Here is a 56,968-nt window from a genome sequence, read left to right as displayed (position 1 = left end):
CACGGAGAATTATCCATTCAGCGGCGCGCATCTGTTCGTCTTCGTCGGCCAGGGCGTCGCGGGCGCCTGGATGGATGATCCGATCGAGGACGATGCCCTCCAGCCGGTCGAACTCGGTCACATGGTGTTCGGAGCTGACGGACCGCGTTGCCGCTGTGGTCATCATGGCTGCGTCGAGGCCTATACGTCGCTTCCCGCTTTGGCCGAGCTTCTTGGCGTCGCCGAAGCCGAGTTGCTTCAACTCGGCAGCGAATGGGTGACCGCGATGCCGCTCTCGTCGCGCGTGCGGCAGGAATTGCGCCGGCGGCTGTTCCGGCTTGGCCTTGCGATCGGCAACACGCTGAACGTGAAGCCATGCAACGGCGTCGCGATCAGCGGCTGGCCGTCGCTTCTCACCGAGGACGATCGCAACGCTCTCGTCGAGGGGATCGACGCATGCCTGTTGGGCGGTCGCAAGCACGCGCAAGTGTCGCTCGCTTTCGTGCCGCCGTCGAATGGCAACGATCCGCGGGCGGCGCTTGCATTCGCGGCTTTCTGCCTCGCTTGTCGCGGCGGCATGCCGGCCGCATCGGCCGAGGCCGCCTGAGATACCTGATGCCGCGCGGCTCTCGCGCGAAAGAGTTCACACCGGGAGGAACTTGCCATGCCGATCACAACAACAAGGCGCCGTCTGCTCGCCGGATCTGCTGCCGCGCTCGCGCTGCCGGCATTTGCCCGCGCGCAAGGCGCGATCAAGCCGCGTCTGACTGCGATCTCGCAATGGTCCGCAGGTAGCGACGGGGCGGCCATCACGGCGCTCGGCAAGAAATTCGACGAGAAGGGCGGGATTTGGCAGCACTCGCCCGTCCCCGGGTTCACCACCGAGATGATGAACAAGCTGCGTGCCCAGATCATGGCCGGCGATCCACCGGCCTGCTCGCAGCTCAAAGGTCCCGAGATTGCAGCCTGGTCGAAGATTGCCCCAACCGTCGATCTCGACGCCGTCGTGGCTGCCGCCGGCTACGAAAAGGTTGTCGCTCCAGACCTTGCAAAATTGCACAAGCCGGGGGGCAAGTGGATTGCACTGCCGTTGCAGATCTACAGCACCAACATGCTGTTTCTCTCCAAACGCGCGATGGACAAGGCCAAGGCCGACAAGATCCCCGTCACATGGGCTGAGTTCAACGATCTCGCCGAGAAGATGAAAGCAGGCGGAGTCCCTTATCCCATCGCCAACGGTGGCACCCGCCCGGACGACGGCCAAAAATTCGAGGCCGCTTTGGCAGGCATCAGTCCCACTGCATACCGCGCAGCCATCATGAATCTCGACAAGAAGGCCTTGGAGGGCCCCGAGATAAAGGCTGCCTTCGTACAGGTACGCAAGATCGCCGACTGGATGGACCCCAACGTCGGCGCCCAGCACTTTTCGACCAACCTGAAGCGCTTCGTCGACGGCGACATGGGCATGATGATCATGGGCGGGTGGGCGCAGGGCGTATTGCGCAACGCCGGTTTCAAGTTCGACGACTTCATCATCGCCCCGGGCCCGAGCGACAATAGCAAGCCGGTCTTCCTGTTGAATGCCGATGCCTTCATATTCTGGCAGCGTAAGGAGCCCGATTTGCAGGCCGGCCAGACGCTAATGGCCCAGCTCGTCATGGATCCAGCGATCCAGACGATGTATTCGCAGATCACGGGATCCATACCCGTGCGCACCGATGTCGATCTGTCCGGCGAAGGCTGGTCGGACGGTCAACGGCGGACCGCAACAGCCCTGAAAGATGCTATCGCCAGCAATCAGGCCGTCCTTAGTCTTGCGCATAATATGGCGCAGGAAAACGGTATGACCGCAGCGATGATCGACGTGATCACGGAGTACGTGAAGAACAAGACGATAAAGCCTGAGCAAGCGGTCACACGCCTTGCCGAGGCCGTCGAGGGCGCACGTTGAACATCGCTATCTCGACAAGACCGGGCCGGTCGGCGACTTTTGACTTGGTACGCCGGCTGCCTGAATATCTGACGATCTGGGTGCCGCTGCTGTTGTCCGCCGCGCACCTCATTGCGTTCTCGCTGTGGACGATCTGGATATCGTTCACACCATCCACTCTGGTCCCGGTCTCGGGCTGGGTGGGTTTGCGCAATTATTCTGCCGTTGCAGCATCGCGGAACTGGCAGATTGCCTTGGACAACCTGCTGCTGTTCGGCAGCGCCTTCGTGTTGCTGAGTCTGGCGACCGGCCTCATCCTTGCGATCCTGCTCGATCAGCGCATTCGCGGAGAGAACCTGCTGCGATCCATCTTCCTCTATCCCCTGGCTGTGTCATTCGTGGTCACCGGCACGGTCTGGAGTTGGCTGCTCAATCCTGGCCTCGGGATCCAGAAGCTGGTCCACGACCTCGGCTGGACCTCCTTCCGGTTCGACTGGCTGATCGACCGCGACATGGCCATCTGGACCATTGTCATCGCTGCGATCTGGCAATCCTCCGGTTTCGCCATGGCGCTTTTCCTCGCCGGCCTTCGCTCAGTCGACGCAGACCTGATCAAGGCCGCACAGATCGACGGCGCCGGACCGATCCGAATGTACCGGCGCGTCATCCTGCCGACCCTTTGGCCGATCACCATCACCGTTATCGTCATCCAGCTGCAGTTCGCGATTTCGACCTTCGACCTCGTCCGCGCGCTCACCAATGGCGGGCCCGGGATCGCCACCCAGCTGCCGGCCCTTGTCGTCTATGACCTGATGTTCCAGCGCAGCCTGCTCGGACGGGGAGCGGCGGCGGCAGTGCTCATGTTGCTCATTCTCCTCGCGGTTTTGCTGCCCTACGCAGCGTGGCGATATGTCCAGCGGCGGCAGGCGATCCATGCGTGACCGAACCTTCGCACCAAGCCGGCTTCTGATCTATCTCATCGTCTCGCTGATCGCTGCAGCATGGCTCGCGCCATTGGCTGTTGTCGTGCTGAACTCGCTCCGTACCAACGAGGAGATCGCACAGGCCTCGATGATCGGCTGGCCGAAACAATGGGCATGGAGTAACTACGCCGCTGCCTGGAGCGGTTTCTGCGTCGCTGAGACCTGCGCCGGCATACGGCCGTACATGCTGAACTCCGCGCTCGTCACGATTCCCGCGACGATCTTCTCTACCCTGCTCGGTGCGATTGCCGGTTACGCCGTGTCGCTCTGGCGTTTTCGTGGCGATAGCTGGATCTACGGCATCGTGACTCTGGGCCTCTTCCTTCCCCAGCAGATGCGCTTGCTTCCCTGGACCATCGTGTTGCGCGATACGGGCCTGATGAACACGCTAACGGGCCTGGTCGTGATCCACACGATCCAGGGGCTCTCCTTTACCACTTTGTTCTGCCGAAACTACTACACTGCCATCCCGCAGGAGTTGATAAGAGCTGCGCGCATCGATGGCGCAGGGTTCTTTCGTATTTTCTGGCGCATTATCCTGCCGCTCTCGCCGCCTATTCTGGTCGTCACCGTGATCTGGCAGTTCACGCATATCTGGAACGAGTTTCTCTACGGCGTGACATTCACGACCGGTCAGCAGCAGCCGGTCACCGCCGCGCTGATCGCGCTATCCGCCGCGGTCGCCGACATCCCGCAGCACGGCGTGCAAAGCGCGGCGGTGATGATCGCCGCCCTGCCCACCCTGCTGATCTATCTGATCGGCGGCAAGTATTTCGTGCGCGGCCTTACCGCCGGGGCCGTGAAATGATGGGATTGTCATGGCAGCACTAAGCATTCGCTCCCTGTCCAAGCGCTACGCCAGTCTGGAGGTGCTGAAGGGCATCGACCTCGACATCGAGAGCGGTGAATTCACCGTGCTGGTCGGCCCATCGGGCTGCGGCAAGTCCACGCTGCTCAACATCATCGCCGGGCTCGACCGCCCGAGTGCAGGCACCGTGGAAATCGGCGGACGTGTCGTCAACGACATTCCGCCGAAGGACCGCGACATCGCCATGGTGTTCCAATCCTACGCGCTCTATCCGTCGATGACGGTGCACCAGAACATCACCTTCGGCATGGAATGCCGCCACGTGCCGAAAGCGGAGCAGGAGAAGGCGCTGGCGAATGTGGCCAAGCTGCTCCAGATCGAGCCGCTGCTCGGGCGCAAGCCGGCGCAGCTCTCCGGCGGCCAGCGCCAGCGTGTGGCGATGGGCCGGGCGCTGGTGCGCGATCCCCTGCTCTTTCTGTTCGACGAGCCGCTCTCAAATCTCGACGCCAAGCTGCGCGTCGAGATGCGGATGGAGATCAAGCGGCTGCACCAGCGCATCGGCGCCATCATCGTCTATGTCACCCACGACCAGATCGAGGCGATGACGATGGCGACGCGCATCGCCGTGATGCATCGGGGCGTGGTGCAGCAGTTTGCCGACCCTGATACCGTGTATCGCTATCCCGCCAATCTGTTCGTGGCCCGTTTCATGGGCTCGCCGCCGATGAACACGATGCCGGCACGGCTCGAGGCCGCTGCCGGCGGGCCTGTGGCCGTGATCGGCGCAGGAAGGCCGGACGAGGTTCGCCTCCGCCTTGGGCAATACGACGCAGCGGCACCCTTCGTCGGCCGTGACGTGGTGGTCGGAATCAGGCCGGAATGCATCGCCGAGGGCAGCCGCGTATTTTCCGGCGATGCGCCCGTCGTCGTCAACGCGCCGGTGGAGATGGTCGAGCCGACGGGGGCCGAAACGATCGTGCTGCTGCGGCTTGGCGGCGAGCCTGCGCTGGCGCGCATCACGCCGGATATCCGCCCCACACCAGGCGCCCACGCCCCCTTCGCGCTCGACACGCGCCGCATCTGCCTGTTCGACCCCGAGACGGAGCGACTGATCGCATGACAAAGACGAGCTATGCCGGTCTCAAGGACCGCGTGGTATTGATCACCGGTGGCGCCAGCGGCATCGGTGCCGCCATTGTGCGGGCGTTCGCGGCCCAAGGTGCTCGCGTCGCGCTCCTGGATCTCGATGAAGCAGCCGGCCGGGCGCTGGTCGCGGAAGTGAAGGCCTTGGCCGGAACCGTACCACTGTTCGTGCCGTGCGATCTTCTCGACATCGACGCCTTGCGCGGCGCCATGGCGCAGGTCCACGGATCGCTTGGCGATGCTGCGGTCCTCGTCAACAACGCCGCCAATGATCAGCGCCAGGAACTGGCCGAGGTGACCCCGGCCGAGTTCGACTGGATGATCGGCGTCAACCTCAAGCACGTCTTCTTTGCCGCGCAAGCGGTGGTGCCGCAGATGCAGGCACGCGGCGGCGGTTCGATCATCAACATGTCGTCGATTGCCTGGATGCGCGGCGCGCCGGCGCTGCCGGTCTACGCCGCGGCAAAGGCCGCGATCGTCGGCTTCACCAACTCCCTGGCCCGGCTGGTCGGTCCCGACCGCATCCGCGTCAACGCGATAGCGCCGGGGATGGTGATCACCGAGCGTCAGCGCCGGCTGTGGTATCCGGACGAGCAGGCGATCGCCAAGCTGCGCACGCGTCAGGCCATTCCCGACGCGGTGGCGCCCGACGACATCGCAAACATGGCGCTGTTCCTCGCCTCCGACGAGAGCCAGCGCATCACCCGGCAGTGTTTTCAGATCGACGCGGGTCTCGGCTAGAGCATGATTCGAGCTGCTGTTCGTAGAGGTCCGCTCCGTCTCCGATAGCAGCCGCGTTGGCGCACCTCACCCAAGTCCGAGTTGGGCCAGAAGCCGACATCCCCTTTCCCATTCGATCATCTTGAAATTCCTGTCATCAAAGCTTTCTGCAAGACCGCAAAAATGACAGCGGTCGACCAACCAAACAACAGCACGCCGTTCATCGCCGTCAATGGCCCAAGCAGGTGCCAGCGCTGTAACGGAGTCACGTCGCCGTAACCAAGTGTCGTGTAGTTTACAAAGGCAAAATAGATGAGATCAGTGCCGGCAGGTGCTACGCCGACAATGGCGTACGCAATTGACCAAGCGACAACTTCAGCAATATGCGCGGCCATCAAGACCGATACGGTCGCAGTCATGACGACGATCAGTCGAAACGATTGATGCGATGTTTCACGTTCATTCGCGACGCGCGCCACCCGCAATACGGCTGCCATCACGAGGGCTTGGGTCGCAATGTTGCAAAGACTGACTGCAATGCTCACGAGCAACTGGCGCAGCATACGGATCGCTCCGGTGATGCGGACTGTCACTCCGGTCCGCTCCGGCCCAAAGTAAGGACTAAGGCAACTCGGCACTCGCTGCAATGACGGCCTAAGCCAAAGTAAATTCGGCTTTGTGTTTTGACCGTTTTATTTCCGGCGCGGCGTCAAGAGTCTCGAGCTTGCTCACCTGGTATTCGCCGGCAGTAGAGTGGTCAGTTGTTTTAGAGGCCTATTCCCTTCACCTTGTAGCCGGGGCGGCAACAAGTAAAGCGTCATGGCGAAAATCAGGTAGACCGTCAGGACAAGCACTCCGACAAACCATGCCGAGCGTCCGCCGTTGGTCATCAGAGACGCGGTCATGGTGGCGATGAGCATCATTACCACTGCGCCCGGCCAGAACTGCAGGTTCATCGGTGCTGGGCCGATGACGTAACTGAGCAGTACAAGCACCGGAGCGACGAAGAGCGCGATTTGGGATGCGCTTCCCAGCGCGATGCCCACACTCAGGTCCAGGCGGTTCTTGCGCGCGCCTGAAAACGCCGAGACCATTTCCGCCGCGCCGCCTACCAACGCCACCACGATGAAACCCACGAACGCAGGAGTCATCCCGAATGCCACCGCGGCTTGCTGCACTGACTCGACGAACACTTCGCTCACCAGCGCGACCAGTACAGTGACGCCAGCCAGCGTGGCCAGGGCGAGGCCCAACGGCCACGGCGCTTCGCCCGCCTCCGCATGCTCCGCACCGCCGAAAAACTTGCGATGTGTCTTGAGTGAGAACAGCAGGCCCAGTCCGTACACGACGATGAGCAGCACAGACAAGCTGACGCTCAACGTCTCGGTGACCGCCGACCCCGCCACGGAATCGGATTCGGTGACCGCCGACGGAATCAGGATCGCGACCGTGGCCAGAAAGAGCAGACCCGCTTGCAGGCGGGCGCTGGCCCTGTTGTATTCCTGCACGTGATGCTTGAGGCCGCCGAGGAGAAACGACGCTCCCAACATGAACAACGTGTTGGTGACAATCGCCCCGGCGATGGATGCCTTCACCAGGGTATGTTGCCCCGCGTGCAACGCGGTCAGCGCGATGACAAGTTCGGTCAGGTTTCCGAGCGTGGCGTTGAGCAAGCCACCGACCGTATCGCCCGTTTTGGCCGCGACAGATTCGGTGGCGTGACTCAGCAGCGCAGCCAGTGGAACGACTGCCAGGACAGACAGCACAAAAAGCAGTGTGTGCGTTTCTGGTTTGAGCTTCTGAGCGGCAAACAGCGCGGGCACAAAAACCAGCAACCAGAGCAGAGGACTGTGACGAATCTCTTTAAGCAATGGATTCATGGAGCCTCGCGAAACTTATTGGGGCGACAAGTGCGTTGTGGCTTCGGCGCTACCAATAGCGTGGACCAATTCGCGTCGCTTCATTGCCCCCCGGCGCCAGATCAAGCGTAGCACAATCCGGTCAACGCTTACGGCCGAATTTGATATGTTGAGCTGAACTGGTCCCAGGCGCCGTCGTGGCCGACGAAACCCTCCAACGCCGATCAGCGACCGTTCTGGCAGCGGACGTCGTCGGATATAGCCGTTTGATGGGTGCGACGAAGAAGGCACGCTGGTCCAGCTCACGACGCTCAGGAAGACACTTGTTGATCCGATAATCGCCGCTCATCGAGGGCGGATAGTTAAGGCCCTGGCGACGGCCTGTTGGCCGAGTTCGCGAGCGTCGTCGACGCTGCGAGAGGTGCCGCTGAAATTCAGCACGCCATGGCAAAGCAAAACAGCAGTGTGCCACAAAATAAGTGGATCGAATTTCGCATCGGCATTCACGTTGGCGACATCAGCATCGATGAACGATATTTTCGGCGACGGCGTCAATATCGCGGCCCGCCTCGAAGGGCTCGCCGAGCCGGGCGGCATCGACGCTTCGGATGACGCGCAACGTCAAATACGCGGTAAAACGGAGCTGCCATCATGTCCGCTCCGGGTCACAAGCCGCCGATCACGCCCAAGGTGGGAGACTTCCGCTTTGCGCTGGTAAGCCGACGTTTATGAGTACACGTCCTAGCTCGCCCGCGTGCCCTTGCGCATCGTCGCGAGCACGATGTCGGCGGCGAGCACGCTCGGCGACTTGTTGCCGGTCGACATGATGGTGTCGAGCCGTGCGAAGGCCTCGACCTGCCGGCGGCGCAGCGGTGAATCCGTCAGAAGCTCCGACAGCGCAGGCGCCAGATTCTCCGGCGCGCAATCCTCCTGCAAGAACTCCGGAATGACGTCCTCGCCGATCACGAGATTGGCGAGGATCACCGAAGAAACGCGGATCGCGCGGCGCAGGATGAAGGCTTCGATCGCGCCGACGCGATAGGCCGTCACCATCGGAATCCCCGACAGCGCGAGCTCCAGCGTCACGGTGCCGGATTTGGCCAGCGCCGCGCGCGCGATCCGGAAGGCGGCGCGCTTCTCGTTCTCGCCGATCACGATTTGCGGCTTGACGGGCCAGCTCGCGATCCCTTCGCGGATTGTGGCTTCGAGATGCGGCATGGTCGGCAGCTTCAGTTCGAAGGCGCGGCCTTCGGCCTGGAGCCGTCCGACCGTTGCGCCGAACATTTCGAGATGGTGCCTGATCTCGCTGCGGCGGCTGCCGGGCAGCACCAGCAACACCGGCGGCTCGCCGTCGCGGCGCCTCTGCTCCTCCGCATTCGGCCGCAGCGACGACAACTGCTCGATCAGGGGATGGCCGACATAGCTGCATGGCGGCCCGCCGAGCTTGCGGTATTCCTCCGGCTCGAACGGCAACAAGCCGAGCACATGATCGACATAGCCGAGCATGGTCCGCGCCCGTCCCGGCCGCCAGGCCCAGAGCTGCGGCGAGACATAGTCGACGACCGGGATCGCGGGATTGCGCGCGCGTACGCGACGGGCGACGCGATGAGTAAAATCGGGACTGTCGATAATGACGAGCGCGTCGGGCGAGGCCTCGGTCACGGCATCTGCGGTCTCGCGGATCAGCCGCAGGATCTTTGGCAGCTGCTGCACCACTGCCGCGAACCCGACGATCGACAGCTCCTCGATCGGAAACAGCGTCTCGAGCCCCTCGCGCGCCATGGTCCGGCCGCCGATGCCGACGAACTGCACTGCGTCGCCGAGCCGCTGGCGCAACACCTTCATCAAGGCGCTGCCGAGCCGGTCGCCGGATTCCTCCGTCGCGATCAGGAATATCTTCCGCTTGGGATCGCGGCCCTGCATCACGCCGGCAGGCCGATGACAAAGAGATATTTGGCGTCGGCGAGCGAGATCATCGCCTGCGGCTCGGCGGCGATGGTGTTGCCGGCGACGACGGCGATGCCGGCAAGGCCGGCCTTGGCGATGCCCTCGAGGGTGCGCGGGCCGATCGTCGGCAGGTCGAAGCGCAAATCCTGCCCGCTCTTCGGCACCTTCACCAGCACCCCGCGTCCTGTCGCAGCGCGGATGCGACCTTCTTCGCGCAGGCGCGCCACGCGCGCGAGCAGCGCGTCGGTGCCCTCGATATCCTCGACCGCCACCACATGGCCGTCGATCACGACCGCGGCCTGGCCGATATCGAACGGACCAAGTGCAGCCAGCACCGCGCGTCCGCGCTCGATGTCGGTCTTGCCGTTGTCGCTCGGCCAGGCGCGACTGATGCAGCCCTCGGGCATCAGGAGATCGGGCGCGATATCCCTGATGCCGACCATGCGAAACCCGCCCTGCTCGAGAATGCGCCCGACGCCGGACAACAAATGATCGTCGCCGCCACGAAAAGCGCGGATGACATTGCCGAGCAGCCGCAGCGTCGTGACGTCGAACCGGATCTCGGAGAGCGAGGGCCGCACCAAGGTGCCGATGAAGATCAGGTCGCGGCAGCCTTCTTCGCGGAACAGCCGCATCGCGCGGCCGAGCTGGCCGACCGAGATCCAGCGATGGCGGAATTTCTCAACCCGGGTCGGATCGCAGGCGCCACGCAGCGGGAACAGCACCGGCGTGATGCCGCGCGCGGCAAGCGAGTCGGCGACCGCGAACGGCATGGCGCCGCCGCCGGCGACCACACCGACCGGCGACGAAATCTCCGGAGCCGCCGATGTCATGCCCGCGGCCATCCCGACATCACTTCGCGATGGCGGGAAGACAGATCGGGCGATGCTTGCGCTTGCCGATGAAGTCGAGGATCTCGGCTATCGCGGAATCTTCGCTCGCGAGCGGCTGGGCCGCCGCGAGGCGCTCGGCGAAGGTGCCGGGGCCGTGGAAGAGCTTCTGATAGAACGATTGCACGGTTGCGCGCCGCTCCCTGCTGAACTGCCGCCGCTTCATGCCGATCAGATTGAGACCTTCCAGCGCCGCATACTGGCCATTGGCGAGGCCGAACGGAATGATGTCGTCGCGCACGCCGCAGACGCCTCCGACCATCACCTGCTGGCCGATTCGCGTGAGCTGATGCACCGCCGACAGGCCGCCGATATAGACGAAGTCGCCGATCTCGCAGTGGCCGCCGAGCGTCGCCGACGTCGCGAAGATCACGTTGTTGCCGACCATGCAGTCATGGCCGACATGGCTGTTGTTCATGAAGTAGCCGCCATCGCCTACGCGCGTCAGCCCGCCGCCCTTGATGGTGCCGACATTCATCGTCGCGCCTTCGCGGATGGTGCAGCTGGAACCGATCTCAAGCCTGGTCGGCTCGCCCTTGTAGCTGAGATCCTGGGGCGCACCGCCCAGCACCGCGAACGGCGAGATCACGCAGCCGTCGCCGATCGAGGTGTGGCCGATGACCGTGACTTGTCCGATCAGCTTGCAATTCGCGCCGATCACCGCATTCGGGCCGATGATGCAAAAGGGCCCGATCTCGGTGCCCTCGCCGATCACGGCGCCGTCCTCGACCCGTGCGGTGGGATCAATCTTACTCATCAAGCAATCTGACTCATCAAGAAGGTCTGATTATGTGTTGAAGTCGCTAAGTTTTCCGGTGGTTAGCGCGACTGCGCCCGATCTGTCCAGTGACGTATGATCTCGGCCTGTTTCAAGCGGCGGTTGAGCCGGTCGTCTTGATGCATCAACGACTTCATCCGAAGCTTCAGGGCGCGCGTGATGCGGAACAGGGCCGATCCTGGCCGCGCGCGCATCAGGCCGATCAACGGCCGATCAAAAACGGTGTGGGCGCCGCGCCTTGAGAGCGTAGTCCTTGCCGCTCAGTCCGTCAGCATGGCGCCGACGTCGGCTTCCGCAACGACCTGGCCGTTGACCTTGGCGTCGCCGTGAAACCACCACATCGCCTTGCGGCGTCCGATCGAACGCATGTGATATTCGATCGTGTCCCCGGGCAGCACGGGTTTGCGGAACTTGCACTTGTCGATGGTGAGGAAATAAACCGCCCGCGGCTTTTCGGTGCCCTCGACGGACTTGATGCCGATCACGCCCGCAGTCTGCGCCATCGCCTCGATCATCATCACGCCGGGATAGACCGGGCGATCCGGGAAATGGCCTTGGAACGGCGGCTCGTTGAAGGTGACGTTCTTGATGCCGATGCCGCTGTAATCGGTGCGGATGTTGATCACCCGATCGATCAGCAGCATCGGAAAGCGATGCGGGAGCGTTTGCAGGATCATGTTGATGTCCACAAGCTCGAACCTGACCGGTGCTTCCTCCGTCACTCCCGTTCCTCCTGCTTTGGATCGGCCTTGCTCTCACGCGCGAGGCGCTCCACCGCCAAAATCTCCTTGAACCACTGCCTGGTCGGCTTGGCGAAAAAACCGCCCCAGCGTCCGCCCGGCGGAATGTCGTCCTTGACGCCGCTCATCGCAGTCACCTGGGCTCCATCGCCGATCTTGAGGTGATTGTTGATGCCAACCTTTGCTCCCAGCGCCACGTTATCGCCGATGGTCAGGCTGCCGGCGAGCCCGATCTGGGCTGCCAGCAGGCAGTGCCGGCCAATGGTCACATTGTGGCCGATCTGGACCTGATTGTCGATTTTGGTGCCCTCCCCAATCGCGGTGTCGCGCAGGGATCCGCGATCGATGGTGGTACCGGCGCCGACTTCCACATTGTTCTGGATCAGCACGCGGCCGGTCTGGGGCACCTTCAGATGGCCCTCGGGCCCGAAGAAGATGAAGCCGTAGCCGTCCTGGCCAATCGAGCAGCCGGGATGGATCAGCACGTTGTTGCCGATCAGCGCGCACTGGATGGCCGTGCGGGCGCCGACATTGCAGTCCCGGCCGATCTTGACGCCGGGGCCGATGACTGCGCCCGCGCCGATCACGGTGCCGCTGCCGATCTCGACCTCCGGGCCGATGACGGCCAGGGGATCGACGATGACGTCGTCCTCCAGCCGCGCCGAGGGATCGATGATGGCCGACGGCGCAATGCCATCATTGGCGACCCAGGACTGCGGGCGCAACGCGTCACCGTGCCATTCCCGGGCGAGCTCGACGAAGGCGCGAAACGGCTGCGCCGTCCGCAGCACGGCCACATGCGCGGGCACCTGGGCTTCGAAGCGCGGACTGACCAGGCAGGCGCCGGCCCTGGTCGCCTTGAGCTCATCGGCATATTTGACGTTGTCGAAGAACGCCAGATGCATCGGGCCGGCTTCGTCGAGCGAAGCCAGACCCGTGATGATTTGGCCGCCCCTGGCGGGATCGACCAGCTGCGCCTTGCTCAGCAGAGCAATGTCAGCCAGCGCTGAGGTCGGCGGCTTTTTGAAGAAGGTCGGCTGCGCCATTCCACCCCGTCGCGGTCCGGCTTCGGCATGAAGCGATGAGGCCGCATCATGCCTTATCTCATGGACTGAGCACGATCTTTTTGGAGACCGGCCCCCAAGGAAAACCCAAGGGGACGGATCATGCCCTGCTGATCGAATTAGAACGAGGTGCCGCCGCCGAACCGGAACTCCTGCGTGCGGTCATACTTGCCCTTGGTGAGCGGTACGGCGTAGTCGAACCGCAGCGGTCCGAATGGCGACTGCCAGATCAGGCCGACACCGACCGACGAACGGACGACATTGCCGTTGTCATACACCAGGCCGGTACAGGTTCCAGCCGTAGGCGGATTGACGGTCGACGCCGTACAGTTCGAATTCCTGGTCGTGGTCATTTCATTGGTTACCGACCACGTCGTCGGACCCTGATAGTCGAAAAGGCCGCCGGCGTCAGCGTAGACCGCACCCTTCAGACCGACTTCCTTCGGCAGGAACCAGAACGGCATCTGCAATTCGAGCGAAGCGCCCCAGTACTTGGTGCCGCCAAGCGCGTCCTGCGTGCCAAAGGGATTCAAATCACGCGGGCCGATGCCGTTCGGGGCAAAGCCGCGGACCAGGTTCGGACCCATCTGGAAGTGGTCGAGCATGCGCAGATCCTCGCCGATCTTGTTCAGCATGCCGCCCTGGACGCGGACGAGGCCGACGATGTCCGACACCAGCGGAGCATAGTATTTCGCGTCGACAACGGACTTCAGGTAGGAGACGTCGCCGCCGACGCCGGCGAAGTCCTGCCGGAAGTCGACGAGCAGACCGTCGGTGGGGTTCTTGTTGTTGTCCAGCGTGTTGTAGGTCAGCGTGTAGCCGAGCGCCGAGGTCAGCGTCTTGCCGTTGGCAAGCTCCTTGCGCACCGGCAGCGAGGCTTCGCCGTCGCTGTAGCAACCGAGGCCACCGGTCGAGGTCAGATCAATCGGCGGCGTTTGCGTATTGGCGAAGGCCGGGCTCGGATTAAACGCCGACGATCCCAAGACGTTATTACAGTTCGACAGGTAATACGGCAGCGTAATTTCCTGCTGGTAGACCGAGTAACGCAGCTGAAGCGCCAGATCTTCACGCAAGGAGAAGCCGAGGCGCGGGCTGAAGCCCAGCGTCTTGGTGCCATAGGAAATGTAGCTGTTGGACAGCTGCTCGCGCTGATAGAGGTCGAGGCCGAGCGCGACGCGGTAGTCGAGCAGGTACGGCTCGACGAATGACAGCGAGTAGCCGCGCGCGTACTGGCCGTAAGTCACCGACGCCTTGGCGAACAGGCCGCGGCCGAGCAAATTTCGCTCGGAGATCGAGACTTCGGCGAGCGCGCCGTCAGTCGTGGAGTAACCGCCCGAGATCGAGAAGTCGCCGGTCGATTTCTCTTCGAGATCGACGATCAGGACCACGCGGTCGCTGGAGGAGCCCGGCTCCGTCGTGATCTTCACGGTCTTGAAGTAGTCGAGGTTCTTCAGGCGGCGCTCGGCACGATCGACCAGCGCACGGTTGTAGGCATCGCCCTCGGAGATGTCGAACTCGCGCCGGATCACATAGTCGCGCGTACGGGTGTTGCCGCGGACGTTGATGCGCTCGATATAAGTGCGCGGGCCCTCGTCGATGTTGAACACGACGGAGACGGTGTGCGCCTCGAAATTGCGGTCACCGCCGGGGCGGACCACGGCGAAGGCATAGCCGCGGCGCGACGCCTCGATCTGCATTTCCTCGACCGACTTCTCGACCGATTCGACGTTGTAGAGCGCGCCGACATTGACGCGCGAATAGGCACGCATCGAGGTCGGATCGAAGTTCGCAATGCTGGAGCGGAAGTCGATCGCACCGACGCGGTACTGAGCGCCCTCCTCGATCTTGAAGGTGACGAGGAAGCCCTTCTTCTCCGGATCGTATTCGGTGAGCGCGGCCACGACCTGGACGTCGGCGAAACCGTTCTTGAGATAGAAGCGGCGGATCAGGTCGCGGTCGGCTTCGACGCGATCGGGATCATAGATGTCGTTGCTGGCGAGGAAGCTCAGCAGATTCGATTCGTGCGTCTTGATGATGTCGCGCAGGCGGTAGGACGAGAACGCGTTGTTGCCGACGAACTCGATCGACTTGACGCCGGTCTTGGCACCCTCATCGACCGTGAAGATCAGGTCGACGCGGTTGTTCGGCTGCTCGATGACCTCGGGCGTGACACGCACGTCGTAGCGGCCGGAACGGCGATAGATTTCGGCGATTCGCAGCGTGTCGGACTGCACCATGGCACGGGAGAAGGTGCCGCGCGCCTTGGACTGGACTTCGGCGGTGAGCTGCTCGTCCTTGATCTTCTTGTTGCCCTCGAACGCGATGCGGCCGATCACCGGGTTTTCCACCACGGAGACGACGATCTGGCCACCGGGGCCGCGGTTGATTCGCACGTCCTGGAACAGGCCGGTCTCGATCAGCGCCTTCAGGCCGTCATCGATGGCGCCCTGATCCAGGCGCCCACCCGGACCCGGCTTGAAATAGGAGCGGATCGTCTCCACCTCGACGCGGCGATTTCCTTCAACCGAAATCGACTGGACGGTCTGAGCAAGCGCAGACGAAGACACAAAAGCAGCCCCAACCGGGGCAAGCACCGGCGCGCCGAACATGATCAGGGTTGCAAGCAAGCCCCCCCGGAGTCGCAGTCCAAACTTCATGCGCAGCGCGCCCTTATCATTCCGTACCAGACCCAACCCCAAAGCCGGTCTGGCAGATTCCCCAACTTCTGGGCCGCTTGTAGCCAATTTCACCGACGCCGCAAACGGCCGAGCGCGCCGCAATTTCAATTTCATTCCAAGACGTTGCCCAACAGCAACGCCACAAAAAAGCCCCTATCAGGAAGCCGCCATTCGCAGGATGTCGTTGTAGGTGGCGAACACCATCAGCATCAGCACCAAACCGAGCCCGATTCGGAACCCCATCTCCTGAGTCCGCTCCGACAAGGGCCGGCCGCGGACCACCTCCGCCACATAGAACATAAGGTGACCGCCATCGAGCAGCGGGATCGGGAATAGGTTCAGCAGCCCGATCGACACCGACAGCACCGCGCACAGATTGATCACGAACTGGAACCCGGCGCTGGCCGCCTGCCCCGACATCTTCGCGATGCCAAGAACGCCGCTGACCTCGTTGGGATTGCCTTGTCCGATGAACAGCGAGCCAAGAAACTTGAAGGTGCTGGTGATGATGAACCAGACCTGCTCGACCCCGATCTTGAGCGCTTCGCCGATGCCGACCGGCGTGGTCGAGGCCTCACCGGCCTGGGACTTGTGCTCGACGCCGAGCACGCCGAGGCGGTGACTGTTGCCGAAGGGATCCTTCCGCTCGAGCAGCGCCGGGGTCGCGGTCAGGGCGACGACGGTCCCCTCCCGCTTGACCTGGAAGGTAAGCGCCGAACCGGCGTTCATCGCAACGATTCGCTGCATGTCGGCAAAGCTCTCGATCGGCTTGCCATCGATCTGCACCACGACGTCGCCGATCTTGAAGCCGGCAGCGGCCGCAACGCCGTCAGCGACGACGCCATCGACGCGCGCGATCGTGCTCGGCTTGCCGTAATAGAGCGCCATGCCGGCGAAGATCAGCGCGCCCAGGATGAAATTGGCGATCGGTCCGGCGGCCACGATGGCAGCGCGCGGGCCCACCTTCTTGTGGTGGAAGCTGCCGGCGCGCTCCTCGGCCGTCATGGCCGCGAGCGTCTCGGTCGACGGCGTCGAGGCCTCGCTGTCGTCGCCGAAGAACTTGACGTAGCCGCCGAGCGGGATCGCCGAGATCTTCCAGCGGGTGCCATGGCGGTCGTTGAAACCGACCAGCTCAGGTCCGAAACCGAGCGAGAAGGTTAACACCCGCACGCCCGCCCAGCGCGCGACCAGGAAATGGCCGAGCTCATGGAAGAACACGACGATCGTCAGGACGAACAGGAAGGGAACCGCGTAGCCGAGGAGCCCATGGCTCAACGTATTGAAACTATGGACGAAAAAGTCGATCATCGAATTCCCTCATCCAGCGCCGCAAGGCCCTGGCCGCGAACCATCTAGGATGCCTTTAAGGCAATTTGAGGCAATAGGGCGGCAGCTCTATTTCGCGCAACATGGTCAACAGAGATTGCATCGTCGGCGGACATCAGGGGGGCCTGATTCCCGCCACGGATCCAGTCGTCCAGCGTCGCCTCGACCAGCCGCGCGATCGCCCCGAACCGGATCTTGCCGGCGATGAAGGCGGCGACTGCGACCTCGTTGGCGGCATTGTAGACGGTGGTCGCCCCCTTCCCGGTCCGCAGCGAATCGAAGGCCAGCCGAAGTCCGGGGAAGCGCTCGAAATCCGGCGCCTCGAAGGTCAGCTGGCCGATCTTGGCCAGATCCAGCTTGGCCGCCGGCCCCTTGATGCGGTCGGGCCAGCCGAGGCAATGCGCGATCGGCGTGCGCATGTCGGGGGCGCCGAGCTGGGCCACCACCGAGCAATCGGAGAACTCGACCATGCCATGGATGATCGACTGCGGATGAACGAGGACTTCGATCTCGTCCGGGCTCAGCGCGAACAGATAGGACGCCTCGATCACCTCGAGCCCCTTGTTCATCATCGAGGCGGAATCGATCGTGATCTTCTGGCCCATGCTCCAGTTCGGATGCTTCAGGGCCTGCTCGAGTGTCGCCTGCTCGATGTCGACGCTCTTCCAGGTCCGGAACGGCCCGCCCGAGGCGGTGATGATGACGCGGACGAGCTCGTCGCGATTGCCTGAGCCCAGCGCCTGGAACAGCGCATTGTGCTCGGAATCGGCCGGCAGGATGCAGGCGCCCGCCTTGGCCGCGCGTTGCATGAAGAAATCGCCGGCACAGACCAGACATTCCTTGTTGGCGAGCGCGACATGCGCGCCGCGATCGACGGCGGCCAGGGCCGGCTTCAGCCCGGCGGCGCCACTCACGGCGGCCATCACCCAATCGGCCGGACGCGCGCCGGCTTCGATCACAGCGCTTTCGCCCGCGCCGCATTCGGTGCTCGTTCCCGCAAGTGCGGCTTTGAGTTCGGCGAACTTGGAGGTGTCGGCAATCGCCACGAAACGCGCGGAAAATTCCTTGGCGAGCTTTGCCAATGCTTCGACATTGCCGTTCGCCGTCAACGCCTCGACGCGGTAGCGCTCGGGCGAAGCGCGCAGCAGGTCCATCGTGCTGTCGCCGATCGAGCCGGTGGCGCCGAGAACCGTGACGCTGCGGACGGCAGTCGCCGCAGCTTTGTTGTTACGCAATGGAACCGCGCTCATACCTTCACCAAACCATAAGACCGCTTCCGGCGCTATGCACACCATGGCGGAGAAAGCCGATAATCCATGCCATCAGGATGGCGGCGACAAAACCGTCCAGACGGTCCAGTAGCCCGCCATGGCCGGGAATTAAGTGACTGGAATCCTTGACATCGAAGCGCCGCTTTACCGCGGATTCGAACAGATCGCCGCATGCCGACACCACCGACAGCGCGGCGCTGACGAGCAGCAGTGGAATCGTCTTTCCGAACCCGCACGCCGCAAAGCCGACTGCAACCAAAAGGCTCGCCACAAAGCCGCCGAGCGCCCCGGACCAGGTCTTCTTCGGGCTCACGCGCGGCCACAGCTTCGGTCCGCCAATGCTGCGGCCGGCGAAGTAGCCGCCGATATCGGTCGCCCACACCACGAGCAGCACGAACATCAGCGCAGCGAAGCCGTTCACGAGATCCTGCCGCACCAGGATTGAGGCCAGCAGCGCCGCCGATGCGTAGGCGAAGCCGGAAGCCGCCCAGACGAACTTGCTCCTTGCGATCAGCGTCACGATCGCGCCGCCAATGAGGCCGGTGACGACGGCGGTCTTGAGCGCGCCGAAGGCGACGCAGAATCCCATCATGGCGAGGACGATGGTCCCTGCCCCGGTCAGCGCGACCGAGCCCGCGCCCACCACCATCAGCCATTCCGCAAACAGCCCGATCGACACCAGGGTGACGAGAAGCGCCCACAGCCAGCCGCCGGCGTAAGCCAGCGCGATGGCGAGCGGCGCCAGCACCAGCGCTGCGAGGACTCGCATCACGAGATTGCTCGGGGCAGGCTTGGGGCCCGCCGATGCGGCGTCGGGTTCGCTCACGAGGCGGTTTTCGCGACCAGACCGCCGAAACGGCGCTCGCGCCTGGCAAATTCGGCGATCGCACTTTCCAGCGCAGCCTTGTCGAAATCGGGCCAGTGGATCGGCACGAAGACGAGCTCGCTGTAGGCGGCCTGCCACATCAGGAAGTTGGACAGCCGCTGCTCGCCGCTGGTGCGGATGATGAGATCGGGATCGGGAATGTCGGGCGCATCGAGATGAACCCCGATCGTCTCGGCATCGATCGTGTCGGGATCGCGCTTGCCGTCCGCGACTTCCCGCGCGAGTTTCTGCGCGGCTTTCGCGATTTCCTGCCGCGAACCGTAATTGAAGGCGACGACCAGCGTCAGGCGCGTGTTGTCACGCGTCAGTTCCTCGGCCTCGTTGAGGAGCGCGCAGATGTCGCTCTCGAGTCCGTCGCGCTCGCCGATGATGCGGACCTTGACGCCGTCACGATGCAGGCTCGCGAGATCGTTGCGGATGAAGCGGCGGAGCAGACCGAAGAGATCGCCGATCTCGCTCGCCGGGCGCGACCAGTTCTCCGAGCTGAAGGAGAAGATGGTGAGATAGCGGATGCCGAGCTCGTGCGAGGCACGCACCACGCGGCGCAGCGCCTCGACACCGCGGCGATGCCCTTCGGCCCGCGGCAGCCCGCGCGCGGCCGCCCAACGCCCGTTGCCATCCATGATGATGGCGACATGCGCAGGCGCGTCGGACCGGTCGGGTCCTTCCCTTGCTGGCGCGGCGGCGTTGGACATGGAGGCAGCCTTAGACGGTGAGGATTTCTTTTTCCTTGGCACCCAGCAACTGGTCGATCTCGGAGATCGTGCCATCGGTCGCCTTCTGCACCTCGTCGGCGTGGCGCTTCTGATCGTCCTCGGACATCTCGTGACTCTTCTCGAGCTTCTTGAGAACGTCGAGACCGTCGCGGCGGACATGGCGTGCGGCGACCTTGGCGGCTTCCGCGTATTTGTGCGCGACCTTGACGAGTTCCTTGCGACGCTCCTCGTTGAGCTCGGGGATGCGCAGGCGCAGCACCTGGCCTTCGGTCGCCGGCGACAGGCCGAGATTGGAATCGACGATCGCCTTCTCAACCGCCTTGACCATCGACTTGTCCCAGACCTGCACCGAGATCAGCCGCGGCTCCGGCACGCTGACGGTGGCGAGCTGATTGAGCGGCATGTGGCTGCCATAAGCGTCGACCTGCACCGGATCGAGCATCGATGCGGAGGCGCGACCGGTGCGCAGGCCACCGAGTTCGTGCTTGAGCGACTGGATGGCGCCCTGCATGCGGCGCTTGACTTCGTTGAGATCGAAATTGTCCGTGGCCATCACGTTTCTCCTTCAAAATCCCGGCGACCTCTCCGCACCCTTCCCTCAGGGTGCAACGACGAGCCGTCAGCCGGCGACGATGGTTCCGTGGCCGCCGCCACGCAGTACAGCGCCGATCGAGCCCGGCTCCGCGATCGAGAACACGATGATAGGCAACGACGTCTCGCGGGCAAGCGCGAAGGCGGTCGCATCCATCACCTTATAGCCGCCCTCGATCGCCTGCGAATGCGTCAACCGGTCGAACCGCGTGGCGGCCGGGTCCGTTTTCGGGTCGGCCGAGTAGACGCCATCGACATTGGTTGCCTTCAGCACCGCCTGGGCTCCGATCTCCGCGGCGCGCAGCACAGCGGTCGTATCGGTGGTGAAGAACGGATTGCCGGTTCCGCCGCCGAGCAGCACGATTCGGCCCTCGGCGAGGTATTTGTGCGCCGCGGTGCGGGTGAACAGTTCGGAAATTTCGGGCATGACGAAGGCCGACAGCGTGCGCGCCGGGGTCCCCATGCGCTCGATCGTCGCCTCCAGCGCCAGGCAGTTCATCATGGTGGCGAGCATGCCCATGGTGTCGCCGGTGGTGCGCGACACCCCGCGCGAGGACACCTCGACGCCGCGCACGATGTTGCCGCCGCCGATCACCACCGCAACCTCGGTGCCGAGCTGGCGGGCAGCGATCAGATCGTCGGCAACCCGGTCGAGGGTCGGCTGATCGATGCCAAAACCCTGCTGTCCCGCGAGATATTCGCCGGACAGCTTGATCACGACGCGACGATAGACCGGATCAGTCATGGGCACTTTCCTTGTCCGGGCGCCGCTTCCGGCGGCACGCCGGAAGGAACGTTCCGGCGCTTACTTCTTGCCGCTGGCCGCCGCGACCTCGGCCGCGAAGTCGCTTTCCTGCTTCTCGATTCCCTCACCGAGAGCATAGCGCACAAAGCCCGCGATCTTCACCGCGCCGCCGACCTTGCCTTCGGCCTCCTTGACCGCCTGCGCCACCGATTTGCCGGTGTCGTGGATAAAGGCCTGCTCGAGCAGGCAGACTTCCTTGTAGTAGGTCTTGAGGCCGGACTCGACGATCTTCTCGATCACGTTCTCGGGCTTGCCCTGCTGGCGATATTTGTCGGCGAGCACGTCCTTCTCGCGCTTGACGACCGCCGGATCGAGGCCGGACGGGTCGAGCGCGAGCGGGTTGGTGGCCGCGACATGCATCGCGATCTGGCGGCCGAGGGCTGCGAGCTCGTCGGCCTTGCCGGGCGATTCCAGCGCGACGATCACGCCCATTTTGCCGGCGCCCTCGACGACGGCGCCGTGGACGTAGCTCGACACGACGCCCTGCTTCACTTCGAGGGAAGCTGCGCGGCGCAGCGTCATGTTCTCGCCGATGGTGGCGATTGCGTCATTGATCGCAGCTTCGACCGTGACCTCGCCGACCTTGGCGGCCTTGATCTTCTCGACATCGGCGCCGACGTCGAATGCAACCTGGGCGATCATCTTGACGAGGCCTTGGAACTGACCGTTGCGCGCGACGAAGTCGGTCTCGGAATTGACCTCGACCACGACGCCCCGGGTGCCCCTGGTGAGCGCGCCGATCAGGCCTTCCGCGGCGACGCGGCCGGACTTCTTGGCGGCCTTCGACAGGCCCTTCTTGCGCAGCCAATCCTGCGCCGCTTCCATGTTGCCGTCGTTTTCGGTGAGCGCGGCCTTGCAGTCCATCATGCCTGCGCCGGTGGACTCGCGCAGGTCCTTGACCATCGCAGCTGTGATCGTTGCCATTGTTGAAATCCTTGTTGCCTGCCGGTTTACCGCGGCGTGGCATCAAAACGCCCTGCCGCGGTCCATCTCAGGAATTCGCGTCAACTGAAATGGTGGCCGGACGCCGTCCGGCCAACCCGTCTCGCTCTTTTTGACTATTCCGCTTCCGCGGTCAGCGCCTTGGCCTTGGCCACCCAGGCATCCGCACGGCTCGGCAGGCCGACTTCTTCGCCGATCTTGTGCGCGGTGTCGTGGTCGAGCTCGGCAAGCTGCCAGAAGTGGAAGATGCCGAGGTCGTTGAACTTCTTCTCGATCGCACCCGACACGCCCGGGAGCTTCTTGAGGTCGTCGGCGGTGCCGCGCGGACCGGCAAGGCCCTGGAAGCCGCTCGCCGACGAAGCCGGCAGCTCTTCGGCGACCGGACGAACCGACGCGCCGATGTCGATGCCCGAATCGCCCTGGGCGCGCGAGATTCCGTCGATCGCCGCACGGGCGATCAGGTCGCAATACAGAGCGATCGCGCGGCCGGCGTCGTCATTGCCAGGGACCACAAAGGTGATGCCCTTGGGATCCGAATTGGTGTCGACGATCGCGGCGACCGGGATGTTGAGCCGCTGGGCTTCCTGGATCGCGATGTCTTCCTTGTTGGTGTCGATCACGAAGATCAGGTCGGGCAGACCGCCCATGTCCTTGATGCCGCCGAGCGAACGGTCGAGCTTGTCGCGCTCGCGCTGAAGCGTCAGGCGCTCCTTCTTGGTGTAGGAGGAGGCATCGCCGCCGGCGAGCACGTCATCGAGATGACGCAGCCGCTTGATCGAGGCCGAGATCGTCTTCCAGTTGGTCAACGTGCCGCCGAGCCAGCGCGAGTTGACGAAATACTGCGCGCAGCGCTTGGCTGCATCCGCGACGCCGTCCTGCGCCTGGCGCTTGGTGCCGACGAACAGGATGCGGCCGCCCTTGGCGACGGTGTCGCTGACCGCCTGCAAGGCCGTGTGCAGCAGTGGCACGGTCTGGGCGAGGTCGACGATGTGGATATTGTTGCGGGCGCCGAAAATGAACGGGGCCATTTTCGGATTCCAGCGGTGAGACTGGTGACCAAAGTGCACGCCAGCTTCGAGGAGCTGACGCATAGTGAAATCGGGCAGTGCCATTGTTCTAGTTCTCCGGTTGGTTCCTCCGGAAGCGTGTGAGCAAAACGGAGCGTTGTCGCCCCGGCTGCCACCGGACGGCCTTGTGAGCCATGCTTCCGTGTGAGATGGCGCGCTGTATAGCGCGATTACAGCCAGAAGCAAGGAAATAAGGGCCTTTCGGGGGCGGATTTCGCCCGCCGAAGGCCCCATTTCGGAAAGGCCACTTCGTCAAGGCCACGCTGCTCCCTAGCACTTCGGCTGGTTCGGCAGGCACTTCTTTGCCGCCGGCGGCGGGGCCGCCGGACGCGGCGGAGGTGCTGCGGGGTGCGGCGGAGGCGCCACCACCATCCGGGGCGGCGGCGGAGGCGCCGGCCGGGCTACCGGCGGCGGCGGCGCGGGCCGAGCCATTGGCGGGGGCGCGGGCCGTGCGACCGCCACGGGCGGAGCCACCCGTGCCGGCGGCGGCGATGCGACATGCGGCGGCGGTGTCGGGCGCGCGACGGCCTGCGGCGGCGGAGGCGCCGGCCTCGCCACGGCCTGGGGCCGCGATGGCGGTGCCGACGGCCGATTGGCCTGCGCTGGAGCAGCCGAGGGCAGATTCAGCGGCCTGATCGGCTCGCGCGCAGCCGAGGGCGGCGGCGGGACCGGCCGGGCCGCCGAGCGCGGAGGCGTGCCGAGCGCGCCCGCAGCAGGAGGCGGCGAGCCGGCCGGCTCACGGGTTGCAGATTTGGCACGATCGGCGGGCCCGGTCCCGGGTGGGGTCTGAGCCACCGGCGGCTTGGCCGATTGGCCTGGCGCAGCGGCCGGGTTTGCCATGGTGGGCGTAGCAGCCGCCGGCGCGGCGGCCGTTGGCGCACCGGGATGGGCCGGCAGCGTCGTGCCGGGAGCCGCCGCCGTCGGCGCCCCCGGATGCGTCGGCGGCGCCGTGACAGGTGCAGTCGCCGTCGGTGCGGGCCTGCCGCCCGGAAGGCTCCCTGCCCCGGCGGGCGGTGCCGGCGGGGCGCCATGGGCCCCGGGAACCGGCAGCGTGTTGGCCTGGGGCAGTCTGACCGGCGGCGCAGCGGATGGCGCCGCGGTCGGCGCGACGTTGGCCGGCGTCGCCGGAGGCGTCCCCGGCTTCACTGTCGGTTGCATGGTCGCGCTCGGCGGCATCGGCGCCTTGCCCTGCTGGATCAGGGCGGCGCGTTGCGCGACCGCCTGCGGCACGGCCGGACCTGCCGGGTTGGCGCGGCCGGCAACGGCCGGCGCGAGATTGCCCGGTCCGGGGCCCGGCCCCGCTCCCGGCGTCGGCGCCGGCGGGCGGTTGATCACGGTGTTGATCACCGTGGTGTTGTGGATGTTCTGGTAGATGATGTTGTTCGGCGGCGGCGCGACATAGACCGGCGGCCTGACGAATACCGGGATCGGAACGAACACCGGCTGCGGCAGCACGAACAGGCCGACCACCGGCATCGGCGGCGACAGCACGACGAAATCCGGCGGTGGCGGCGGCAAATAATAGACCGGCGGCGGCGGTGGTGGCGCAAAGCCGAAATCGGGGTCGCTGAAGTACAGCACGGGACGATCGACATAGACCACCTCCTCCGGCGGCGGTGGCGGCACGTCATAGTCGATCATCGCAAAGGTCGGCGGTGGCTCGACCGGCGCGGTGAGGATTGCGAGACGACGGCGCGCATCGGCCGCATGCGGCCCGCGCGGATAGCGACGCAGATACGACCAGTACGCTTCCGGCGTGTCGTTCCGATAGGTCCGCCGCCAGGTAATCGCCTCGCGGCGCGCCGCGACGATTGCCATCACGCGCTTCGACAGCGGATCACCGGGATAGGCGCTCAGAAACTCCTCATAGGCCGGCAGCGTGTCGCGCTCGAGCGCGGCCGCATAGGCATCCTGCACGCCGAGGTCGCGGATCGGCTTGTTGCGGATCGCGGCGACCTGGTCCGTCGGCTGCGCTGGCGGCGGCGCATCGGGCCCGCGCTCGAAGAACGAGAAGGGTGCCGATATCTTCGCCTCGTTCCAGGGCACCTGCGCGCCCTTGCTGGCCTCGTTGACGCGCAGACGGACGCGGTCGAACACATCAGGCAGCGGCAGGCCGCCGGTGCGGATCATCTCGGCCAGCGACTGCGCGTAGATGCCGTACGGGCCGGGCTCTTCCGGCGCCACCGTGCCGGGCGCGGCGTTGAAGGCGATCAGCATGTTGGCGTCGGGCTCAACCAGCGCAAGTCCGCTCGCGATCTGCTGGCCGCCCTCGACGAACGGCTGCGCGCGCGCCGCATCGAGCACGACGATATTGGCCTTGAGCGGAATGGCGGCGAGCTGGCGCAGATAGTCGCTGATGCGCAGGCCTTCGGTCGGAATGTCGGTGTCGCGGGTGATGTTGGAATCGACCGGGATGAAATAGTTCTCACCGGCGAGCTGGACGCCGTAGCCGGCCAGATAGACCATCGCGACCGTGCCGGGCCCGGAGGCCTGCGCCTTCTGGATGAAATCGCGAAAGCTCTTGCGCAGCGTGTCGCCGTCGAGGTCGCGCGCGCCGACCACGTCGAAGCCCGCCGCTTGCAGCGTCTGCGCGATCAGGCCGGCGTCGTTCGCCGTCGTCGCCAGCGGCGACTTGGCGTAGGCGCCGTTGCCGACCACGAGCGCGATGCGCTTTTCCTGCTGCTGCGCGCGCGCTGGCTCCGGCGCAGCCGCGGCGAGGGCAACGAACGGCAGGAGAAGGCAGATGAAGACTTTGAGCGTCCCACGCATGGCTTGCTTGCCCGCTATTGTCGTTGAGGTGCCACCGCGCATGAAACGCCCGGCCAGCTGAATGGCGCTTGAACGAAAGGCTTGTGTAACGAAAAGCTTGGATTGAGGCGGTGGCATGGCCGCTAGGCACCGCCGTCAGCTCCGTGCAATCCTCAACCCTGCGCGATCAGCTCGACCGTTCCGGTCGTGAGCCGGTAGATGCCGCCGACGACTTTCAGGTTGCCCTGCTCCACGGCGGCATTGAGGATCGGCGCGGCCGACTTCAGCTTGGCGATGTTGTCGATCACGTTCTGCCGGATCGCCTTGTTGAGCACGTCCCCGCCCTGCTGCATCGCAGCTCTTGCGGCGGGCGCGATCGCATCGACCAGCGAGGGAATGTGTCCCGGCGGCGGCTTGTCGTCCTTGATCGCCTTCAGCGTCGCATCGACCGCGCCGCAACTGTCGTGGCCGAGCACGAGGATCAGCGGAGCGCCCAGCACGGCGACCGCATATTCCATGCTGGCGATGGTCTCGGTGCCGGCAAAATTTCCGGCGACGCGGCAGACGAAGAGATCGCCGCGGCCGGCGTCGAAGGCATATTCCGGCGCGATGCGGGAATCGGCACAGCTCAGCACGGCCGCAAACGGATTCTGCCCGCCGGCCAGCGCTTCGCGCTCGTGCTTGAAATCGTGGCGCCGAGACACGCCGTCGACGTAGCGGGCATTGCCTTCCATCAGTCGCTTCAGCGCCGCGTCGGGCGACAGCACGTTCTGCGGCTTGGGCGGTGGCTTGGTTTCCTTGGCGAAGGCTCCGCCGGTCAAGGCGAGGCCGAGCGCCGAGGCACCAAACAACATCGCGGACCGCCGCGACGGCGCGGTTTGATTGGAGCGATCTTCAGAGCATTTTTCGCACATTGTTCGTTTCCCCGGCCGTTTCAGGAAGATCAGTGCAGACGCGTCACCTTACATCCCGGCTCCGACAGCGTCACCAACCCTGAAAGCCGAGCTCTGCCCTATTGGGCCAGTTTCAGCTCGGCGATCGTCGTCCTCGCCGCCGTTTCGTCCAGCGCCAGGAAATCCATCGGCCCCTGGTTCTTGTAGCCGGAGGTCATCGCGAGCGTGAGGCCGTAGCCCAACAATCCCGTGCTCGCATTTGCGATCACGGCATTCTTGCGCTCGCTCATGCGTGCCGCGAAAAACAGGGTCTCGCCCGAACGCGCGGAAAAATCGATGCGCGTGACGCCGGGAAAGCCGGCCTCCTCCGCCACGAACTGATGTTGACCGGCCGGGCGATCGACATAGACATAAGTCCCGGTCTTCAGACCTGCGAGCGGCGCGCCGTCGAGGCGGAATTCCCAGCCCGCATCGGCGAGGCCGCCATAACCTTTTTCGCGAAGCACAACGATCCGCGTTTGGCCGGCCTTCGGCGGCCCGACCTTCCGCAGCGTCTCCGAATAATCCAGCCCGCTCCTCGCGGTCGTCTCACAGCCGCACAGCAACGCTGCGGCCACGAGCAGCACCAGTCCACGCAGTAACATCACGCCCCCGAGAAATTCCCCGGCAGCATGTTAGCCGAAAACATCGTCTGGTTGCAACGACGTCACCACCCTACCCGCGCAGCGAACGCCGCTAGATCTGCTGTACGTCCACGACACCCGCGACCGCCTTGATCGCGCCGGCGATCTGCGGGGAGACCTTGAAGCGGCCGGGCAGCTTCATCTCGACCTCGGTCTCGAGGTCGAGCATCATCACCAGGGAGACCTCGCCGTCGCCGTTGGAGCGCGGCGCAATGCCGGGACTGCCGGCTTTTGGCGCGGCGCCGTTCGACGCGGCTATGTCGGGTCCGGCCAGACGCTTGGCGATCGAGTCCAGCGGCTTGGTGTCGCGCACGAAGATGCGCAGGCCCTTCTGCGTCTTGGCGGCGGCGTCGTCGAGCGGCTCGGCATGCAGCACGCGGGCGCGGACGTCCTCGCCCTGCAATTCCGCACCCAGCTGGAGCAACACGGCGGCGCCCGGCTCGAGCACATCGCGGTATTGCGCTAGGCCTTCGGAGAACAGCACGGCCTCGAAATGGCCGGTCGGGTCGGACAGGCCCATGATGCCCATCTTGTTGCCGGTCTTGGTGCGCCGCTCCATCCGCGACACCACGGTGGCCGCGACCTTGCCGGCGGTGGCGCCGGTCTTCACCGCACGCGAGAACTCGGCCCATGACTGCACGCGCAGCCGCTTCAGCACGGTTGCGTAATCGTCGAGCGGATGGCCGGACAAAAAGAAGCCGATCGCATCATATTCGCGGCGCAGCCGCTCGGCCGGCAGCCACGGCTCGATCTGGGGCAGCATGATGGTCGGTGCGTCGGCCGCGCTGCCGAACATGTCATTCTGGCCGATGGTCGCCGCCTCATGGGAGCGCTGGCAGGCGGCGAGGATGGCATCCGCGCCGGCGAAGACGCGGGCCCGGCTCGGCTCCAGCGTATCGAAGGCGCCGGCGGCGGCGAGACTCTCGATGATGCGCTTGTTGATCGCGCGCGGATTGACCCGCGCGGCGAAGTCGGCAAGCGAGGTGAACAGGCCGTTCCTGGTCCGCTCCGCGATGATCTGCTCGACGGCCGCAATGCCGACGCCCTTCAGCGCGGCCAGCGCGTAGTAGATCGTCTTGTCGCCGACCTCGAAGGTCGCCCCGGAGCGATTGATGTTCGGCGGCTCGACCTTGATGCCGAGGCGCTGCGCCTCGGAGCGGAATTCGGAAAGCTTGTCGGTATTGTTAAGATCGAGCGTCATCGACGCCGCGATGAACTCCACCGGGTAATGCGCCTTCATATAGGCGGTATGGTAGGACACCAGCGCATACGCCGCCGCATGGCTCTTGTTGAAGCCGTAGTCGGCGAATTTCGCCAGCAGCTCGAAGATGGTATCGGCTTGTCCCTTCGGTACGCCGTTCTTCACCGCACCGGCGACGAAGATCTCGCGCTGCTTCTCCATCTCGGCGCGGATCTTCTTGCCCATGGCGCGGCGCAGGAGGTCGGCGTCGCCGAGCGAATAGCCCGACATCACCTGCGCGATCTGCATCACCTGTTCCTGGTAGATGATGACGCCGAACGTCTCCTTCAGGATCGGCTCCAGCACGGGATGGAGATATTCCGGCTCCTCGTCGCCGTGCTTGCGCGCGCAATAGGTCGGAATGTTCGCCATCGGACCGGGGCGATAGAGCGCGACCAGCGCGATGATGTCCTCGAAACGGTCGGGGCGCATGTCGACCAGCGCGCGCCGCATGCCCTGGCTTTCAACCTGGAACACGCCGACCACCTCGCCGCGCGCCAGCATCTGGTAGCTTTCGGCATCGTCGATCGGCAGCGTCGCGAGATCGACATGGATGTCGCGCGGCTTGAGCAGCTTGATCGCGACGTCGAGCACGGTCAGCGTCTTCAGGCCGAGGAAGTCGAACTTCACGAGGCCGGCCGGCTCGACCCATTTCATGTTGAACTGGGTCACCGGCATGTCTGACTTGGGATCGCGATACATCGGCACGAGTTCGCTCAACGGGCGATCGCCGATCACGATGCCGGCCGCGTGCGTCGAGGCGTGACGGGTCAGGCCTTCGAGGCGCTGGGCGATGTCGAAGGCGCGCGCCACCACCGGATCTTCGTCGCGAAACGCCTGGAGCTTCGGCTCGCTCTCGATCGCAGCCGCCAGCGTCACGGGCGCTGCCGGATTCTGCGGCACGAGTTTTGTCAGCTTGTCGACCTGGCCATAGGGCATTTGCAGCACGCGGCCGACGTCGCGCAGCACGCCGCGCGCCTGCAGCGTACCGAAGGTGATGATCTGCGCGACCTGGTCGCGGCCGTAGCGCTGCTGCACGTACTGGATCACCTCGCCGCGGCGGTCCTGGCAGAAGTCGATGTCGAAGTCCGGCATCGAGACGCGCTCCGGATTGAGGAAGCGCTCGAACAGCAGGCCGAACTTGATCGGGTCGAGGTCGGTGATGGTCAGCGCCCAGGCGACCAGCGAGCCGGCGCCCGAACCGCGGCCCGGCCCGACCGGAATCCCTTGCGACTTCGCCCATTTGATGAAGTCCGACACGATCAGGAAATAGCCCGCGTATTTCATGCGCATGATGACGTCGAGCTCGAACGCCAGACGCTTGTTGTAGTCCTCTTCCGTGGTGCCCTGCGACAGGCCGTGGACGCTGAGGCGGTTGGCGAGCCCCTCCTCCGCCTGGCGCTTGAGCTCGACCGCCTCGACCGAGGCGGCATCGGAGCTTGCGGCAGCGCCGACCGTGAAGAACGGCAGGATCGGCTTGCGCGTCATCGGACGGAACGAGCAGCGCTCGGCGATCTCCACCGTCGAGGCCAGCGCCTCCGGAATGTCGGCGAACAGCACCGCCATCTCGGCGCGGGTCTTGAAGCGGTGATCGGGCGTGAGCTGAACGCGATCGGTCTCGGCGATCAGCCGCCCGCCGGCGATACAGAGCAGCGCATCGTGCGCCTCGTAATCATCGGTCGCGGCGAAATACGGCTCGTTGGTCGCGACCAGGGGCAGCCCTTTGGCGTAGGCGATGTCGATCAAGCTGCTTTCGATGCGCCGCTCCTTGTCGAGGCCGTGGCGCTGCAATTCGACGTAGAGGCGATCGCCGAACAGTTTGGCGAGACGTTCGCAGCGCGAGGCCGCAACCTCGGCCTGTCCGGCGGCGAGCGCCAGCGAGATCGGCCCCTCCGGCCCGCCCGTCAGCGCGATCAGGCCGTCGCTCTCGCCTTCGAGCCAGTCGAACTTGATGTGGCAGGCAGAGGTGTCGGGCGTCTCCAGAAACGCGCGCGAGTTCAGCCGCATCAGGCTGCGATAGCCGCGCTCGTGGGCCGCCAGCAGCACCACGCGCGACGGCAGCAGCGCGTTGCGCGCATTGGGATCCTGGTCGCCGAAATCGATCGCGAGCTCGCAGCCGACGATCGGCTGAATGCCGGAGCCCGCCATCTTGTCGGAGAACTCCAGCGCGCCGAACATATTGTCGGTGTCGGTCAGCGCCAGCGCGGGCTGGTGGTCTTTCTTCGCAAGCTCGGCGAGCTTGGCGATCTTGATCGAGCCCTTGAGCAACGAATAGGCCGAGTGAACGTGAAGGTGGACAAATCCGGCGCTCGGCATGGTCGCGTGACGGCCTCTTGCAGATGGAATGGAGCGGTCGCCGGCGCCAAGGGAATCACAAGAGGATCATGAGGACATCCTGCATCCGCCCGGCCGACTCGCCTCACAATGGTGGGGCGTCGCCACTTCAGAGTCCACGCCGGAGCGGCCGATCGGCCGCGTCGTCCCGCTTTTCCCCAGGGACACCCGGGGGCCCACTCGGGTTCCTGAGCATCGGTTTTGTAAACCGCGGCGCTAGAGCTGCGGAATCACCTGCGCCCAGATCGCGATCATCCCGACGAACAGCGAGATCGAGGCGAGTGCGGCGGCTTCTTCCACGAAAATCCTGAACATGGCTTGCTCCATCACCAGAACGTATGAAGAACATTGTTCTCTTTTCGTTCTCAGGAGTCAAGCCGCATGAGCCATCTCGAAAACTGATGGTTAACTCGCTGAATTCGCGCAACAAAAAAGCCCCAGCACGTGGCCGGGGCTTTTCGACGATCGCTCGAAATGAGCGACTTAGTCTCAGTACCTGCCGATGATCGGGCCGCCGAACTTGTAGTTCAGGCGGACGAGACCCATGTCGACGTCCTGGCTGACGTGGACCGGAAGAACACCGCCGGCGCCAGTCAGGGTCCGATCGTTGCCACCCAGGAAGATGTGGTTGTACTCGGCGCCAACCGACCAGTTCGGCGCAAAGCCGAACTCGATGCCTGCGCCGACCGTGCCGCCCCAACGGGTGTCGTTGGCCGAAGCAAGAGACACACCAGCGAAAGAGGTGTCGTACTTGGTGCCAACCACCGCAGCACCGCCCTTCACGTAGAGCAGCACGTTGTTCCAGGCGTAGCCGACCTGACCGGTGATCAGACCGAACGAATCGATCTTGGTGCTGTTGGTGTTGCCGAAGAGCGCGCCAACGTGGCTGCCGGAGAAGTCGGCCCAGTTGCCCTGGCCTTCCACGCCGAACACGAACTGGCCGGACTGCCAGCGATAACCGATCTGGCCACCGACGGTGCCTCCGGTCGCGTCATGCGAACCGTCGCGGCCGAAGCCGACCACGTCCCAGCTCGCGTGCGAAGAACCGCCGCCGCCGTTGATGCCGATGTAGAAGCCGCTCCAGTCATAAATCGTGGCGACCATCGCGGGCGCCTTGGTGTAAGGCCGCGCGGCGAGATCAGCAGCCAGCGCCGGCGCAGTCGCGCTGAGCGCGACGAGGCTCACAGCGGCAAGCAACAAATTCTTGTTCATTTGATTCCCGTTCCAGTTTCGTCGTTAAGGCCCCCGGGCCGTAATATCGTCATAACAGCGCTCGACGGAATTGCTGTAACCCCGACGCAACAGTCAGGGCCAAAGGGCCGTGCTGCGTTAATGGATGTTTAGCAGCGCGGGCGGGAAACCCTTTGAAACAAGAGTTTTCATGAGTTCCAATGTCGACTACACGACATACGCAGCGTGCACGCGTAACAGTGACGCGCGCACATTCGCGTGATTGGAGACCAGAGATGCGTGGACAAGTCGTTCTCCCCATTGCCGCCACATTTTCGCTCGCAATCGCCGCATTTGCGCTCGGCGCCAGCACGCCCGCAGGCGCCTTCGGCACGCATCATGCTTTCTGCCTCACCGGCGACGAATGGCCGGGGCTGAGCAATTGCACGTTCGACACCTATGCACAGTGTCAGGCGAGCTCGTCAGGCCGCGCCCTCACCTGCATCGCGAATCCGTATTTCGCAGGCCAGAGCGACGATCCCTACGCCTATCAGAATCGTCCGCGCATGCAGACGCCGGGCTATTACTTGCCGCGCTGAGATGCGGCGCACCCGCCGCCAGAGATCCGGTGGCGTAACGGCTCCGCCCGCAATGTCCGTCCCTCGCAGGGGAATGCCGACGACGGCTCAGCTCTGCCAGGGCGTGTTGCGGATGCGCGTACACGCATTTGGCTTGCGGAAGGTGGGATCATGATCCTCGATGTAGTCGAAATTGACCGTCCCAAACGTCGTCTGGGGCTTCTTCAGGGCTGAGCAGGTCTGCACCTTCAGGAACTCGTTCTTGAAATCACCGCGCGGAAATGCGGTGATCACCTGCTCGCGTTGCTCGGCCGTGTAGTCGTCAAATCCAACGCCGACGACATCCACCAGAACGCCTGCGTTCGTGAGCGCGATTTCTGGCCTCATATATTGCGGAATGCCGGGGGTGGTATGCAGCGCAATGGCTTCCCACACCAGATCAGCCTGCGGCTGGGAAATCCCGTGTCCCCGGAGAAAGTCGCGCGCGGCGTCGGCTCCGTCGACCTCAAATCGCCTGGTCTCCGTATGGTAATGATCGACCAAGCCGAGGTCGTGAAACAGCGCCGCGACGTAGAGCAGTTCCGAGTCGAATTTCAGCTTTTGACGCAGTCCCTTGAGTGCACCGAACACGTAGACGCGAACTGAATGATTGAACAGCATCTTGTCTTCGTACTGGCGCACCAATTCGGTGGCCTCGCGCGCCAGCTTGCTGTCGGGAATTTTGATTCCGGAAATCAGGCTCGTCATATTCAAGCTCCTGCTTTGCATCGATGTCGGTTGATGCCGTTCGCGGCCCGTCAGGCGGCCTTCTCGATGGCGGCCTGCGGCGTATTCCGGAAGCTGATCGCCATGCGATTGTACGCATTCATCAGGCCGATCGCGATGGTGAGATCGACGAGTTCGCGCTCGGCGAAGACCTTGCGGGCAGCCTCGTACGCTTGATCCGGCACGCCGGTGTCCGCAACGCGGGTCACCGTCTCGGCCCATGCGAGGGCAGCGCGTTCACGCGCGTCGAAGAGGTTGCCGGCTTCCGCCCACGCCTGCAGCAGCGCGAGCTTTTCGATCTTCTGTCCGCTCTTGAGCAGATCGCGCGTGTGCATGTCGAGGCAATAGGCGCAGTTGTTGATCTGCGACACGCGCAGATAGACGAGGTTGACCAGCGTTGCAGGAAGCCCGCTCTGCATGACGTAGCCGTAGACACCGCCCAATGCTTTCGCGCCAGCCGGTGCGACGTGGCTGTAATCGAGGCGTTCACTCATTTCCTTGCTCCTTGATGATCGGTCCCGCTCGCCAGTTGTGGCTGCCGGGGCCCTCCTCTGCCCATAAGTGCTAGCGCCGTGGTCCACAGGAAAGTACCAAGAACGCACAAAAATCGTGTACCACTGGGCATGACCAAACCGCTGCGGCTGGAGCTGGATCGATCTGCGAAAACGCCGCTGGCGGAGCAGATCGGCAAGGGGATCAGGGCCGCCATCGAGAGCGGCGTGCTCGCCCCGGGAGCGCGCCTGCCCTCCTGGCAGGATCTCGCAGCCCAGCTTGGCGTCGCACGCGGCACGGTGCGATCGGCATATGAAAAATTGTCCTCTGCCCAACTGATCGTCGCGTCCCGCGCAACTGGAACGCATGTCGCGGATCGGCCGTCCTTTCCCGTTCGCAAGGACAAAGCCCCGGCCCCCGGCTCGTTCATGGAAATGTACCAGGAGCTCACGGCGGGGCCGGCGATCTTCCAGATGGGCGTGCCTGCGCAAGAGACTTTTCCTGCCACGCTGTTCGCAAGGATGCGCGCGCAGGCGGTTCGCGTCGAAATGAGCGCGCCGGCGATTTATCCGGATCCCGGTGGCGAGCTCGACTTGCGACGCGAGATCGCGGCTTACCTTGCGCTGGCGCGCGGGCTCGATTGCGCACCGTCCCAGATCATCATCACCAGCGGTTTCAGCGGCGGCCTCGGATTGGCGCTCCGTGTCCTAGGCCTCGAGCAGAAGAAGGTCTGGGTGGAGGATCCAGGCTTTCCCTTCACCCGGCACGGCCTCGCGCTTGCAAGATTATCGATCGCGCCGATCCCGGTTGACGCTGATGGCATCGATGTCGATTACGGCCTGAAACATGCTCCTGACGCAGCACTTGTTGTTGTGACGCCCGGACAGCAGGCGCCGCTCGGATCCACATTGTCGCTGGCGAGACGTTCGCGCCTGCTCGATTGGGCCGCCCGAAGCAAGGCGTGGGTGATCGAGGACGACTATCTCAGCGAGCTTCAGCTCAAGGGCCGGGCCACGCCGGCACTCGCCTCGCTCGATCGCGCCGGCCGCGTCATCCACATCGGCTCGTTCAGCAAGACCGTGACCCCCGCCCTGCGGCTGGGCTTTGTCGTGGCACCGGCCGCTCTGGCATCGCGATTTGCCGAAGCCGCGGCTTGCCTCGCACCGGCGCCCGGGCCCGCGGTGCAGCTCGCGACGGCCGATTTCATGCGCGAGGGGCATTATCTGCGGCATCTCCGACGCACGAAGCGGGTCTACGCCGCGCAAGGCGATGCATTGCTGAAACAGCTTCGGGCGCGCGCCGCGAATGTCGCGATTGCCGGATTGGCAGCGGTCCTGCCATTGCCTGACGGCGCACCTGATCTCGCCATCGCCAGGCAAGCGGCATCGCTTGGACTGGCGCCTACTCCGCTATCGCTCTGGTATGCGTCGGCAGCTTCGGTGCGGGCCGGTCTGTTGCTCGGCGTCGCCACATCTCCGCAAAAGAGAATCGAAGAGTCGTGCGCGCAGCTCTTCGGAATCATTGACCGCCTGACGTGACGCGCGAGACTGCCCGCTGTTTCGAGAAAGCACGACTTGACGTTCCGAACGTCGCAATTGCCGTTCATATGACATGTCAGCGATGCTATCTGCCTCTCGCTCTCGACAACACAGACGAGAGAACTGGAGAATGAGTGTGTCTGTCACCAACACCGGAATCGGCCGGCGAGACTTCCTTGTATCGTCGGTGATCGGTACCATTGGCCTCAACCTTCCGCTCACGGCGATCGCATCATCCGCTCAGGCCGCAGATAGCGCAGCAAGCCCCGCAGGCGCCGCCGGCATCCGCAAATTCAACATCAGCATTCCTGACTCGGACCTCGACGACCTGCGCCGCCACATCGGCGAGACGCGCTGGCCTGACCGCGAGACGGTGCCCGACACCCTGCGCGTAGGCAAAGCGGAGGAGACCGCAGGGTTTCCGCTGCAGGCCGGCAAGCACGGGGTCTGGCGCGGCCGCATCGCCCCTGACATGGTCATGGCGATGCTGGCGCTCCCGCTCCCTGCATGTCCGCGAGATCACGCCGATGCCGGACGGAAAGCCAGACACAACAAGGTTCGGCATCGACATGGCGGGCTTAGTTCGTCTTGACGAACTTGTACGTCCCCTTCTTGTGGCCAATGACCTGACTGATGCCATCGAAGTTGCTCTTGAGAGGGTCGATGGTGACGACGAGCGCGGCTTGAAGACCTTCGAATTTGCCGGTCCCCCCGGTTATGTTGCAATTGTTGGGGGATGCGGGCATCCAGTCGCATTGCTCGAACACTTGATCGCCATCCTTGTCGACGTAAGTACAGAACCCATGAATTTCGGCGGTCTTCGCCGATGGATCCGTTAGGCGGCTGAGCTGACAACGTCCACCCATGTTGTTGAGTACAGGATTTCCCGCCTCGTTTGAGGCTGCCATGGCTTGGTTCATGAGAACAAACTCTCTGCCGCCGCCGATCGGCATCGGCTTGGGAGCAGGAATCGGCGTGGCGGTAAATATGACCGAGACGGGGCCTTCCGGCGGCATACTCTGAGCCTGGACACCCGTAGTTGTCAGAACGACCGCGACTGAAAGCAATGCGATGTTTGCGTGTAAAATGACCATCGTTAGCTCCCTTTAAGTTAAGGTGGTGCAGAGAACTATTGCGAGCAGAGCAGGCTATGCCTTGAGTTACTTTGCTGCCTGCTGCGGCTGGGGCGGCGGCGGCTTGGGAATCGACGTGAGCATGCGAATCTTCCATTGCCCGTCCTCACGAACGTCGAGAGCGGTCCAAATAACAGTGAAGTCTATGGGAGCACCTGTCTCGCTCTTGCCAGTAACGCGAGATTCGCCAGTTGCCAGAGCCGTGCTTTCTGACAATGACTCAACCTCGGTCATCTTTACCTCGAGACGACTAACGCCCGCTTTGAAGGCGTTCTCATAGTACTTGGTATTATCCACGACTCCGTCTTCAGTAACACGCATATAGCTCTTCGTATAAAGTGAAGTAATCCCGGCGGCGTCCTTGTTGTTGAAGTACCGCTCGTAGGCAGAACCTATCTTTCCAATTTCTTCTTTGAGATTTTGATCTGACGCAGTCGCAGGAATTGCTGATAGTAACAGCGAGATAAATACAGATCCAACTCTACGCATGATGCTACTCCCTACTGTTGATGCCTCTCCAGACGAGAGGCAGTTGCGGACACCCACTGTTTGCTCGAACTTTGTTGGTTCGTCCTCATGGTGGCAGGAGAGCGGCCGCTGTATCGAGCCCGCCGCTGAGTTCGGGCGACCGCACGAAAAGAAAACGAGAGGTCGCCGGTATTTCAGCGTCATCCCTGCCGTCCTGGCCGATCAGGATCAATCCGGCTCCGCCATTTGCCACGTTAAGAACCACCGGCTCTCCGCTCCACGTCTTGATTGGCTGCATTCCCACGATGAGAAATTCGCCCATGGGCTGATCAAAATATTGAAGGCGCAATTGCGGACCGATCTCCGCTGCCGCAAGTTCAAAGCCAAGTTGCCGGGCCCGCGCGTAAATGACGGCCAGCGGCACGCTATCGGTTTTGAAGCCAAGCTCGATCGCGGACACCATTACAAGCTCCACGCCCGTCTTGTTGGAACTGACGGTGAAGGCCGATCGAGCGAGAACTTCCGCGGCCAGCCCGCCAATACTGCAACCTACGGAATCCAATGCATTGCGCAACGCAATGGAATTGGCAAAGGTGCCGACCGCTATCGTCTTCCATGTCGGAACATCGCGGGCGGCCCCGATGAGTTTTTGCGGCAGATCAACTGCACGAACTTTGCCGAGCTTCGGTTGATTCTGTAAGACGTCGCGCGCCGAGCATTGTCCCCATGCCTGCAGCGTGGACTGAAACAAGGGGGCGGCACAGAGCAACGCAACAATCAGGCAATGCCTGCTTCGCCCCGCGTTCGGATGATGATCTAGTGCGGCGCGATCCGCGTGGCTTGTCAGAATGCACATGTCGAAGATCGACTTTGTTGCAAAGTTCGACTGAAAGAACCCGCCTCCGAGTCAATGGGAAGAACGGAGGCCAATGAAAAAACATTGTCCGACCGCACTCAAAAGGGGGGCCGGAGGCGGGGCGCTATTGGCTCAAGTATTCCAATTTCAAATCAACGGGCGGCAGTCCGTAAGCCCGATAGCCCGTCGCATCAAACCGAAAACGGAATGACGTGGCTGAAACGTAGCACCACGGGTCCGACGATTCAATCTGCAACTCCGCCCACCAGCGTGCATAACGCGCTTCGCCGCGATCGCGACGTTCGAACAGCCCCTCTGGCACTCGAAGGCGTTACGTCGATTAAACTCGGCAATTCTCAGGTTCGCCGCGAACACCACTCCGCGCGAAAATTGCCTGCCAGTGACGATGCGAGCCCATCCGCCGAGAAAGGGCAGAGTTGCTTCCGCTTACGAAGCCTGAACCAGAATCAAGCCGCTGAAGACGAACCTTCATCGAGATCGAACTGGAGGTTCGCTCCTCAAACGTTGCTCGATACATGCCTCTTGGACAGTTTACACAGCTATGGAGGTAGCCCATGCCGATCGTTCAATTTACTCGCTTCAAAACCGACAAGGTCGAGGAAACGATCCAGATCATCAGGCAGGCGAAGAAAATCTTTGAAAAACATGGTGCCGAATTTCTTCGGCTCTCCCGTTTCCACACCGGTCCTTGGGCAGGAGAGCTGCTCGTTACGACGCGCTACTCCAGTTGGGAAGATTACGGCAAAGTGCAGGAGGCCATGGCAAAGGACCCGGAGTTTGCGCAGGTGCAGGCTGACGGAATGAAGATTGCCGAACTACGAGGCCGTAACATCGCCGTTAGCATCGATCTCTAGTCGGGGCGCCGCCCGTTCTACGCCCTAGAGCATGATCCGGAAGAGTTTGCAGCGGTTTTCCGAAAAGATCACGTTCAATAACCTAAAGCGCGATGACGATTCATCCCAATCTCATCGCGCTTTGGCCCGGCGTGTAGATCACCAGCTTCAGCGCGGGATCGTCGTTGGCCTGAAAACTCGTGTGCTCGAAATGCAGCACGCCAAGGGTCGGATGGGACATGGTCTTGAGGCCGGAGGCGGTGCTGCGGATCTCGTGCGCTTCCCACCATTTGACGAATTCCGGGCTGCCCTGGCGAAGCCGTATGGGCAATTTCGCAAAGGCAAGGCCGCTGCCGGGACAAGGCGCGCCAACTAAGCTGCATGCTCACAGCTCGCAAGAGGTCCGCTGTGCTCCTGAGGTCTGAGTTAGGCAGCAACCGGAGCTTGCGGAGCGACGCCTCAGAGCGATACCTCAGCCTCGACTGCTCGGCCCGCCATTCACTGCTCGGGAAGTCCTGCCTTGCGCAGGCCCTCGGCAATACGAGCTCGCTGCGCGAGACAGGTCGGATGGTCGGTTGGCGAACTGGCGTGGAACTGGGCGATGCTGAAAGTAGGAGCGAGGATTAGCCCCGCCTTGACATAAGCCCGCGCTTCTTCGGTCTGACCGAGATGAGCCAATGCGACGGCGAGATAGAAATAGACGAACGGGGCAATGTTCCGGTTGGTCTCGATGGAGCGCTTGAACCAGTGAACAGCCGCCGTATCGAGACCAAGATATGACTGCGCTACGCCCGCCGTGTTCATCCATGAGAAGGCCCTGTTATCGCGTGGAGAGAGCCGGAATGCTTCCATGACACAGGCTTCGGTCTCCTCCGCCCGACCGAGATTGCACTTGCCAAGTCCGATCCACGCATGAGCAATGGCCAGGTTCCGATCCAGCTCCAAAGACCGCTCACATTCGGCAATGCCCTGAGCGGCGCGTTTGGTGAAAATCTGGACGACGCCCATCAGGCAATGCGCCATCGCGTGGTTGGGCGTGTGGGCAAGTATCTTGGCCAAGGACGATTCGACCACCTGCAGGGGCGCCGTCCGGTCGATCAGCATGGACGTAGCCCGCGTGGTATCGACGAATGCCATGCCCACCATAGCTTCAAGGTTCGCCGGGTCCCGGCAGAGAGCGTGTTCGAAGAACCGTCGCGCCTGCGCGAGGTTTGCAGGGTCCGATCCGCGGTTCACGCTCGCCATGCCCAGGAAATAGAGGTCCATCGAATTCGGATGCGGCGCCCGGGCCGCGCGCCGCGCCTCCGCCGAGACCAGCTCCGTTCCCAGCTGATTGGCAAGACGGGCGCCGATCTCGTCCTGCATGTCGAAGAGGTCGGCGATCGGTTTGTCGAAACGTTCGGCCCAGAGGTGGTTGCCGGTCTCGGCATCGATGAGCTGGACGTTGATGCGCATCCGGCTGCCGCCTCGCTGCACCGAGCCCTCGAGGACATAACGAACGCCGAACTCGCGGCCGATCTGCTTCAGATCTACATGCTTTCCCTTGAACGTGAAGGCGGTGTTGCGACCGATCACGAAGATGCCGGCCAGCCGCGACAAATCCGTGGTCAGGCTCTCTGTCACGCCGTCGACGAAATAATCCTGCTCAGAAGCAGGGCTCAGATTGGCGAAAGGCAGAACGATGAGCGATGGCTTGGCAGGGACCGGACTCGGTAGGCTGCCCGTGATAGTCGCTGCCGTCTGCCCGGGCCCGTCGCGCACAGGGGCCACGAAGCGCAAACCCTTGCGTTGAAAGGTCTTGATGAAGCGCTGTTCGTCTCCGGAATCGCCGATCGCCTTCCGCACCGCATTGAGGCGCGTGGTCAGAGCAACCTCCGAGACAGCGCGGCCTTGCCAGATGGCGTTGATGAGGTCGTCCTTGCTAACGACGCGTTCCCGGTTACTGATCAGATAGCCCAGCAGGTCGAACACTTGCGGCGCGATCGCGAGCACGTCCGTCCCGCGACGCAGCTCGCGCCGGTCGGTATCGAGAGAAAAGTTCTCAAAAAAAATAGCGCAAGCCACTTCCCCGCGACCGCGGTCATCCGCGAAATCCGGTGCATGTGCCAAGGATAAGCTGTCGATAAGGAAAAAGTAAGCCGTCGATCAAGCCCGTCCATCTCCGGTGGGGTACATCCAAAGATAGAACCCGCGCGGAGACCAGATAGATCAGGGAGACAAGTGATGATCACGCGTCGTGATGTATTGACCGCGTCGGCGGCCGGTGTCGCGATTTCCGCCGCGTGCCTCGTGCCGCGGGCGCTCGCACAGCCGCTCGCAAAAACCGTGCACATTCTGACCGGCTTCACGCCCGGTCTGCAAGACGCGCTGGCGCGGCTCATTGCTGCCCAGATGAACAATTATGCCGAAACGATCGTGATGGAGACCCGGCCCGGTGCGGCAGGTCGCATCGCGGTGGAGGCGGCGAAAACCGCCGAGGCCGACGGATCGACGATGCTGTTCGCTCCGCTTGGCTTCATGATGCTGTTTCCGCACGTTTACAAGACGCTGACATATCAGCCGCGGGATTTCACGCCTGTGTCGACCGTGGCCTCGACCCCGACATTACTGACCGTTGGCCCGAAGGTGCCGGCGGACGTAAGGACGATGGCGGAGTTTGTCCGCTGGTGCCGCGCTAACCCGAAGCTCGCCACCTACGGCACGGCGGGCGCCGGAACCACGCTGCATTTCCTCGGCGCGACACTGGCGCGCACCGCGGGATTCGATTTTTTGCACGTGCCCTATCAGGGCAATGGCGCTATTCAGGATCTGGTTAAGGGCGAGATCGCGTCGGCAATCCTGCCGGTCGGGAGCTCACTTGGTCTCGTCCGGTCCGGAGACCTTCGCGCACTGGTGACCACCGGCTCGCGCCGCTGCTCGTTTGCTCCTGCCGTGCCGACGGTGCGGGAAGCTGGATATCCGTCGCTCGAGGACCTCACATGGTATGCGTTTTTCGTTCCGGCCAAGACGCCCGCGCCTGTCGTCCAAAAGCTCAATGCTGCGATCCAGGCGGCCATGCTCACCAATGAGGTCAAGTCCGGCATGGCAAAGCTGGCCGTCGAGCCTGACGCGATCGCGATGGGTGATCTTGCCCGCCTGATCGCGTCCGAATCCGAGCGGTGGAAGGCGATCGTAGAGGCTACGGGGTTCGTCCCAACCGATTGAAGTGGGTCCTAATACGCACATGCCGGAGTCTGTTACGACGGACTCCGAGGACCGCTCGTGCGTCATGAGCGACCTCAACATGCTGCGCGGGCCCGGCGGCTGCGAGCGAACGGAAGCTGAGTACCGTAGGTTGGCCGTCTTGACTGGCTTCGCCTTCGTCGGGGCGACTGGTATCGGCTCGTTCAGCTTAATCCAGTTCAGGAAAGTTGGTAGTTGAGGAGCCTCTCTCTCTTGTTGTGGCGCACGAGGACGCAGTTTCTGCCTACCGCCGCGGCTTAATGATGAAGTCATATTTTTTCTAGAGGATGACGGAAATGACTTCCGCCCTGCCGGGGGTCCGCTTAGGTCTTGGCCGTGTCGCCGCGTTCCCGCTTAGCCGTGGGTCGACGGCCGGTCTTCGTGTTCCCCTCGCCCTACACCGGCGTGTAGATCACCAGCTTCAGCGCGGGATCGTCGTTGGCCTGAAAGCTCGTGTGCTCGAAATGCAGCACGCCCAGCGTCGGATGGGACATGGTCTTGAGGCCGGAGGCGGTGCTGCGGACCTCGTGCGCTTCCCACCATTTGACGAATTCCGGACTGCCCTGGCGCAGCCGCGTCAGCAATTCGGTGAAGGCGGGATCGCCGGCCCAGACGTCGTGCGTGGCGCGAAACATCGCGACCATGCGCTTGGCGACGTCCGCCCAGCCCGCACCGTAAGCCTTTCGCGTCTGCTTGTTGGTCATCATCAGGAGCATCGTGTTGCGATCCGCCTCCGGCAATCGGCCGAATGCAAAGACTTGCTCGGCGGCTTCGTTCCAGGCCAGCACGTCCCAGCGCCGCCCGGTGATGTAGGCCGGGTGCGGCAGGCCCTCGATCAGCCGCAGCATCGGCGGCGGCACGATCTCGCGAGTGAACGCCCGCTTGTCGCCGTCGCGCGCCAGCGCCTTCAGATGCGCATGCTCGGTCTTGCTGAGCCGTAGCGCACGCGCCAGCGCGTCGACGGTGGTCATCGACGGGCTGACGGTGCGGCCCTGCTCGAGGCGGATGTACCAGTCGACGCCGATGCCGGCGAGCTGTGCGACCTCCTCGCGGCGCAGGCCCGCGGTGCGCCGCCGGCTGCCTGCCGGCAGCCCGACGGTCTTCGGCGACAGCTGTTCGCGGCGGGATCTGAGGAAATCGCCGAATTCGACGCGGCGTGGGTCGGCCATGATGGATGTCCTCGATGGAGGCCCCGTGGAATACTAGGATAATACCAGGCCTTCTTGTCCGTTCAAGACCGGTGCATACGGCGATCACCCGAATATGAGGTCAACGCCATGAAAGCTGCCCTACTCAAATCCCTGGGATCACCGCTGGTGATCGAGAATGCTCCGAAGCCAGTGCTCGGGACCGGTGAGGTCATCATCGACATCGTCGCTACGCGCGTGCTGTCCTATATGAACGAGGTCTTCAGCGGGATGCGCAATTATGCGCTCGACCTGCCGATCATCCCGGGCCCGGGCGCCATCGGCCGGGTGCGCGCGGTCGGCCCGGACGCAACCAGGCTCGCGATCGGCGACTGGGTGTTCTGCGATCCGACGGTGCGCTCGCGCGACGACGCCGTTGCGCCCGATATCGCCCTGCAAGGGCTCACTGCCGCCGGTGCCGGCGGCATGCTCCTGCAAAAGCATTTTCGCCACGGCTCGTTTGCCGAGCAGATGCGGGTGCCGACGGAGAACGTGAAACGGCTCGGCACGATCACGTCCGAGGAAGCGACGCAATGGTGCGCGCTGGGGACGCTGCTGGTGCCCTATGGCGGCTTCCTTGCCGCCAAGCTGCAACCGGGTGAGACCGTGCTGGTGAGCGGCGCGACCGGCAATTTCGGCAGCGCGGCCGTCGCCGTCGCGCTCGCGATGGGCGCGGCCTGCGTGGTCGCCCCGGGCCGCAACGACAAGATTTTGGCCGACCTCGTCCGCCGCTTCGGCAATCGGGTGAAGCCGGTGAAACTCACCGGCAACGAGGACGACGATCGCGAGAGCATGAAGCGCGCGGCTCCGGGGCCGATCGACTGCGTGTTCGACATCATGCCGCCCTCGGTCAGCACGAATGTGGTGCGCGCGGCGATCATGACGGTGCGCGCCTACGGCCGCGTCGTGCTGATGGGCGGCGTCGGCATGGCGGGCGGTGCGGGCCTCGAGCTGCCGTACCCCTGGATCATGCACAACTGCATCAGCATCCACGGCGTCTGGATGTATCCGCCGGATGCGGCAAGCCGCCTGATCGCGCTGGTGCGCGCGGGGTTGCTGCGACTGGACGAATACGAGGCGACAGCCTTCGATCTCGACCACGCCAATGACGCGGTGGATCACGCCGCAGCCCATGCGGGACCGTTCAAATTGACGGTGATCAGGCCGTAACAGGCCCTGCCGCCGCGGCTGTGCGCCGTCGCAGCGGATTTGTCCGACATCGCAACGGGCTGGGAGGGGTCACCCCGCTCGCAGCTGGCTGGGGACGGCTACTGTGCATGGGGTTGTTTTCGCGTTTTATTCGAGCTCGACCACCTGGCCGTCCGACAGCGACACGCGCCGGTCCATGCGGCCGGCGAGCTCCATGTTGTGCGTCGCGATCAGCATGGAGACCTTGGTCGCCTTGACGAGCTGCATCAGGGCCTGGAAGACGTGATCCGCCGTGTGCGGATCGAGGTTGCCGGTCGGCTCGTCGGCAAACAGCACGCGCGGCGCGTTGGCCACCGCGCGCGCGATCGCGACGCGCTGCTGCTCGCCGCCCGACAGCTCGGCCGGGCGATGCGTGATGCGGTCGCCGAGGCCGAGATAGCCCAGGATCTCCTTGGCGCGCTTGACGCTCTCGGACTTCTTTAGCCCGCGGATCATCTGCGGCATCATGACGTTCTCCAGCGCCGAGAACTCCGGCAGCAGCCGGTGCGACTGGTAGACGAAGCCGATATCGGTACGTCGGAGCTGGGTGCGCTCGATGTCGGGCAGTTGCGAGGTCGGCGCGCCCGAGACATAGACCTCGCCGGAATCGGGCGCTTCGAGCAGCCCCGCGATATGCAGCAGCGTCGACTTGCCGGAGCCCGACGGCGCCACCAGCGCGACCGACTGGCCCGCCCACAGCGCGAGCTTGGCGCCGTCGAGGATGGTCAGCGTCGCCTCACCTTGCAAATACTGCCGCTTTATCTCGTGGAGATAAATGACCGGTACATCGTCCGCCCCCTGCTGCTCCATCAACCCCTCACTCATACCGCAGCGCTTCGACGGGATCGAGCCGCGCGGCGCGCCACGACGGATAGAGCGTCGCAAGAAACGACAGGGTCAGCGCCATGACGACGACCGCCGTAGTCTCGCCGACGTCGATCTCGGCTGGCAGCTTCGAGAGGAAGTACAGCTCCGGCGAGAACAGCTCGGTGCTGGTCAGCCAGGACAGGAATTGCCGGATCGATTCGATGTTGAGGCAGATCACAAGGCCGACGAAGAAGCCGACCAGCGTGCCGACCACGCCGATCGAGGCGCCCGTAATCAGGAAGATGCGCATGATCGAGCCTTGCGAGGCGCCCATCGTGCGCAGGATCGCGATGTCGCTGCCCTTGTCCTTCACCAGCATGATCAGGCCGGAGACGATGTTGAGGGCCGCGACCAGCACGATCATGGTCAGGATCAGGAACATCACGTTGCGCTCGACCTGCAGCGCGTTGAAGAAGGTCGAGTTGCGCTGGCGCCAGTCGACCAGGAACACCGGGCGGCCCGCGGCCTCCGTCACCGCCTTGCGGAAGGCGTCGATCTGGTCGGGGTTGGTGGTGAACACCTCGATCGAGGTGACGTCGCTGCTGCGGTTGAAATAGGCCTGCGCTTCCGCAAGCGGCATGAACACGAAGCCGAGATCATACTCGGACATGCCGATCTCGAACACCGCGACGATCTTGTAGGGCTTGATGCGCGGCGTCGTGCCCATCGGCGTGACCGCGCCCTTCGGCGCCACCAGCGTCACGCTGTCGCCGGCATGCAGCGACAGCTGGTCGGCGAGACGCCGGCCGATCGCGACCCCCTGCCCGTCGTCAAATCCGTCAAGTGAGCCCTGCTTGATGTTCTTGGCGATCGAGGTGAGGTTGTTGAGGTCGTCGGCCCTGATGCCGCGCACCAGGACACCCGAGGCGTTCCACGGCGAGGACGCCAGCGCCTGGCCGTCCACCACGGGCGCCGCAAGCCGGATGCCCTGGACCTGGCTGATACGCTCGGCCACGTCCTTCCAGTCGGTCAGCGGCGATTCCAGCGGCTGGACCAGGATATGGCCGTTGAGGCCCAAAATCTTGTCGAGCAGCTCTTTGCGGAAGCCGTTCATCACGGCCATGACGATGATCAGCGTCGCCACGCCCAGCATGATGCCGAGAAAGGAGAACCCGGCGATGACCGAGATGAATCCCTCCTTGCGGCGCGCCCGTAAGTAGCGCGCCGACAGCATCCACTCGAATGGCGCAAAGGGCGCGGTTTGAACGTTTTCGGTCATGGTCTCATCCATCGCTCGATAATCCCATGATTCGGGGTCAAATGTGGCCGGATTGGCGGCCGCGAAATCGGGCGATAAACAATATTCAGCCGACCAGCCGGGCGACTGCGTCCGCAGGCGACATGGTTTCGCGGGAGCCGTCGGCTCGCCGCTTGATCTCGACCTTGCCGTCGGCCAGCCTCTTCGGCCCGATCATGATCTGCCAGGGGATACCGATCAGGTCGGCCGCAGCGAATTTGGCACCGGCGCGCTGGTCGGTGTCGTCGTAGAGCACGTCGACGCCTTTGGCGGAGAGCTCGGCATAGAGCTTCTCGCAGGCCGCATCGACCGCCGCATCGCCCTGCTTGAGGTTGAGAATTGAGACGCGGAACGGAGCCACCGCTTCCGGCCATTTGATGCCGGCATCGTCATGGCAGGCCTCGATGATGGCTCCCAGCAGGCGGGAGACGCCGACGCCGTAGGAGCCGCCATGGATCGGCACGTCGACGCCGTCGGGGCCCGCCACCAGCGCCTTCATCGCGTCGGAATACTTCGTGCCGAAATAGAAGATCTGCCCGACCTCGATGCCGCGGGTGTTCACCCGCTTGCCTTCGGGCACTTCCTGCTCGAACCGCGCGGCGTCGTGCACGTCTTCCGTCGCCGCATAGACCGAGGTCCATTGCTTGATGATGGGCGTCAGGTCGCTCTCATAGTCGACGTCTTCGCCCGGCACCGGCAGGTCCAGCACGTCGCGATTGATGAAAACGCCGGATTCACCGGTCTCCGCAAGCACGATGAATTCGTGGCTGAGATCGCCGCCGATCGGGCCGGTCTCGGCGCGCATCGGAATCGCCTTCAGCCCCATCCGCGCGAAGGTGCGCAGGTAAGCGACGAACATCTTGTTGTAGGCAACGCGCGCCGCGGCCTCGTTGAGGTCGAACGAGTAGGCGTCCTTCATCAGGAACTCGCGGCCGCGCATCACGCCGAAACGCGGACGCTGCTCGTCGCGGAATTTCCATTGAATATGATAGAGGTTGAGCGGCAGGTTCTTGTAGGACTTCACGTAGGCGCGGAAGATCTCGGTGATCATTTCCTCGTTAGTCGGCCCGTACAGCAGCTCGCGCTTGTGGCGGTCGGCGATGCGCAGCATCTCCGGGCCGTAGGCGTCGTAACGGCCACTCTCGCGCCAGAGGTCGGCGAGCTGGAGCGTCGGCATCAAGAGTTCCAGCGCGCCGGAGCGGTCCTGCTCCTCGCGCACGATCTGCTCAATCTTCTTCAGCACGCGGAAGCCGAGCGGCAGCCACGCATAGATGCCGGCCGCCTCCTGCCGGATCATGCCGGCGCGCAGCATCAGCCGGTGCGAGACGATCTCCGCCTCTTTCGGATTTTCCTTCAGGATCGGCAGAAAGAACCGCGACAACCGCATGGCAATACTCTGGGAATCAGTGACCGTTTGCAGTGAAACCGGATTGGGAGCGAAAACACAAGACCGGGAGTGAGGAAAAGCCGCTAACGCAACGGAATTCCTGTCATTTTTCCGTCGACTTCAGGTTCGACTTGAGCCGCGATGCGACCCTCTAGGGCGGCCCCACCTCGAGTTCGTCCTCGAGCGTGACCTTCTCGAAATCGGTCACCAGCGCGTCGATCCGCACATGCCACCGCCCCGCAAAAGGAAGCGCGACCTTGCGCACATGCCAGTAACCGTCCGGCCCAAGCGAGGCGCCCCGCTCCATCGGCTCGATGCCGCGTTCGGGCAGGCTCAGGGTCAGCGTCACCTCCTTGGCGATCAGCGGCGTCGCCTCGCCCGTCATGAGCTGGAGCACGAAATCGTCGACGCCGGCTTTACCGGGGGACACCAGAACCTGGAACATCGCCTCATCAGTATGGATGTGGATCACCAACGGCGTCTCCGGAACGATCGTCCGCGGCGGCGGTGTGAAGCGCCAGCCGGCCACGACGGCGAAGATCGCAAGGGCCATTGCGCATTCCAGCAGGATTGAGCGCTTCAACGCGCGAGCGGCCTTGTGATCCCGCGTCAGGGCCGGCGTCAGGCGGAAGCGATTGAGCCCGGCAAGCGCCAGAAGGATAAGGACCAGCGCCAGCTTGATCGAGAGAATGAGGCCGTACCTGGTTTCAGCCAGCGCGGACAGCCTTTCGAGCTGGATGATCGCAAGCCCAAGGCCCGTCAACGCCAGGATGCCGACCGCCGGCATGGCGATACGGGAAAAGCGGTTCACGACGGGCAATGTCGCGGCCGCCGGCTTCGACACCAGAACGGCAAGCGGCGCGAGCGCACCGGTCCAGAAGGCGATTCCGAGGCCATGGAGAAAGATCGCCGGCCGCGTCAACGCCTCCGGCGGCGCCGTTGCCGCGTGGCCGGTCATCGCGAGCGATAGGCCGATGCCGACGAAGGCAATGATCGCAAGAGCGCGTGCGTACCATGCGCTGCGCAGCGCCATCAGCGCGAGCAGCATCGCAGCGATGGAAACCAGCAAGGCCGGACCCGCACTGGTCGCGAACGCGACCTTCCAGGGAGCAACCGTCCAGAGAGCCGCCAGCGGCAACCCGAGAAGATCGAGGCCTAACACCCCGAGAGAGACAATCGCGCTCGGAAGGCCGATGGCAAGCGCCACACGCGGTATGGTCGTGCCCGTTATCGACCACGCGACCCAGCGCGCAAAGAATACGCCGCCGACGCCCACGAAGAGCCCGAGATAGAGGCCGATCCGCGACAACCAAATCAGGATGTCAAGTCCACCATCCGCATTGACCGGCGGCTTCGTTGCCGTCGGTATCCCGATTGAGAAGATCACCGACCCCGTGACAGGATGGCCGTCCTGCGAGATCACGCGATAGCTGACGACCGCCGTGCCCTGCGGCAGGTCCGCCGGCATGGCGACTGAGATTGTCTCGCCCGATGCGCCGACGCGCGCATCGCCCCGCGCCCTGCCCGCGCCGTCGATCAACCGGATCGCGCCCGGTGTCACTGCCTCGTTGAAGCGCAGCTCCACCGTCTTCGGCGCGGTCGCAAGCATGCTGCCGCTCTCCGGCTCGACCGACACCAGTGCGGCGTGCGCAAACGCGCCGGTCGCGAAGCCGACGACGAGGAGCAGCGTCGCGAGCGCGGCGAGCAGGCGCATCAGGGTTTTGGCAGGAGCTTCACGCCCGGTGCCGGCGACTTGCCCTCCTGCGAATGCCCTGCCCCTTCCGCTGGGATTTCGATCCAGCGGCTGACGCCGGTCTCGCATTCCTGGACGACGGGAAAATACAGGGTCGTGTTCGGCTTGAGCGTGTCGGTCAGGACCGTGTGCATGACGAACTCGTCGTAGTTCTTGTCCGGCAGCTTGCCGCCGGACCACATCACCTCCTTGACCCCGGAGGAGAGCTTGTTGCCGTGATAGTTGTATTCGCCGGCATACTTGCCCTCGACGACATCGACGTTCCAGCCCGCCTTCGGCATCGGCTTCACAGCAATCACGCCCTCAGGGATCTGCACGCGGATCTTCACCGTGGGCGAGCCCGAACAGCCGTGGGGCACGGCGAAGACGGCCTTGTATGAACCACCGATGGTGGCCTGCTTGGCCTCGAGGAAGACGTGCGCAGTCACAGGCGTCGTCGCAACTACGCCCAGAACAACGAGCCAGAATGCCTTCGTCATATTTGGTCTCCCGCAAGTCCAGATCATGCTCGTCACATCTTCATTCCCGAATGATCCGGCATTTTCTTCATGTCCATGTGGCCGGAATGGCCAGCATCTCCGGGGGCCTGTGCGCCGACGCTCTGGACATCGAGGGAGACGGCGACCTTGCCAGCCTTCTCGAACTGCAGCGTCACCGGCACCTTGTCACCCTGCTTGAACGCGCCCTTCAACTCCTGGAGCATCAGATGGTAGCCGCCGGGAGCGAACTTCACGGTCTTGCCCGGATCGATCACGAGGCCCTTGTCGAGCAGGCGCATCTTCATCACGCCGTTGTCCATCGCCATCTCGTGAACCTCAGCCTTGCCGGCGATATCGGCCGAGACGCTGACCAGCTTGTCCGCCGCCGTCCCCTTGTTCTCGATGGTGAGATAGCCGCCGGCGACCTTCGCGCCGCCCGGTGTCGCCCGGCTCCAGGCCTGCGAGATGACGAGATCGCCGGCCTTGATTTCGTCGGCGCGCACTGGTGCGGCGAAGAGGACGAGAGCGAACGCTGCGATCAGCACATCTTTCAACATGGTCTTCATATTGGCATTCCTGTTTGCAGATTGAGTTTCAGCGTATGGCGAGCTGTTGGGTCAACCATTTCTCGAGGTCGGCAATCTCGGCCGAACCCTCTATCGTCGTGATGGTCCCATCCCGGGAGATGAGCATTGTCCGGGGAATGTCGCCCTGCCAGGCGGGGTCGATCTCGAACCTCAGACGTTCGACAAAACCGTCGCTGAAGATGAAGTTCTCGGTCGACGACAGCCCCGCCTTGTCGAGCATCGATTGCGTCGCGGCCGGAAGGTTCGGCACGAGATCGGCGCTGATCGTGACGACGTCAATCCCGGGATGGTCTTTCGCAAACTGCGCGAGCAGCGGCAGTTCGATCCTGCAGGGCCCGCAGGTCACGCTCCAGAAATGCACGAGTGTGGGGCGGCCGGCATGGCCCTTAAGCACGCTTTGCCAGGTGCCGCGTTCGAACGGCTTGAGAGCCGGCGCCGCGTCAAGTGCGACCACTGATGCGATCAGGATGGCTAGCCCCAGAATGCCCGTAACGCGACGTCTCATGGTTAGTCCTCGATGGCTGTGAAACGATAGCCGTCCGCCTTCGTCATCCATGACAGGTAGGTCTGCCGGCCGTTGGAGATCAGCAATGGATGGTCGGATGTATCGATCGTGCTCGATATCGCTTTCGGTGGCGACCAGCTCTCGCCATCGTCACGCGAAATCATCATCTGGACCGACGTCTTCTCGCCATCGAACTCCTTCCAGACCATCACCGTTCCCGTCGCGCCCGCGAGCACGTAAGGGCGTGTCGGATTGCGGCCCGGCTGTCCGATCGCCATCGGCGCAGAGAAGGTCCGGCCGTCGTCGCGCGAGTGCGCGTAGAACAATCCCTTCCGCGTCTTCCCGTTCGTGTACCAGGCAACGTGATAGGTCCCGTTCGGCCCAACTGTTAGGCTCGGCCCATGATGCGGACAGGCGTTAATCTGCCAGTCGTCGTTGCTGACCCGATGGATTTCACCTGGCGTCGAGACGTCGGAGAATGTCATCACCGCATGATCGCGCACACCGCCGTCAAAAATATTTCTGAAGATCACGGCCGGCCGCCCGGGCGCCGCGAGTGTCAGTCCCAAACGGCAACATTCACAGGTGTTGTTTCGCGCGAGGCTGGCCTCTGCGTAGGTGGCGCCGCCATCGCGCGACGAGGCAAAGAACAGCCCCGCTCCCTCATACTTCCGTCCCGTCTCCTTCGCAGGCACGCAATTGCGCTTGTCGAGCCACGCCGCGAAGACCGTTCCGTCCTGATCGAGCGCCAGCGCCTCAAATCGCTGGGTCTCGTTGTTTGCGGTAATGGGCTTCAGCTCCGCGAAGCTCTTCCCGCCATCGCTAGATCGTGAGTAGAGCACCTGCCCGTTGAACGCTTCATCCCTGAAAATCGAGAACGCGAGTGCGATGCCGCCCTTGCGATCGACCACGATCTTGGGCCGGGCATCCGGTCCCCAATCGAGGTTCAGCCGCTTGGTTGTGACCTGGACGGGAGCCGAGAAACTGCGCCCGGCATCCTGCGAACTCGCAACCGAGACCTGCCCGCCCGCCATCCAGACCAGCCACAGCGTCCCGTCCGGACCGAATGCCGGCGTCACCTTGTTCGCACAGCGCAGCGTCGGCTCTTCACACGCCGCTTCGGAGGCATGCTGACCGTGCATCTGCGCGAGCGCCGTGCCTTGCAATAAGGCGAGAGCAACTATCCCGAGCAATCCGCTTCGGACCATGGCCCTATTCCCTTCGAGAGCCCGGATCATTTGAACGCCACCTTCATACCCGCAACGAAGGCACGCGGCGAGCCGGCATAGATCGATCCCGTCGTGTTTGCGAGCACGCTCGCAGGATTTTGAAGGCCGGCCACGGTGATTGTATTGGCGATGTTGTTGGCCGACGCAACATAAGTGCGGTCGAACACATTCCTGACTTCGAGGAAAAGGTTCAGGGATCTGAAAGTGTCGGACACCAGATCGGTCTTGTAGTGGACGTTCACATTGACCAGTTCATAACCCGGCGCCTTCAGCAGGTTTGCATTGTCCATGTAGAAGGAGTCCTTCCACTGGAACTCGACGAAGCCACCGAGCCCCGCCAGCGGCCCGGCAAACTCGTCGTAGCCAACACGCGCCGTCAGTTCGTTGGGCGAGATGCCGGGAATTTTGTTGCCTGCCCGGTTGAAGCTGAACACCGCTCCATTCGTGATGTTCTCGACATACTCGGTGTAGACCTCGTCGAGATAGGTGTAAGCCGCCATCAACCGCCAGCCCGGATGGAACTTCCAGTCGGCGGCAAGCTCGATACCCCGATGCTCCGAGCGCGGTGCGTTGAACGTATAGGAAATGCCGTTGATCGGGGTTGCCTGACTGACGATCTCGTTGCGGAAGAATTCGTAGAAGCCAGTCGCGCTCAGCTTGAGCGTGTTGTTCGGCGTCCAGTCAAAACCGAGATCGTAGCCAAGATTCTTCTGAGTTTGGAGCTGGGTATTGTTGCCCGACAAACCCGTTGGGAGGACGAAGAGGTTGGAGACCTGCGGAGTACCGTATCCCGTGGCGACCCGTCCCCTGAACAGCCACTCATTGTTGAGATTGTAGAGGAGTGCCACCTCAGGCGCCGCATTCTGAAACTGCCGATCTGCGCTCGTGAGCGTCGTCGTGGTGATGCCAGTGGAGCCGGCGTAGGCATACGCCGTGTTGATACCCTTCAGGAGGGTTGTTTCCCAGCCGATGCCGGCAATGGCCGTCAGCGATGACGTGAGCTTGAGCTCCTCCCTGGCGCGAACACCATAATTGGTCGTTTCGCTGTAGAGATTGCTCGAGAGCCAGCCGAGCGTCGCATTGCCCCCCGGCATCACGTTTCGCGTGTCACTCGAGGCCGTCAGGGTATTGTAGAACGCGCCGAAGAACCCGGTCGATTCCAGACCGAGAATCTCGCCGCGCTTGGTCACGTCGCTCATGAAGTTGTACGAAGGAAAATCGCCGATCGCGCTGGTCGCTCCGGTCGGTTGACTAATGCTCCTGTCGTCGAACACGAACTGGTTGCGCCAGATCGTGGTGTTGTCGAAATCGTGCTCCCATCGGCCACCGACGATGGTGCGGCGGTCGTTGCGGCCGAGCCCGGCCTGCACCGCGGTCTCCTTGTCCGTACCTGTCGTCGCGTTAAAACCGTTGTTGTTCAGCGTGACCGTGCCGCATCCGACTGCCGCCGAGACACCTGTCGCACAGCCCTGCTGAAAGGGATTTTGGTAGTACTGGTTCAGCGAGGAACGGATCGGCAGTCGTGCGCTGAGGTCGTTGTTGATGATCTTGACCGTGAAGCGATCGCCCGGCGTCGCCTTGAGCGTGCCGAGGAAATTGACGGTCTGTGTGTTGAACCAGCTATTGCCGATGTAGCCGTCGCCCCGCGTGTCGCTTGCGAACAGCGAGCCCTCGAAATTGCCGACCTTCTTGCCGGCGGCGAGATAGTTGTTGAGATAGCCATAGCTGCCGCCGTCGACGCCATATTCGACGCCGTCGATCGAGCCGCCTGGCCGCGTCCGGAAATTGAGCGCGCCGCCGGTCGCGTAATTGCCGTAGAGTGCCGACGAGGGGCCGCGGATGACATCGATCGCGCCGTAGGCGTGGGGATCAATCAGGTCGCTGCGCGACAAGCCATCCGGCTGCGTCACCGGAAAACCGTCGTCGAAGATCACGAGATTGCGGATCCCAAATCCGTTCCGGGCGTTGGATCCGCGAATCGAGATACCGAAATCGCGCGGGCCGTTCCCCTGTTTGATCGAGATGCCCGGGCTGTCCCGCAGCACGTCACTGACCGAAAACGCCGGCCGGTTGTCGAACTGGCTGCGATCGATGGTGGTCGCGGTCTGGCCGGCCGGCGCCTGATTGAGGCCATCTCGCGCTGCGCCGGCAGTGGCTCGCTTGTTTTGGGTCGGCGCGCTCGCGCTCACATTCCCCGCAACGGGCCTCGTCGGCCGGCTTGCCACGACAGAGCGCTGTCGCGTGGGTCGGGCTATCGGCTTGGGACGGGTAGCCTGCGGAGCCTCGACGGTCACCGGGGGAAGCGCAGTATCGCTGCTTTGGGCGGATACTGCGCCCGATGACGCGAGCAGCGCGACCTGAACGGCGACAACGCTCACGCCGCGGCGGGCATGACAACGTAACATGGGGCATTCCTGACGCCGGCAGCCATCGCCGGCCAATTGACAACATCAATCGCCGGCGGACGGGCCGCGGCGACACCGAGGGTCGTCAGGAAAATTGGGGCGGCGCGCGCGCCTGGGCGCTTGTGCCCTTATGGGCGGCGACGGCGGATAGATCCGCCGCATGCCACACCACGCGCTCGGCGTGGCGGTAGGGAACGGCGAACGCGGCGTGCGGCGGCGAATCGAGCGAGGCGCCCGCCTGCGCCAGACAGCAGAGTGCGCAGGCGCCGCCATGCGCAGTCGGTGTGCCGGTCTGATCGTTCAGGCCACCCTGCTCGCCCGCGCTGTGGCAGATGACGCCGGCGGATAACGGAGCGGCTATGGCCTGACCGGCCGCCAGACAGGCGGCAATCGGCGCCAGCACCTGCATCGCCAGGGCGAGCAGGACCAGGGGTAAGAATTTTTGCAGCCGTGCGCGCATCCGCCGAACCATTCGTTCGCCTACGAACTAAACACCTCCCCGCCGACCGAGTCGAGGCCAGTTCCGCCGGCTTCTTGGCCCAGCGCAAATTTCTCGAAAACTGTGGTCGAGCCGCCCCTCCGAAGGGAGGTCCGGCATTTGAGGCAGTCGCGCAACCCTGTCCGTCCACAGATTTCTTATATTTGTCATACGCTTACGAGGTCAAAATCTCGAACATTTCGTCCATTGCTCGAATTTTGAACAATCGTTGCCGAAAATGATGACAAGTGAGAAAAGTTGATCTAGCATCCTCTTGCTCAGGCTTGACTGTGAAGGTTGAAGTCTGGTGGTCCAAGTCTCGGGAGGAGCCCCTGGCGCGCAAAACGCAGCGTCGCCCCGTCAATCAAGAGCAAATCTTAGAATCGGGGATAATAGGGTCGACACAATTTTCGAGCGGGGCTAGGGCCCCGCTCTTTTTTTGGTGCGCCCAGCATGGGTGCACTCTTATGGGTGAAAGTCCCATCGTGAGTTGATCACAACGAGCGAAGTGAAGCGCAACTGCATGAGGGCGACCGATTGTGGGGAGGAAGCGTGGAACGAAGCTGCGGGCCGATGGACAAGAACCGGATAGAAGGCGTTGCCGACCAGGGCGAGCGGGCCAGAAACCGCGAAGCTCTCGTGATCAAGGGGAAGCAGCGTAGATCCGGCGGCCGTGCAGTGAAGGAGTGCGTTCTTACCTGGGGAGATCTCGCCTCGTGCCTGAAAGGGCAACGGTGTCGAGCCGGAGCGAGAAGTCAGCCGAGGTCGTAGTAGTCGGTGGGAAGGCTGCGAAGCCGTCCCGCAGGTGAAGGGCCGAACGAGAGGGAGTGTTCGAGGCCATGCCGATGTGGCGAGCATCGCATCAGATGCCTGCGCAAGCAGGGCGGTCCGGGGTAGGACGCGGTGAAGCCGCGTGTGGCTCGGGTAGCGATGAAGCTCGTCGCCCGCGGCATGAACCAAAGGGCACAGGGTCAGCGCTGCTTCTGGCGGCGCTGACACGAGAGAACCTGCAACGGGCGCTCAAGCGGGTGCGGGCCAACAAAGGCGTAGCCGGTGTGGACAGTCTGGACATTGACCAGACCGCCGCGCATCTGCGTACGGCGTGGCCGGCGATCCGCGAACAACTGTTGTCGGGGGCGTACCGGCCCAGTCCGGTGCGACGGGTGACGATTCCCAAGCCTGACGGCGGCGAGCGCGAGCTCGGCATCCCGACGGTGACGGATCGTTTGATCCAGCAGGCGCTGCTGCAAGTGCTGCAGCCCATTCTTGATCCGACCTTCAGCGAGCACAGCTACGGCTTCCGGCCGGGCCGAGGTGCGCATGACGCCGTCCTCGCGGCGCAGTCATACGTGCAATCGGGCCGCCGGATCGTGGTGGACGTGGACCTGGAAAAGTTCTTTGACCGGGTCGATCACGACATCCTCATCGACCGCCTACAGAAACGGATCGGGGACACCGGGGTCATCCGGCTGATCCGGGCGTATCTGAACAGCGGGATCATGAACGATGGCGTGATCCAGACGCGCACGATGGGGACGCCGCAAGGCGGGCCGCTATCGCCGCTGCTGG

Annotated in this window: 54 protein-coding genes (1 of these 54 cut by a window edge); 13 read left to right on the top strand and 41 right to left on the bottom strand. The window is 63.6% G+C overall.

The annotated features are described in order from the left end of the window. The 6 genes in view from IVA80_RS07715 to IVA80_RS07690 are tightly spaced (at most 57 nt apart) and all read left to right on the top strand, a layout consistent with a single transcriptional unit that may run on beyond the window. A protein-coding gene (locus IVA80_RS07715; RefSeq protein WP_247427906.1) for an ROK family transcriptional regulator crosses the window boundary here: on the top strand, positions 1-586 show its 3' portion. It extends 593 nt beyond the left edge of the window; 586 of the gene's 1,179 nt are visible here — the last part of the coding sequence; its start codon lies off the left edge, out of view; the stop codon is at positions 584-586. A 57-nt stretch (positions 587-643) separates the two neighbouring features. After that, positions 644-1,930, top strand: coding sequence for an ABC transporter substrate-binding protein (locus IVA80_RS07710; protein WP_247427503.1), 1,287 nt, complete (start codon positions 644-646; stop codon positions 1,928-1,930). After that, positions 1,927-2,850, top strand: coding sequence for a sugar ABC transporter permease (locus tag IVA80_RS07705; protein WP_247427501.1), 924 nt, complete (start codon positions 1,927-1,929; stop codon positions 2,848-2,850). The genes IVA80_RS07710 and IVA80_RS07705 overlap by 4 nt, the downstream gene beginning before the upstream one ends. After that, a complete protein-coding gene (locus IVA80_RS07700; protein WP_247427498.1) occupies positions 2,843-3,700 on the top strand; it encodes a carbohydrate ABC transporter permease in 858 nt (285 codons plus the stop codon). Before IVA80_RS07705 ends, IVA80_RS07700 begins: the two co-directional genes overlap by 8 nt. Positions 3,701-3,710: 10 nt before the next feature. Next, the gene (locus tag IVA80_RS07695; protein ID WP_247427495.1) at positions 3,711-4,820 is read left to right on the top strand and encodes an ATP-binding cassette domain-containing protein; all 1,110 of its coding nucleotides are present in this window, start codon (positions 3,711-3,713) and stop codon (positions 4,818-4,820) included. Next, entirely contained in the window at positions 4,817-5,584 is a 768-nt protein-coding gene (locus IVA80_RS07690) for an SDR family oxidoreductase (RefSeq protein ID WP_247427492.1), read from the top strand. Before IVA80_RS07695 ends, IVA80_RS07690 begins: the two co-directional genes overlap by 4 nt. A gap of 116 nt (positions 5,585-5,700) precedes the next feature. Here IVA80_RS07690 and IVA80_RS07685 read toward each other — a convergent pair whose 3' ends face one another. The 23 genes from IVA80_RS07685 to IVA80_RS07575 all read right to left on the bottom strand — a co-directional run bounded on the left by IVA80_RS07685 (position 5,701) and on the right by IVA80_RS07575 (position 32,233). Further along, complete coding sequence (locus IVA80_RS07685; RefSeq protein ID WP_346347976.1) at positions 5,701-6,156, bottom strand: potassium channel family protein; 456 nt, start codon at positions 6,154-6,156, stop codon at positions 5,701-5,703. A 135-nt stretch (positions 6,157-6,291) separates the two neighbouring features. After that, positions 6,292-7,443, bottom strand: a complete 1,152-nt coding sequence (gene cax, locus IVA80_RS07680) for a calcium/proton exchanger (protein WP_247427490.1) — start codon at positions 7,441-7,443, stop codon at positions 6,292-6,294. 324 nt (positions 7,444-7,767) lie between these two features. Next, the gene (locus IVA80_RS38560) at positions 7,768-8,019 is read right to left on the bottom strand and encodes a hypothetical protein (RefSeq protein ID WP_346347975.1); all 252 of its coding nucleotides are present in this window, start codon (positions 8,017-8,019) and stop codon (positions 7,768-7,770) included. Positions 8,020-8,163: 144 nt separating this feature from the next. After that, positions 8,164-9,348 carry a lipid-A-disaccharide synthase gene (lpxB, locus tag IVA80_RS07670; protein WP_247427487.1) on the bottom strand — a complete coding sequence of 395 codons (1,185 nt, stop codon included), beginning with the start codon at positions 9,346-9,348 and terminating at the stop codon, positions 8,164-8,166. Further along, entirely contained in the window at positions 9,345-10,202 is an 858-nt protein-coding gene (lpxI, locus tag IVA80_RS07665) for a UDP-2,3-diacylglucosamine diphosphatase LpxI (protein WP_247427483.1), read from the bottom strand. Before lpxI ends, lpxB begins: the two co-directional genes overlap by 4 nt. Before the next feature lie 19 nt (positions 10,203-10,221). After that, positions 10,222-11,016 (bottom strand): acyl-ACP--UDP-N-acetylglucosamine O-acyltransferase, encoded by a 795-nt coding sequence (gene lpxA, locus IVA80_RS07660; RefSeq protein ID WP_247427480.1) that lies wholly within the window; start codon positions 11,014-11,016, stop codon positions 10,222-10,224. Between the two features lie 62 nt (positions 11,017-11,078). Further along, on the bottom strand, positions 11,079-11,243 hold the full coding sequence (locus tag IVA80_RS07655; protein ID WP_247427477.1) for a hypothetical protein: 165 nt from the start codon (positions 11,241-11,243) through the stop codon (positions 11,079-11,081). A 54-nt stretch (positions 11,244-11,297) separates the two neighbouring features. After that, complete coding sequence (gene fabZ, locus IVA80_RS07650) at positions 11,298-11,759, bottom strand: 3-hydroxyacyl-ACP dehydratase FabZ (RefSeq protein WP_247427474.1); 462 nt, start codon at positions 11,757-11,759, stop codon at positions 11,298-11,300. Continuing rightward, positions 11,756-12,823, bottom strand: coding sequence for a UDP-3-O-(3-hydroxymyristoyl)glucosamine N-acyltransferase (gene lpxD / locus IVA80_RS07645; protein ID WP_247427471.1), 1,068 nt, complete (start codon positions 12,821-12,823; stop codon positions 11,756-11,758). Before lpxD ends, fabZ begins: the two co-directional genes overlap by 4 nt. Before the next feature lie 137 nt (positions 12,824-12,960). Further along, positions 12,961-15,498: an outer membrane protein assembly factor BamA gene (gene bamA / locus IVA80_RS07640; RefSeq protein WP_247427468.1), complete on the bottom strand. Its 2,538-nt coding sequence runs from the start codon at positions 15,496-15,498 to the stop codon at positions 12,961-12,963. A gap of 177 nt (positions 15,499-15,675) precedes the next feature. Next, on the bottom strand, positions 15,676-16,827 hold the full coding sequence (gene rseP / locus IVA80_RS07635) for an RIP metalloprotease RseP (protein ID WP_247427465.1): 1,152 nt from the start codon (positions 16,825-16,827) through the stop codon (positions 15,676-15,678). Positions 16,828-16,871: 44 nt separating this feature from the next. Beyond that, positions 16,872-18,095, bottom strand: a complete 1,224-nt coding sequence (gene dxr, locus IVA80_RS07630; protein ID WP_247427463.1) for a 1-deoxy-D-xylulose-5-phosphate reductoisomerase — start codon at positions 18,093-18,095, stop codon at positions 16,872-16,874. A 4-nt stretch (positions 18,096-18,099) separates the two neighbouring features. Beyond that, positions 18,100-18,942, bottom strand: coding sequence for a phosphatidate cytidylyltransferase (locus IVA80_RS07625; RefSeq protein ID WP_247427460.1), 843 nt, complete (start codon positions 18,940-18,942; stop codon positions 18,100-18,102). Continuing rightward, a complete protein-coding gene (locus tag IVA80_RS07620) occupies positions 18,939-19,697 on the bottom strand; it encodes an isoprenyl transferase (protein WP_247427458.1) in 759 nt (252 codons plus the stop codon). The genes IVA80_RS07625 and IVA80_RS07620 overlap by 4 nt, the downstream gene beginning before the upstream one ends. 10 nt (positions 19,698-19,707) lie before the next feature. Beyond that, positions 19,708-20,271 (bottom strand): ribosome recycling factor, encoded by a 564-nt coding sequence (gene frr / locus IVA80_RS07615; RefSeq protein ID WP_247427456.1) that lies wholly within the window; start codon positions 20,269-20,271, stop codon positions 19,708-19,710. 66 nt (positions 20,272-20,337) lie between these two features. Beyond that, the gene (gene pyrH, locus IVA80_RS07610; protein ID WP_247427454.1) at positions 20,338-21,054 is read right to left on the bottom strand and encodes a UMP kinase; all 717 of its coding nucleotides are present in this window, start codon (positions 21,052-21,054) and stop codon (positions 20,338-20,340) included. A gap of 60 nt (positions 21,055-21,114) precedes the next feature. Beyond that, the gene (gene tsf, locus IVA80_RS07605; protein ID WP_247427451.1) at positions 21,115-22,038 is read right to left on the bottom strand and encodes a translation elongation factor Ts; all 924 of its coding nucleotides are present in this window, start codon (positions 22,036-22,038) and stop codon (positions 21,115-21,117) included. 134 nt (positions 22,039-22,172) lie between these two features. Further along, complete coding sequence (locus IVA80_RS07600) at positions 22,173-23,168, bottom strand: 30S ribosomal protein S2 (RefSeq protein ID WP_247427447.1); 996 nt, start codon at positions 23,166-23,168, stop codon at positions 22,173-22,175. 225 nt (positions 23,169-23,393) lie between these two features. Further along, positions 23,394-25,892 carry a caspase family protein gene (locus IVA80_RS07595; protein WP_247427444.1) on the bottom strand — a complete coding sequence of 833 codons (2,499 nt, stop codon included), beginning with the start codon at positions 25,890-25,892 and terminating at the stop codon, positions 23,394-23,396. A 152-nt stretch (positions 25,893-26,044) separates the two neighbouring features. Next, entirely contained in the window at positions 26,045-26,725 is a 681-nt protein-coding gene (locus tag IVA80_RS07590) for a carbonic anhydrase (protein WP_247427441.1), read from the bottom strand. A 158-nt stretch (positions 26,726-26,883) separates the two neighbouring features. Then, the gene (locus IVA80_RS07585; protein WP_247427901.1) at positions 26,884-27,408 is read right to left on the bottom strand and encodes a DUF2846 domain-containing protein; all 525 of its coding nucleotides are present in this window, start codon (positions 27,406-27,408) and stop codon (positions 26,884-26,886) included. Positions 27,409-27,499: 91 nt separating this feature from the next. Next, on the bottom strand, positions 27,500-31,003 hold the full coding sequence (gene dnaE / locus IVA80_RS07580; RefSeq protein ID WP_247427438.1) for a DNA polymerase III subunit alpha: 3,504 nt from the start codon (positions 31,001-31,003) through the stop codon (positions 27,500-27,502). A 507-nt stretch (positions 31,004-31,510) separates the two neighbouring features. Beyond that, a complete protein-coding gene (locus IVA80_RS07575; RefSeq protein ID WP_247427435.1) occupies positions 31,511-32,233 on the bottom strand; it encodes an outer membrane beta-barrel protein in 723 nt (240 codons plus the stop codon). Between the two features lie 254 nt (positions 32,234-32,487). Here IVA80_RS07575 and IVA80_RS07570 point away from each other — a divergent pair, with 254 nt between their 5' ends. Then, positions 32,488-32,790: a DUF3551 domain-containing protein gene (locus IVA80_RS07570; RefSeq protein ID WP_247427431.1), complete on the top strand. Its 303-nt coding sequence runs from the start codon at positions 32,488-32,490 to the stop codon at positions 32,788-32,790. Positions 32,791-32,877: 87 nt separating this feature from the next. Here the strand turns inward: IVA80_RS07570 and IVA80_RS07565 are convergent, their stop codons facing one another. Beyond that, on the bottom strand, positions 32,878-33,516 hold the full coding sequence (locus IVA80_RS07565) for an HD domain-containing protein (RefSeq protein ID WP_247427428.1): 639 nt from the start codon (positions 33,514-33,516) through the stop codon (positions 32,878-32,880). Positions 33,517-33,566: 50 nt separating this feature from the next. After that, positions 33,567-34,028 (bottom strand): carboxymuconolactone decarboxylase family protein, encoded by a 462-nt coding sequence (locus tag IVA80_RS07560; RefSeq protein WP_247427425.1) that lies wholly within the window; start codon positions 34,026-34,028, stop codon positions 33,567-33,569. A gap of 129 nt (positions 34,029-34,157) precedes the next feature. Between IVA80_RS07560 and IVA80_RS07555 the strand changes: the two genes are divergently transcribed. Together IVA80_RS07555 and IVA80_RS07550 are read left to right on the top strand one after the other, a co-directional pair. Continuing rightward, positions 34,158-35,564: a PLP-dependent aminotransferase family protein gene (locus IVA80_RS07555; protein ID WP_247427422.1), complete on the top strand. Its 1,407-nt coding sequence runs from the start codon at positions 34,158-34,160 to the stop codon at positions 35,562-35,564. 130 nt (positions 35,565-35,694) lie between these two features. Continuing rightward, complete coding sequence (locus IVA80_RS07550) at positions 35,695-36,156, top strand: hypothetical protein (protein WP_247427420.1); 462 nt, start codon at positions 35,695-35,697, stop codon at positions 36,154-36,156. Here IVA80_RS07550 and IVA80_RS07545 read toward each other — a convergent pair. From IVA80_RS07545 to IVA80_RS07535, 3 genes are all read right to left on the bottom strand, one after another. After that, positions 36,143-36,658 carry a hypothetical protein gene (locus IVA80_RS07545; RefSeq protein WP_247427418.1) on the bottom strand — a complete coding sequence of 172 codons (516 nt, stop codon included), beginning with the start codon at positions 36,656-36,658 and terminating at the stop codon, positions 36,143-36,145. The genes IVA80_RS07550 and IVA80_RS07545 overlap by 14 nt on opposite strands. A 66-nt stretch (positions 36,659-36,724) precedes the next feature. Beyond that, entirely contained in the window at positions 36,725-37,186 is a 462-nt protein-coding gene (locus tag IVA80_RS07540) for a nuclear transport factor 2 family protein (RefSeq protein WP_247427416.1), read from the bottom strand. An 85-nt stretch (positions 37,187-37,271) separates the two neighbouring features. Further along, positions 37,272-38,021, bottom strand: a complete 750-nt coding sequence (locus IVA80_RS07535; RefSeq protein ID WP_247427414.1) for a hypothetical protein — start codon at positions 38,019-38,021, stop codon at positions 37,272-37,274. 575 nt (positions 38,022-38,596) lie between these two features. Between IVA80_RS07535 and IVA80_RS07530 the strand changes: the two genes are divergently transcribed. Next, positions 38,597-38,896, top strand: coding sequence for a hypothetical protein (locus IVA80_RS07530; protein WP_247427412.1), 300 nt, complete (start codon positions 38,597-38,599; stop codon positions 38,894-38,896). A gap of 100 nt (positions 38,897-38,996) precedes the next feature. Here the strand turns inward: IVA80_RS07530 and IVA80_RS07525 are convergent, their stop codons facing one another. Both IVA80_RS07525 and IVA80_RS07520 read right to left on the bottom strand, forming a co-directional pair. Further along, positions 38,997-39,206 carry a hypothetical protein gene (locus IVA80_RS07525; RefSeq protein ID WP_247427410.1) on the bottom strand — a complete coding sequence of 70 codons (210 nt, stop codon included), beginning with the start codon at positions 39,204-39,206 and terminating at the stop codon, positions 38,997-38,999. A 167-nt stretch (positions 39,207-39,373) separates the two neighbouring features. Further along, positions 39,374-40,939 (bottom strand): winged helix-turn-helix domain-containing protein, encoded by a 1,566-nt coding sequence (locus IVA80_RS07520; protein WP_247427899.1) that lies wholly within the window; start codon positions 40,937-40,939, stop codon positions 39,374-39,376. A gap of 159 nt (positions 40,940-41,098) precedes the next feature. Here IVA80_RS07520 and IVA80_RS07515 point away from each other — a divergent pair, with 159 nt between their 5' ends. Next, positions 41,099-42,079: a tripartite tricarboxylate transporter substrate-binding protein gene (locus IVA80_RS07515; RefSeq protein WP_247427408.1), complete on the top strand. Its 981-nt coding sequence runs from the start codon at positions 41,099-41,101 to the stop codon at positions 42,077-42,079. A 413-nt stretch (positions 42,080-42,492) separates the two neighbouring features. Here IVA80_RS07515 and IVA80_RS07510 read toward each other — a convergent pair whose 3' ends face one another. Beyond that, complete coding sequence (locus IVA80_RS07510) at positions 42,493-43,266, bottom strand: helix-turn-helix transcriptional regulator (protein ID WP_247427406.1); 774 nt, start codon at positions 43,264-43,266, stop codon at positions 42,493-42,495. 108 nt (positions 43,267-43,374) lie between these two features. On the opposite strand from IVA80_RS07510, the gene IVA80_RS07505 reads away from it, so the two are divergent. Then, positions 43,375-44,454: a zinc-binding alcohol dehydrogenase family protein gene (locus tag IVA80_RS07505; protein WP_247427403.1), complete on the top strand. Its 1,080-nt coding sequence runs from the start codon at positions 43,375-43,377 to the stop codon at positions 44,452-44,454. Positions 44,455-44,580: 126 nt separating this feature from the next. Here the strand turns inward: IVA80_RS07505 and IVA80_RS07500 are convergent, their stop codons facing one another. The 10 genes from IVA80_RS07500 to IVA80_RS07455 form a co-directional block, all read right to left on the bottom strand. Further along, positions 44,581-45,282: an ABC transporter ATP-binding protein gene (locus tag IVA80_RS07500; RefSeq protein ID WP_247427897.1), complete on the bottom strand. Its 702-nt coding sequence runs from the start codon at positions 45,280-45,282 to the stop codon at positions 44,581-44,583. Positions 45,283-45,289: 7 nt separating this feature from the next. Next, positions 45,290-46,570 carry a lipoprotein-releasing ABC transporter permease subunit gene (locus tag IVA80_RS07495; RefSeq protein ID WP_247427400.1) on the bottom strand — a complete coding sequence of 427 codons (1,281 nt, stop codon included), beginning with the start codon at positions 46,568-46,570 and terminating at the stop codon, positions 45,290-45,292. Between the two features lie 73 nt (positions 46,571-46,643). Continuing rightward, positions 46,644-47,963 carry a proline--tRNA ligase gene (gene proS, locus IVA80_RS07490; RefSeq protein ID WP_247427396.1) on the bottom strand — a complete coding sequence of 440 codons (1,320 nt, stop codon included), beginning with the start codon at positions 47,961-47,963 and terminating at the stop codon, positions 46,644-46,646. A 151-nt stretch (positions 47,964-48,114) separates the two neighbouring features. Beyond that, positions 48,115-49,677 (bottom strand): CopD family protein, encoded by a 1,563-nt coding sequence (locus tag IVA80_RS07485; RefSeq protein WP_247427393.1) that lies wholly within the window; start codon positions 49,675-49,677, stop codon positions 48,115-48,117. After that, positions 49,677-50,195: a DUF1775 domain-containing protein gene (locus tag IVA80_RS07480; RefSeq protein WP_247427390.1), complete on the bottom strand. Its 519-nt coding sequence runs from the start codon at positions 50,193-50,195 to the stop codon at positions 49,677-49,679. The genes IVA80_RS07485 and IVA80_RS07480 overlap by 1 nt, the downstream gene beginning before the upstream one ends. A 32-nt stretch (positions 50,196-50,227) precedes the next feature. Beyond that, positions 50,228-50,761 (bottom strand): copper chaperone PCu(A)C, encoded by a 534-nt coding sequence (locus tag IVA80_RS07475; protein WP_247427388.1) that lies wholly within the window; start codon positions 50,759-50,761, stop codon positions 50,228-50,230. Positions 50,762-50,789: 28 nt separating this feature from the next. Then, positions 50,790-51,287 (bottom strand): TlpA disulfide reductase family protein, encoded by a 498-nt coding sequence (locus IVA80_RS07470; RefSeq protein WP_247427385.1) that lies wholly within the window; start codon positions 51,285-51,287, stop codon positions 50,790-50,792. A gap of 2 nt (positions 51,288-51,289) precedes the next feature. Further along, entirely contained in the window at positions 51,290-52,495 is a 1,206-nt protein-coding gene (locus IVA80_RS07465; RefSeq protein ID WP_247427382.1) for a sialidase family protein, read from the bottom strand. A gap of 26 nt (positions 52,496-52,521) precedes the next feature. Continuing rightward, positions 52,522-54,921: a TonB-dependent receptor gene (locus IVA80_RS07460; protein ID WP_247427380.1), complete on the bottom strand. Its 2,400-nt coding sequence runs from the start codon at positions 54,919-54,921 to the stop codon at positions 52,522-52,524. Between the two features lie 85 nt (positions 54,922-55,006). Further along, entirely contained in the window at positions 55,007-55,381 is a 375-nt protein-coding gene (locus IVA80_RS07455) for a DUF2946 domain-containing protein (RefSeq protein ID WP_247427378.1), read from the bottom strand. A gap of 863 nt (positions 55,382-56,244) precedes the next feature. Between IVA80_RS07455 and IVA80_RS07450 the strand changes: the two genes are divergently transcribed. Continuing rightward, on the top strand, positions 56,245-56,968 hold a 724-nt coding region (locus IVA80_RS07450), incomplete at its 3' end, for a reverse transcriptase domain-containing protein (RefSeq protein ID WP_346347979.1).

The sequence above is a fragment of the Bradyrhizobium sp. 139 genome, from assembly GCF_023074175.1.
GTDB lineage: Bacteria > Pseudomonadota > Alphaproteobacteria > Rhizobiales > Xanthobacteraceae > Bradyrhizobium.
This window is presented reverse-complemented; position numbering and strand designations above follow the sequence as displayed.

What these genes read in the sequence shown, in the direction of transcription:
- IVA80_RS07710 (WP_247427503.1), top strand. Translation starts at nt 644, where the DNA reads ATGCCGATCACAACAACAAGGCGCCGTCTGCTCGCCGGATCTGCTGCC.
- IVA80_RS07700 (WP_247427498.1), top strand. Translation starts at nt 2,843, where the DNA reads ATGCGTGACCGAACCTTCGCACCAAGCCGGCTTCTGATCTATCTCATC.
- IVA80_RS07695 (WP_247427495.1), top strand. Translation starts at nt 3,711, where the DNA reads ATGGCAGCACTAAGCATTCGCTCCCTGTCCAAGCGCTACGCCAGTCTG.
- IVA80_RS07690 (WP_247427492.1), top strand. Translation starts at nt 4,817, where the DNA reads ATGACAAAGACGAGCTATGCCGGTCTCAAGGACCGCGTGGTATTGATC.
- cax (WP_247427490.1), bottom strand. Translation starts at nt 7,443, where the DNA reads ATGAATCCATTGCTTAAAGAGATTCGTCACAGTCCTCTGCTCTGGTTG.
- IVA80_RS38560 (WP_346347975.1), bottom strand. Translation starts at nt 8,019, where the DNA reads ATGCCGCCCGGCTCGGCGAGCCCTTCGAGGCGGGCCGCGATATTGACG.
- lpxI (WP_247427483.1), bottom strand. Translation starts at nt 10,202, where the DNA reads ATGACATCGGCGGCTCCGGAGATTTCGTCGCCGGTCGGTGTGGTCGCC.
- lpxA (WP_247427480.1), bottom strand. Translation starts at nt 11,016, where the DNA reads ATGAGTAAGATTGATCCCACCGCACGGGTCGAGGACGGCGCCGTGATC.
- lpxD (WP_247427471.1), bottom strand. Translation starts at nt 12,823, where the DNA reads ATGGCGCAGCCGACCTTCTTCAAAAAGCCGCCGACCTCAGCGCTGGCT.
- bamA (WP_247427468.1), bottom strand. Translation starts at nt 15,498, where the DNA reads ATGAAGTTTGGACTGCGACTCCGGGGGGGCTTGCTTGCAACCCTGATC.
- rseP (WP_247427465.1), bottom strand. Translation starts at nt 16,827, where the DNA reads ATGATCGACTTTTTCGTCCATAGTTTCAATACGTTGAGCCATGGGCTC.
- dxr (WP_247427463.1), bottom strand. Translation starts at nt 18,095, where the DNA reads ATGAGCGCGGTTCCATTGCGTAACAACAAAGCTGCGGCGACTGCCGTC.
- IVA80_RS07620 (WP_247427458.1), bottom strand. Translation starts at nt 19,697, where the DNA reads ATGTCCAACGCCGCCGCGCCAGCAAGGGAAGGACCCGACCGGTCCGAC.
- frr (WP_247427456.1), bottom strand. Translation starts at nt 20,271, where the DNA reads ATGGCCACGGACAATTTCGATCTCAACGAAGTCAAGCGCCGCATGCAG.
- pyrH (WP_247427454.1), bottom strand. Translation starts at nt 21,054, where the DNA reads ATGACTGATCCGGTCTATCGTCGCGTCGTGATCAAGCTGTCCGGCGAA.
- tsf (WP_247427451.1), bottom strand. Translation starts at nt 22,038, where the DNA reads ATGGCAACGATCACAGCTGCGATGGTCAAGGACCTGCGCGAGTCCACC.
- IVA80_RS07600 (WP_247427447.1), bottom strand. Translation starts at nt 23,168, where the DNA reads ATGGCACTGCCCGATTTCACTATGCGTCAGCTCCTCGAAGCTGGCGTG.
- IVA80_RS07595 (WP_247427444.1), bottom strand. Translation starts at nt 25,892, where the DNA reads ATGCGTGGGACGCTCAAAGTCTTCATCTGCCTTCTCCTGCCGTTCGTT.
- IVA80_RS07590 (WP_247427441.1), bottom strand. Translation starts at nt 26,725, where the DNA reads ATGTTGTTTGGTGCCTCGGCGCTCGGCCTCGCCTTGACCGGCGGAGCC.
- IVA80_RS07585 (WP_247427901.1), bottom strand. Translation starts at nt 27,408, where the DNA reads ATGTTACTGCGTGGACTGGTGCTGCTCGTGGCCGCAGCGTTGCTGTGC.
- dnaE (WP_247427438.1), bottom strand. Translation starts at nt 31,003, where the DNA reads ATGCCGAGCGCCGGATTTGTCCACCTTCACGTTCACTCGGCCTATTCG.
- IVA80_RS07575 (WP_247427435.1), bottom strand. Translation starts at nt 32,233, where the DNA reads ATGAACAAGAATTTGTTGCTTGCCGCTGTGAGCCTCGTCGCGCTCAGC.
- IVA80_RS07570 (WP_247427431.1), top strand. Translation starts at nt 32,488, where the DNA reads ATGCGTGGACAAGTCGTTCTCCCCATTGCCGCCACATTTTCGCTCGCA.
- IVA80_RS07565 (WP_247427428.1), bottom strand. Translation starts at nt 33,516, where the DNA reads ATGACGAGCCTGATTTCCGGAATCAAAATTCCCGACAGCAAGCTGGCG.
- IVA80_RS07560 (WP_247427425.1), bottom strand. Translation starts at nt 34,028, where the DNA reads ATGAGTGAACGCCTCGATTACAGCCACGTCGCACCGGCTGGCGCGAAA.
- IVA80_RS07555 (WP_247427422.1), top strand. Translation starts at nt 34,158, where the DNA reads ATGACCAAACCGCTGCGGCTGGAGCTGGATCGATCTGCGAAAACGCCG.
- IVA80_RS07550 (WP_247427420.1), top strand. Translation starts at nt 35,695, where the DNA reads ATGAGTGTGTCTGTCACCAACACCGGAATCGGCCGGCGAGACTTCCTT.
- IVA80_RS07545 (WP_247427418.1), bottom strand. Translation starts at nt 36,658, where the DNA reads ATGGTCATTTTACACGCAAACATCGCATTGCTTTCAGTCGCGGTCGTT.
- IVA80_RS07540 (WP_247427416.1), bottom strand. Translation starts at nt 37,186, where the DNA reads ATGCGTAGAGTTGGATCTGTATTTATCTCGCTGTTACTATCAGCAATT.
- IVA80_RS07535 (WP_247427414.1), bottom strand. Translation starts at nt 38,021, where the DNA reads ATGTGCATTCTGACAAGCCACGCGGATCGCGCCGCACTAGATCATCAT.
- IVA80_RS07530 (WP_247427412.1), top strand. Translation starts at nt 38,597, where the DNA reads ATGCCGATCGTTCAATTTACTCGCTTCAAAACCGACAAGGTCGAGGAA.
- IVA80_RS07515 (WP_247427408.1), top strand. Translation starts at nt 41,099, where the DNA reads ATGATCACGCGTCGTGATGTATTGACCGCGTCGGCGGCCGGTGTCGCG.
- IVA80_RS07510 (WP_247427406.1), bottom strand. Translation starts at nt 43,266, where the DNA reads ATGGCCGACCCACGCCGCGTCGAATTCGGCGATTTCCTCAGATCCCGC.
- IVA80_RS07505 (WP_247427403.1), top strand. Translation starts at nt 43,375, where the DNA reads ATGAAAGCTGCCCTACTCAAATCCCTGGGATCACCGCTGGTGATCGAG.
- IVA80_RS07500 (WP_247427897.1), bottom strand. Translation starts at nt 45,282, where the DNA reads ATGGAGCAGCAGGGGGCGGACGATGTACCGGTCATTTATCTCCACGAG.
- IVA80_RS07495 (WP_247427400.1), bottom strand. Translation starts at nt 46,570, where the DNA reads ATGGATGAGACCATGACCGAAAACGTTCAAACCGCGCCCTTTGCGCCA.
- proS (WP_247427396.1), bottom strand. Translation starts at nt 47,963, where the DNA reads ATGCGGTTGTCGCGGTTCTTTCTGCCGATCCTGAAGGAAAATCCGAAA.
- IVA80_RS07485 (WP_247427393.1), bottom strand. Translation starts at nt 49,677, where the DNA reads ATGCGCCTGCTCGCCGCGCTCGCGACGCTGCTCCTCGTCGTCGGCTTC.
- IVA80_RS07480 (WP_247427390.1), bottom strand. Translation starts at nt 50,195, where the DNA reads ATGACGAAGGCATTCTGGCTCGTTGTTCTGGGCGTAGTTGCGACGACG.
- IVA80_RS07475 (WP_247427388.1), bottom strand. Translation starts at nt 50,761, where the DNA reads ATGAAGACCATGTTGAAAGATGTGCTGATCGCAGCGTTCGCTCTCGTC.
- IVA80_RS07470 (WP_247427385.1), bottom strand. Translation starts at nt 51,287, where the DNA reads ATGAGACGTCGCGTTACGGGCATTCTGGGGCTAGCCATCCTGATCGCA.
- IVA80_RS07465 (WP_247427382.1), bottom strand. Translation starts at nt 52,495, where the DNA reads ATGGTCCGAAGCGGATTGCTCGGGATAGTTGCTCTCGCCTTATTGCAA.
- IVA80_RS07460 (WP_247427380.1), bottom strand. Translation starts at nt 54,921, where the DNA reads ATGTTACGTTGTCATGCCCGCCGCGGCGTGAGCGTTGTCGCCGTTCAG.
- IVA80_RS07455 (WP_247427378.1), bottom strand. Translation starts at nt 55,381, where the DNA reads ATGCGCGCACGGCTGCAAAAATTCTTACCCCTGGTCCTGCTCGCCCTG.